The 55,118-nt window shown below is 73.2% G+C and carries 54 protein-coding genes and 1 pseudogene (1 of these 55 running past the window's edge); 33 read left to right on the forward strand and 22 right to left on the reverse strand.

The features are described from left to right. Positions 1-152 precede the first annotated feature (152 nt). Positions 153-332, forward strand: a complete 180-nt coding sequence (locus tag ACFWYM_RS38250) for a hypothetical protein (RefSeq protein WP_384847944.1) — start codon at positions 153-155, stop codon at positions 330-332. Positions 333-368: 36 nt separating this feature from the next. Here ACFWYM_RS38250 and ACFWYM_RS38255 read toward each other — a convergent pair whose 3' ends face one another. Both ACFWYM_RS38255 and ACFWYM_RS38260 read right to left on the reverse strand, forming a co-directional pair. Then, the gene (locus ACFWYM_RS38255; RefSeq protein WP_384847947.1) at positions 369-1,307 is read right to left on the reverse strand and encodes a trypsin-like serine peptidase; all 939 of its coding nucleotides are present in this window, start codon (positions 1,305-1,307) and stop codon (positions 369-371) included. 181 nt (positions 1,308-1,488) lie between these two features. Further along, a complete protein-coding gene (locus ACFWYM_RS38260) occupies positions 1,489-2,031 on the reverse strand; it encodes a hypothetical protein (protein ID WP_384847950.1) in 543 nt (180 codons plus the stop codon). A 193-nt stretch (positions 2,032-2,224) separates the two neighbouring features. Between ACFWYM_RS38260 and ACFWYM_RS38265 the strand changes: the two genes are divergently transcribed. After that, on the forward strand, positions 2,225-5,521 hold the full coding sequence (locus ACFWYM_RS38265) for an amidohydrolase family protein (RefSeq protein WP_384847953.1): 3,297 nt from the start codon (positions 2,225-2,227) through the stop codon (positions 5,519-5,521). 51 nt (positions 5,522-5,572) lie between these two features. Here ACFWYM_RS38265 and ACFWYM_RS38270 read toward each other — a convergent pair whose 3' ends face one another. Continuing rightward, on the reverse strand, positions 5,573-6,166 hold the full coding sequence (locus ACFWYM_RS38270) for a PadR family transcriptional regulator (protein WP_384847956.1): 594 nt from the start codon (positions 6,164-6,166) through the stop codon (positions 5,573-5,575). A 93-nt stretch (positions 6,167-6,259) separates the two neighbouring features. On the opposite strand from ACFWYM_RS38270, the gene ACFWYM_RS38275 reads away from it, so the two are divergent. From ACFWYM_RS38275 to ACFWYM_RS38320, 10 genes are all read left to right on the forward strand, one after another. Beyond that, on the forward strand, positions 6,260-6,652 hold the full coding sequence (locus tag ACFWYM_RS38275) for a nuclear transport factor 2 family protein (protein ID WP_384847958.1): 393 nt from the start codon (positions 6,260-6,262) through the stop codon (positions 6,650-6,652). 126 nt (positions 6,653-6,778) lie between these two features. Continuing rightward, a complete protein-coding gene (locus tag ACFWYM_RS38280; RefSeq protein WP_384847960.1) occupies positions 6,779-8,077 on the forward strand; it encodes an aminopeptidase P family protein in 1,299 nt (432 codons plus the stop codon). Between the two features lie 94 nt (positions 8,078-8,171). Further along, complete coding sequence (locus ACFWYM_RS38285; protein WP_384847963.1) at positions 8,172-9,326, forward strand: NAD(P)/FAD-dependent oxidoreductase; 1,155 nt, start codon at positions 8,172-8,174, stop codon at positions 9,324-9,326. An 85-nt stretch (positions 9,327-9,411) separates the two neighbouring features. Further along, entirely contained in the window at positions 9,412-9,717 is a 306-nt protein-coding gene (locus ACFWYM_RS38290; RefSeq protein WP_384847966.1) for a (2Fe-2S)-binding protein, read from the forward strand. Next, positions 9,698-11,239 carry an FAD-dependent oxidoreductase gene (locus ACFWYM_RS38295; protein WP_384847969.1) on the forward strand — a complete coding sequence of 514 codons (1,542 nt, stop codon included), beginning with the start codon at positions 9,698-9,700 and terminating at the stop codon, positions 11,237-11,239. The genes ACFWYM_RS38290 and ACFWYM_RS38295 overlap by 20 nt, the downstream gene beginning before the upstream one ends. A gap of 117 nt (positions 11,240-11,356) precedes the next feature. Then, positions 11,357-12,265, forward strand: coding sequence for a dihydrodipicolinate synthase family protein (locus ACFWYM_RS38300; RefSeq protein ID WP_384847973.1), 909 nt, complete (start codon positions 11,357-11,359; stop codon positions 12,263-12,265). Between the two features lie 68 nt (positions 12,266-12,333). Beyond that, complete coding sequence (locus ACFWYM_RS38305; RefSeq protein WP_384847976.1) at positions 12,334-13,341, forward strand: proline racemase family protein; 1,008 nt, start codon at positions 12,334-12,336, stop codon at positions 13,339-13,341. A 134-nt stretch (positions 13,342-13,475) separates the two neighbouring features. Further along, a complete protein-coding gene (locus ACFWYM_RS38310; RefSeq protein WP_384847979.1) occupies positions 13,476-14,144 on the forward strand; it encodes a GntR family transcriptional regulator in 669 nt (222 codons plus the stop codon). Next, positions 14,137-14,718, forward strand: coding sequence for a GNAT family N-acetyltransferase (locus tag ACFWYM_RS38315; protein ID WP_384847982.1), 582 nt, complete (start codon positions 14,137-14,139; stop codon positions 14,716-14,718). Before ACFWYM_RS38310 ends, ACFWYM_RS38315 begins: the two co-directional genes overlap by 8 nt. A 94-nt stretch (positions 14,719-14,812) precedes the next feature. Then, positions 14,813-15,301 (forward strand): nitroreductase family deazaflavin-dependent oxidoreductase, encoded by a 489-nt coding sequence (locus ACFWYM_RS38320; protein ID WP_384848148.1) that lies wholly within the window; start codon positions 14,813-14,815, stop codon positions 15,299-15,301. Positions 15,302-15,364: 63 nt separating this feature from the next. Here the strand turns inward: ACFWYM_RS38320 and ACFWYM_RS38325 are convergent, their stop codons facing one another. Then, complete coding sequence (locus ACFWYM_RS38325) at positions 15,365-15,949, reverse strand: GNAT family N-acetyltransferase (RefSeq protein WP_384847985.1); 585 nt, start codon at positions 15,947-15,949, stop codon at positions 15,365-15,367. A 499-nt stretch (positions 15,950-16,448) separates the two neighbouring features. Here ACFWYM_RS38325 and ACFWYM_RS38330 point away from each other — a divergent pair, with 499 nt between their 5' ends. Beyond that, positions 16,449-17,327, forward strand: a complete 879-nt coding sequence (locus ACFWYM_RS38330) for an aldo/keto reductase (RefSeq protein ID WP_384848151.1) — start codon at positions 16,449-16,451, stop codon at positions 17,325-17,327. 18 nt (positions 17,328-17,345) lie between these two features. Here the strand turns inward: ACFWYM_RS38330 and ACFWYM_RS38335 are convergent, their stop codons facing one another. Both ACFWYM_RS38335 and ACFWYM_RS38340 read right to left on the reverse strand, forming a co-directional pair. Next, entirely contained in the window at positions 17,346-18,254 is a 909-nt protein-coding gene (locus ACFWYM_RS38335) for an alpha/beta hydrolase fold domain-containing protein (protein WP_384847988.1), read from the reverse strand. Next, positions 18,251-18,829 carry a quercetin 2,3-dioxygenase gene (locus ACFWYM_RS38340; protein WP_384847991.1) on the reverse strand — a complete coding sequence of 193 codons (579 nt, stop codon included), beginning with the start codon at positions 18,827-18,829 and terminating at the stop codon, positions 18,251-18,253. The genes ACFWYM_RS38335 and ACFWYM_RS38340 overlap by 4 nt, the downstream gene beginning before the upstream one ends. Before the next feature lie 69 nt (positions 18,830-18,898). Between ACFWYM_RS38340 and ACFWYM_RS38345 the strand changes: the two genes are divergently transcribed. Then, positions 18,899-19,333 carry a MarR family winged helix-turn-helix transcriptional regulator gene (locus tag ACFWYM_RS38345; protein ID WP_384847994.1) on the forward strand — a complete coding sequence of 145 codons (435 nt, stop codon included), beginning with the start codon at positions 18,899-18,901 and terminating at the stop codon, positions 19,331-19,333. Next, positions 19,330-19,911: pseudogene (locus ACFWYM_RS38350) on the forward strand (ADP-ribosylglycohydrolase family protein); the annotation flags it as partial. The gene ACFWYM_RS38345 and the pseudogene ACFWYM_RS38350, both read left to right, overlap by 4 nt. Positions 19,912-19,961: 50 nt before the next feature. On the opposite strand, the gene ACFWYM_RS38355 reads toward ACFWYM_RS38350, so the two are convergent. Continuing rightward, positions 19,962-21,833 carry a cation:proton antiporter gene (locus tag ACFWYM_RS38355; RefSeq protein ID WP_384847997.1) on the reverse strand — a complete coding sequence of 624 codons (1,872 nt, stop codon included), beginning with the start codon at positions 21,831-21,833 and terminating at the stop codon, positions 19,962-19,964. Between the two features lie 213 nt (positions 21,834-22,046). Here ACFWYM_RS38355 and ACFWYM_RS38360 point away from each other — a divergent pair, with 213 nt between their 5' ends. The 3 genes from ACFWYM_RS38360 to ACFWYM_RS38370 all read left to right on the forward strand — a co-directional run bounded on the left by ACFWYM_RS38360 (position 22,047) and on the right by ACFWYM_RS38370 (position 26,019). Further along, positions 22,047-23,564, forward strand: a complete 1,518-nt coding sequence (locus ACFWYM_RS38360) for a PQQ-binding-like beta-propeller repeat protein (protein WP_384847999.1) — start codon at positions 22,047-22,049, stop codon at positions 23,562-23,564. A 96-nt stretch (positions 23,565-23,660) separates the two neighbouring features. Continuing rightward, a complete protein-coding gene (locus tag ACFWYM_RS38365; RefSeq protein ID WP_384848002.1) occupies positions 23,661-24,659 on the forward strand; it encodes a zinc-dependent alcohol dehydrogenase family protein in 999 nt (332 codons plus the stop codon). A 166-nt stretch (positions 24,660-24,825) separates the two neighbouring features. Beyond that, a complete protein-coding gene (locus ACFWYM_RS38370; protein ID WP_384848005.1) occupies positions 24,826-26,019 on the forward strand; it encodes an epoxide hydrolase family protein in 1,194 nt (397 codons plus the stop codon). Positions 26,020-26,064: 45 nt separating this feature from the next. Here ACFWYM_RS38370 and ACFWYM_RS38375 read toward each other — a convergent pair whose 3' ends face one another. Together ACFWYM_RS38375 and ACFWYM_RS38380 are read right to left on the reverse strand one after the other, a co-directional pair. Continuing rightward, positions 26,065-26,715: a TetR/AcrR family transcriptional regulator gene (locus ACFWYM_RS38375; RefSeq protein ID WP_384848008.1), complete on the reverse strand. Its 651-nt coding sequence runs from the start codon at positions 26,713-26,715 to the stop codon at positions 26,065-26,067. Positions 26,716-26,763: 48 nt separating this feature from the next. Next, on the reverse strand, positions 26,764-27,699 hold the full coding sequence (locus ACFWYM_RS38380; RefSeq protein ID WP_384848011.1) for an alpha/beta fold hydrolase: 936 nt from the start codon (positions 27,697-27,699) through the stop codon (positions 26,764-26,766). A gap of 139 nt (positions 27,700-27,838) precedes the next feature. Between ACFWYM_RS38380 and ACFWYM_RS38385 the strand changes: the two genes are divergently transcribed. From ACFWYM_RS38385 to ACFWYM_RS38405, 5 genes are all read left to right on the forward strand, one after another. Further along, on the forward strand, positions 27,839-28,477 hold the full coding sequence (locus ACFWYM_RS38385) for an HAD family hydrolase (RefSeq protein ID WP_384848014.1): 639 nt from the start codon (positions 27,839-27,841) through the stop codon (positions 28,475-28,477). A 49-nt stretch (positions 28,478-28,526) separates the two neighbouring features. Next, positions 28,527-29,753 carry an acyl-CoA dehydrogenase family protein gene (locus tag ACFWYM_RS38390; RefSeq protein WP_384848017.1) on the forward strand — a complete coding sequence of 409 codons (1,227 nt, stop codon included), beginning with the start codon at positions 28,527-28,529 and terminating at the stop codon, positions 29,751-29,753. Beyond that, entirely contained in the window at positions 29,753-30,550 is a 798-nt protein-coding gene (locus ACFWYM_RS38395; RefSeq protein WP_384848019.1) for an SDR family oxidoreductase, read from the forward strand. The genes ACFWYM_RS38390 and ACFWYM_RS38395 overlap by 1 nt, the downstream gene beginning before the upstream one ends. A gap of 228 nt (positions 30,551-30,778) precedes the next feature. After that, a complete protein-coding gene (locus ACFWYM_RS38400; RefSeq protein WP_384848022.1) occupies positions 30,779-32,101 on the forward strand; it encodes a cytochrome P450 in 1,323 nt (440 codons plus the stop codon). Between the two features lie 38 nt (positions 32,102-32,139). After that, positions 32,140-32,523: an ArsR/SmtB family transcription factor gene (locus ACFWYM_RS38405; RefSeq protein WP_384848025.1), complete on the forward strand. Its 384-nt coding sequence runs from the start codon at positions 32,140-32,142 to the stop codon at positions 32,521-32,523. Here the strand turns inward: ACFWYM_RS38405 and ACFWYM_RS38410 are convergent. Beyond that, a complete protein-coding gene (locus tag ACFWYM_RS38410) occupies positions 32,510-33,481 on the reverse strand; it encodes an NAD-dependent epimerase/dehydratase family protein (RefSeq protein WP_384848028.1) in 972 nt (323 codons plus the stop codon). The two genes, ACFWYM_RS38405 and ACFWYM_RS38410, sit on opposite strands and share 14 nt — an antisense overlap. A gap of 148 nt (positions 33,482-33,629) precedes the next feature. Here ACFWYM_RS38410 and ACFWYM_RS38415 point away from each other — a divergent pair, with 148 nt between their 5' ends. Further along, positions 33,630-34,343: a TetR/AcrR family transcriptional regulator gene (locus tag ACFWYM_RS38415; protein WP_384848031.1), complete on the forward strand. Its 714-nt coding sequence runs from the start codon at positions 33,630-33,632 to the stop codon at positions 34,341-34,343. A gap of 37 nt (positions 34,344-34,380) precedes the next feature. On the opposite strand, the gene ACFWYM_RS38420 is transcribed toward ACFWYM_RS38415, so the two are convergent. Both ACFWYM_RS38420 and ACFWYM_RS38425 read right to left on the reverse strand, forming a co-directional pair. Next, a complete protein-coding gene (locus ACFWYM_RS38420; protein WP_384848034.1) occupies positions 34,381-35,058 on the reverse strand; it encodes a TIGR00266 family protein in 678 nt (225 codons plus the stop codon). A gap of 100 nt (positions 35,059-35,158) precedes the next feature. Next, a complete protein-coding gene (locus ACFWYM_RS38425; RefSeq protein WP_384848037.1) occupies positions 35,159-35,923 on the reverse strand; it encodes a GNAT family N-acetyltransferase in 765 nt (254 codons plus the stop codon). 158 nt (positions 35,924-36,081) lie between these two features. Here ACFWYM_RS38425 and ACFWYM_RS38430 point away from each other — a divergent pair, with 158 nt between their 5' ends. Together ACFWYM_RS38430 and ACFWYM_RS38435 are read left to right on the forward strand one after the other, a co-directional pair. After that, the gene (locus ACFWYM_RS38430) at positions 36,082-38,847 is read left to right on the forward strand and encodes a glycosyl hydrolase family 65 protein (RefSeq protein ID WP_384848040.1); all 2,766 of its coding nucleotides are present in this window, start codon (positions 36,082-36,084) and stop codon (positions 38,845-38,847) included. A 169-nt stretch (positions 38,848-39,016) separates the two neighbouring features. Then, entirely contained in the window at positions 39,017-40,072 is a 1,056-nt protein-coding gene (locus ACFWYM_RS38435) for an alpha/beta hydrolase family esterase (RefSeq protein WP_384848043.1), read from the forward strand. A gap of 40 nt (positions 40,073-40,112) precedes the next feature. Here ACFWYM_RS38435 and ACFWYM_RS38440 read toward each other — a convergent pair whose 3' ends face one another. Continuing rightward, positions 40,113-41,018: a LysR family transcriptional regulator gene (locus tag ACFWYM_RS38440; protein WP_384848046.1), complete on the reverse strand. Its 906-nt coding sequence runs from the start codon at positions 41,016-41,018 to the stop codon at positions 40,113-40,115. 142 nt (positions 41,019-41,160) lie between these two features. On the opposite strand from ACFWYM_RS38440, the gene ACFWYM_RS38445 reads away from it, so the two are divergent. After that, positions 41,161-41,664 (forward strand): cupin domain-containing protein, encoded by a 504-nt coding sequence (locus ACFWYM_RS38445; protein WP_384848049.1) that lies wholly within the window; start codon positions 41,161-41,163, stop codon positions 41,662-41,664. A gap of 58 nt (positions 41,665-41,722) precedes the next feature. Here the strand turns inward: ACFWYM_RS38445 and ACFWYM_RS38450 are convergent, their stop codons facing one another. Together ACFWYM_RS38450 and ACFWYM_RS38455 are read right to left on the reverse strand one after the other, a co-directional pair. Then, positions 41,723-42,298, reverse strand: a complete 576-nt coding sequence (locus tag ACFWYM_RS38450; RefSeq protein WP_384848052.1) for a hypothetical protein — start codon at positions 42,296-42,298, stop codon at positions 41,723-41,725. A gap of 145 nt (positions 42,299-42,443) precedes the next feature. Next, positions 42,444-43,319 (reverse strand): cupin domain-containing protein, encoded by an 876-nt coding sequence (locus ACFWYM_RS38455; protein ID WP_384848055.1) that lies wholly within the window; start codon positions 43,317-43,319, stop codon positions 42,444-42,446. A gap of 74 nt (positions 43,320-43,393) precedes the next feature. On the opposite strand from ACFWYM_RS38455, the gene ACFWYM_RS38460 reads away from it, so the two are divergent. After that, positions 43,394-43,969 (forward strand): TetR/AcrR family transcriptional regulator, encoded by a 576-nt coding sequence (locus tag ACFWYM_RS38460; RefSeq protein WP_384848058.1) that lies wholly within the window; start codon positions 43,394-43,396, stop codon positions 43,967-43,969. Positions 43,970-44,100: 131 nt separating this feature from the next. Beyond that, positions 44,101-46,212: a GTP-binding protein gene (locus tag ACFWYM_RS38465; RefSeq protein ID WP_384848061.1), complete on the forward strand. Its 2,112-nt coding sequence runs from the start codon at positions 44,101-44,103 to the stop codon at positions 46,210-46,212. Between the two features lie 79 nt (positions 46,213-46,291). Here ACFWYM_RS38465 and ACFWYM_RS38470 read toward each other — a convergent pair whose 3' ends face one another. The 3 genes from ACFWYM_RS38470 to ACFWYM_RS38480 all read right to left on the reverse strand — a co-directional run bounded on the left by ACFWYM_RS38470 (position 46,292) and on the right by ACFWYM_RS38480 (position 48,994). Further along, a complete protein-coding gene (locus ACFWYM_RS38470; protein ID WP_384848064.1) occupies positions 46,292-47,143 on the reverse strand; it encodes an aldo/keto reductase in 852 nt (283 codons plus the stop codon). A 168-nt stretch (positions 47,144-47,311) separates the two neighbouring features. Then, a complete protein-coding gene (locus tag ACFWYM_RS38475) occupies positions 47,312-47,953 on the reverse strand; it encodes a LysE family translocator (protein ID WP_384848068.1) in 642 nt (213 codons plus the stop codon). A 78-nt stretch (positions 47,954-48,031) separates the two neighbouring features. Then, on the reverse strand, positions 48,032-48,994 hold the full coding sequence (locus ACFWYM_RS38480; RefSeq protein ID WP_384848071.1) for an MBL fold metallo-hydrolase: 963 nt from the start codon (positions 48,992-48,994) through the stop codon (positions 48,032-48,034). Between the two features lie 161 nt (positions 48,995-49,155). On the opposite strand from ACFWYM_RS38480, the gene ACFWYM_RS38485 reads away from it, so the two are divergent. After that, complete coding sequence (locus ACFWYM_RS38485) at positions 49,156-49,596, forward strand: MarR family winged helix-turn-helix transcriptional regulator (protein WP_384848074.1); 441 nt, start codon at positions 49,156-49,158, stop codon at positions 49,594-49,596. A gap of 196 nt (positions 49,597-49,792) precedes the next feature. Here ACFWYM_RS38485 and ACFWYM_RS38490 read toward each other — a convergent pair whose 3' ends face one another. Beyond that, positions 49,793-50,287, reverse strand: a complete 495-nt coding sequence (locus ACFWYM_RS38490) for a MarR family winged helix-turn-helix transcriptional regulator (RefSeq protein WP_384848077.1) — start codon at positions 50,285-50,287, stop codon at positions 49,793-49,795. 84 nt (positions 50,288-50,371) lie between these two features. Here ACFWYM_RS38490 and gap point away from each other — a divergent pair, with 84 nt between their 5' ends. Beyond that, positions 50,372-51,379 carry a type I glyceraldehyde-3-phosphate dehydrogenase gene (gap, locus tag ACFWYM_RS38495; RefSeq protein ID WP_384848080.1) on the forward strand — a complete coding sequence of 336 codons (1,008 nt, stop codon included), beginning with the start codon at positions 50,372-50,374 and terminating at the stop codon, positions 51,377-51,379. A 33-nt stretch (positions 51,380-51,412) separates the two neighbouring features. Here gap and ACFWYM_RS38500 read toward each other — a convergent pair whose 3' ends face one another. Further along, positions 51,413-52,357, reverse strand: coding sequence for a hypothetical protein (locus tag ACFWYM_RS38500; protein WP_384848083.1), 945 nt, complete (start codon positions 52,355-52,357; stop codon positions 51,413-51,415). A 231-nt stretch (positions 52,358-52,588) separates the two neighbouring features. On the opposite strand from ACFWYM_RS38500, the gene ACFWYM_RS38505 reads away from it, so the two are divergent. After that, positions 52,589-53,377 carry an aminoglycoside adenylyltransferase family protein gene (locus tag ACFWYM_RS38505; RefSeq protein WP_384848086.1) on the forward strand — a complete coding sequence of 263 codons (789 nt, stop codon included), beginning with the start codon at positions 52,589-52,591 and terminating at the stop codon, positions 53,375-53,377. Here the strand turns inward: ACFWYM_RS38505 and ACFWYM_RS38510 are convergent. Next, complete coding sequence (locus tag ACFWYM_RS38510) at positions 53,334-53,930, reverse strand: TetR/AcrR family transcriptional regulator (protein WP_384848089.1); 597 nt, start codon at positions 53,928-53,930, stop codon at positions 53,334-53,336. The genes ACFWYM_RS38505 and ACFWYM_RS38510 overlap by 44 nt on opposite strands. Positions 53,931-54,041: 111 nt before the next feature. On the opposite strand from ACFWYM_RS38510, the gene ACFWYM_RS38515 reads away from it, so the two are divergent. Then, entirely contained in the window at positions 54,042-54,926 is an 885-nt protein-coding gene (locus ACFWYM_RS38515; protein ID WP_384848092.1) for an SDR family NAD(P)-dependent oxidoreductase, read from the forward strand. 10 nt (positions 54,927-54,936) lie between these two features. Here ACFWYM_RS38515 and ACFWYM_RS38520 read toward each other — a convergent pair whose 3' ends face one another. Beyond that, positions 54,937-55,118: the 3' portion of an RICIN domain-containing protein gene (locus tag ACFWYM_RS38520; RefSeq protein ID WP_384848095.1), read on the reverse strand. The gene runs 1,543 nt beyond the window's last position; 182 of the gene's 1,725 nt are visible here — the last part of the coding sequence; its start codon lies off the right edge, out of view; the stop codon is at positions 54,937-54,939.

The following is a 55,118-nucleotide window of genomic DNA, read 5'->3' on the forward strand; positions in this document are numbered from 1 at the left end:
CCTCAAGAGGTCACCGGGCCGACGCCGTTGTGGCCCGTTCATCCGCGGTTCTGTCCGCAATCGGTCAGCCCACGGATTTCGTACGCGCCGAAGGGCCAGACTGCCGCTGTCCGCCGGCCCCCGCGGCCACGCCTCGAGGCAGGGAGTTCCCCGTGATCACCGAAGTGAGTGCCGGGCTCGACCGGGAGGTGTTCATGCCCGCGTCGGTCACCGCCGACGACGGCTTCGACCTAGAGGTGCAGCGTGCGGCGGGCCCGCTCGCGATGGCCGCCGTCACCGAGGTCTGCGACCGGTGCTGCGGCGCGCAGGGCCTCGAGGGCCACTGCTGCTAGGACACCTCCTGGCTGCGCCCGCCCCGGGCACGGGAGTTACGCGTGCTGTGCCCCGTCGTAGACCTGCCAGGCCGCGTCCCGGAAGTACGCCCAGTACGCCGGGCCCCAGGACCCGAAGTAGCTCGCGGTCTGCATCGCCTCGCCGTTGCTCTGGTAGTTCACGACGAACGGGCCGCCGCTCGCCCCGCCCGAGAGCCCGTTGCACGGGTTGATGCTGACCCCGCCCTGCTGCGCGTCGGACGGCATGCCCTCGCACCACACCGCGTAGTCCTTGTCGCCGGGGATGCCCAGGGCGTGCGCGTAGTTGTTGGTGGGTTGGTTGAAGCCGATGCCCGAACTGCCGACGGTGTCCTGGACGTGCCCGCCGCCGTTGCCGCCCGTGCTCAGCACGATGAACGCGTTGTCGCCGCCGGGGCTCTTGTCGTCGACGCGCCAGCCCATGGAGCGCCAGTTCCACCAGCCGTGCGGGGCGTTGCCGCGGTCGTAGCCGGGTGCGAAGCGGAAGTTGGTGTACGTCTGGCCGGTGTCGATGTCCATGACGCAGTGCCGGGCCGTGGCGATGACGTCGCGATTGTTGCTGGTGACCACGTTGGCGGAGCAGATGTAGTCGCCCTTGCCGGGCACGGTGAACACCAGGCGGCCGAGGGTGCCCCACACGCTGGCCTCGGCGCCGACCTCGTTCTTCGGGGCGGTCGCCGGGAGGCGTCTGGGCTTGCCCGCCGGGTCCTTGGCGGCGGAGGGCGCCGGTGCGACGGCTAAGGCGGCCTTCTCGGCCAGCTCGGTCGCGGGCTTGGCGTGCGCGACGCGGCTCGGCGTCCAGTAGGCGTCGAGCTGCTCGGACGGGGTGTGGTTGGTGGCGGTGTCGGCCACGTCGCTGCGCGGAGGCTGAACCGGACCGGGCTCGGCCGTCGCCTGGCCGACGGCGGCCAGGGCGAGCCCGGCCGCGCCCATGAGGGCAAGTGCTGTACGACGCACGGGAGTTCCCCTTCGTGGAGAGTGGGAGAAACAGGATCCCCGTGAGCATCAGGAGCGGCAATCAATGCGCGGTGAACGCGGCAGCGGGCGGACGTTGATTCCCCGCGCTGCTCACCTCGTGCTGCTCACCTCGTGCTGCTCACCTCGTGCCGCTCACGTCGTGCTGCTCACCCCGTGCTGCTCACGCCTCCGGCAGCACCGCGTCCTTCGCCTTGTCCCCGGCGGGCAGTTGGTCCGCGTAGCCGCCCTCGGTCCACACCAGCTTCTTGAACTGCTCCGGCGTCAGCTGCCCCGGCCACGGCTGCCCGCCCGGACAGAACACGGTCGTGCAGCCGTAGCAGTAGCGCGCGGGCCGCCAGACCCGCTCGGCGCGCTCCTCGCCCGCCCGGGCCGCCGCCCCGTCCCTGCTGTCCCCACGCACCACCATGATGGTCAGGGCGAAGGCGACGACGGCCAGGACGAGTCCGCCGACGATGTACAGCGGCTTGTCCTGCTCCTTGCCCGTGTAGGCGAGGCCGCCGCCGATCAAGAGGCTGATGGCCATGCCCTCGATGAAGTGCAGACAGCCGTCGCCGCTCGTGTCCGGAGCCATTTCCAGCCGGGAGTTGAGGTTCTCGCGCAGTGTGCCCTTCCCGCTGCGCGCCTCGTCGACCGGCCGCGTCTCCTGACCCCCGCATCCGGGACATACGAGGTCAACCGGGCTGCCCGTCGCTTCCGTCGCCATGGTCGCGGACTCTATCGGACGCTTGTACGGGGCCAGTTGGGCGCCCCAGTCCCACCCGGCCGGGGTGGCCGATCCCGGAGGGCGTCCCCCTATAGCGGTTGCGTGCCGTGGGCCGGGCCCGGAACCCTCGTGTCACGCTCGGCCCGTTCGCGCGATGCACCGCTTCGCACAACTCGTCCGTCCTGGAGGCACGTTGACCACGCCCGCCCCGTCCGGCCGCCCCGTCGAGTCCGATGATCCGTGTGCTGACACATCCAGAGCCGGGCTCTCCCGGCGGCGCCTCCTCCAGGCCGGGGCCACGGTCGGCGGCGCGGCCGCGGTGACGGCCGCCACCGGTTCGCTCGCGGCTGCCGCGGCCTCCGCGTCTCCCGAGGCCCCCGCCCTGGCGCGCACCGCACAGGCGAGCGGCACGGCCACCACCACGCTCACCGTCACCGCCGCCACCAATGGCGCCGCCACCCTCGCCGCCACGCCCGACGGGCCCCTCGTCGCCGAAGTGCAGAACGTGCTGTGGTCCGTGCCCCGCGACGGCGGCCGCGCCACCGCCCTGACCCCGCCCGGCCTCGAACCCACCCGCCCCGTGCTCTCCCCGGACGGGCAGCACCTCGCGGTCTGCGCCTACCGGGGCGGCGGCTTCCACCTCTGGACGCTCGCGCCCGACGGCACCGACCTCGTGCAGCGCACCGACGGGCCCTGGGACGACCGGGCCCCCGCCTGGTCGCCGGACGGGCGTCGCCTCGCCTTCGCCTCCGAACGCAGCGGGGACCCGGTTGGCGGCAGCCCGTACCGGATCTGGGTGCTCACCCTCGACACCGCTGAACTCGCCCCGCTGACCGGCCTCGACGGGCAGGACGGGCCCCACCAGTCCGGCCCCTGGGAGGACTTCGACCCGGTGTGGTCCGCCGACGGTCAGCGCGTGCTCTTCGTGCGGGGCGCCGTCGTGCAGGGGCCGACCGGGCCCGCCCTCAAGTCCCGCACCCTCGCCTCCGTGGCCGCCGACGGCACCGGCCCCGTGCGCACCGAGTACCAGGAGAGCGCCGAGGCCGAGGTGATGACGCCCGCCGTCTCGCCGGACGGCCGCATCGCGCATCTGCGCACCACGCCGCAGCCCGCCGGGACGTGCACGCTCGTCGTGGCCGGGAAGGCCGTCGCGGTCGGCGGCGACGTGGCCCCGGTGCCGCCGCGCTGGGTGGGGCGGGACGAGCTACTCCTCACCGTGGACGGGCAGTTCACCCTCGTGCGGGCCGACGACCCCGGCGCCGCGCGCCGCATTCCCTTCCGCGCCGAGCTGCCCGTCACCCGGCCCCGGTACCAGGTCAAGGAGTACGACCTCGACGGGCACGACGCGCGGCCGGTGCGCGGCGTGCACCTGCCCGCGCTCTCGCCGGACGGCCGCCGCGTCGCGTTCGCCGCCCTCAACTCCCTCTGGATCGCGGATGTCGACGGCAAGCGGCGGCCGCGCGCCCTCGTGCGCGCCCGGCCCAGCCGCTACCTCCTCGCGCCCGCCTGGACCCCCGACGGCACGGCCCTCCTGTACGCCGACGACCGCGACGGACTGCTCGCGATCCGCCGCCACGACCTCGACTCCGGCAAGGACACCGAGCTCGCGAGCGGCGGCCGGGTCTTCCCCGCGCTCTCCCCGGACGGGCGCCGCCTCGCCTGCCTCGACCTGGCCGGGAACCTCCTGGTGCGCGACCTGGCCACCGGCGAGGAACGCACGCTCGCCGCGCCGCTGGGCGGCGGTGGCGTCCCGGGCCCGCCCAGCTGGTCGGCGGACGGCAAGCACCTCGCGCTCTGCGACCGCAACCGGCTCAACATGCGCTTCCGCGAGGGCTACAACCTCATCCGCGTCGTCGACGCCGCCACCGGCGCCGCGCGCCTGCACGCCCCCGCCCCGCACCTCTCCCTCGCCGACCGCTACGCCTCCGGCCCCGTGTGGTCGCCCGACGGCCGCACCATGGCGTTCGTCTCCGAGTCGGCGCTGTGGCTGCTCCCCGTCCGCGCCGACGGCACCCCCGACGGCAAGCCGCGGATGCTCGCCGACGAGCCCGCCGACCACCCCTCCTGGTCGGGCGACTCCCGCACGCTGCTCTACCAGTCGGCGGGCCGGCTGCGCCGCGTCGACGCCAAGGGCGGCGCACCCCGCACCGTCCCCGTGCACCTCACCTGTCGCAGGCCCCGGACCCAGGACACCGTGGTGCACGCGGGCCGGCTGTGGGACGGCACCGGGGAGCGGGTCCGCGAGGACGTGGACGTCGTCGTGCGGGACGGGCGCATCGCCGAGGTGACCCCGCACCGCGCGGGACGCCCGGCGGCCCGCCGCGTCGACGCCTCCGGGCTGACCGTCCTGCCGGGCCTGTGGGACGCCCACACCCACCCCTGGCAGACCACCTACGGCGGCCGCCAGACCGCGACGCAGCTCGCCTACGGCATCACCACCGCCGTCTCGCTCGGCGGCTTCTCCTACGAACAGGCGCGCCTGCGCGAGGCGATCACGGCCGGAGCCCTCGCGGGCCCGCGCCTGCTGTCGACCGGCGAACTCCTCGACGGCGCCCGCGTCGCGTACAGCATGGGCCGCGCCCACCGCACCGAGGAGGGCCTGCGCCGCTCCCTGGCCCGGGGTGCCGCGCTGGACTGGGACTTCGTCAAGACGTATGTGCGCGCGCCGGGTTGGGTGATGAAGGCGGCCGCCGACTTCGCGCACGAGCGGCTCGGCGTGCGCTCCGGCAGCCACCTGTGCACCCCCGGATCCCAGCTCGGCCAGGACCTGACGACCCATCTGCAGGCCACCCAGCGGCTGGAGTTCGGGCACGCCATCACCGCGAGCGGCCACGCGCAGCAGGACGTCGAGGAGATCTACACCGGCGGCAACGGCTTCCACCTCGTCGCGACGCCCTTCGGCGCCCTCGCCCTCCTCGGCGCCGACCCGGCGCTCGCCCGCGATCCGCGCGTGACCCGGCTGCTGCCGCCCTGGGACGTGCAGTCCGTCGAGCAGCGGGCCAAGACCCCGCCGACGCGGGACGAACTCGCCTGGCTGGACCGGGAGACCGCGATCTACCGGCGGATCCTGGCCGGGGGCGGCCTCATCGTCCTCGGCACCGACGCACCGCTCGTCCCGCTCGGCCTCCACCTCCACCTGGCCCTGCGCGCCCTGCACCGCGCCGGGCTCACCCCGGCCCAGACCCTGCGCACCGCCACGGCCCTGCCCGCCCGGGTGTTCGGCGCGGACCGCGACCTCGGCACGGTCGAGGAGGGCAAGCTCGCCGACCTCACCCTCGTCGACGGCGACCCTTTCACGGACTTCGACGCCCTGATCCGCACGGTGTCGGTGGTGCGGGGCGGCCAGGTCTTCCAACAGGACGATCTGGTGGGGGAGTTCCCCGCTCCGCGTAAGGAAGCGGCGGCCACAGGCGGGGCGGACGCGCGGCACTGGGAGGCCGTCGGCCGCCAGCTGAGGCGGGACAGCTGCTGCGACGGGGCGGTGGACTGAGGAGCCGGGAGGAGGACTGACGGGCAGGGAAGGAGAACGCGGCGGGCGGTCTTACGCGCGATCGCCCGGCCGCCGCTGTCGCTGCGGTCGCCGCCGTCGCCGCTCGAGGACCTTCAGGGCCCGCTCGCCCCACCGGAGGTTCTCCCGCTCGAAGTCGATGCCGCGCAGCAGCGTGAGATAGGGGCCGATGCGCCGGGCGCTCGCGAAGAACTCGTCTTCGGAGCGCCCGCGCAGCATCCGCCCCCGCAGCCGCTCGTAGTGGTCCAGCTTGGCGGCCGCCCACTCCATCCGCTCGGCGACCGCCGCCCGCACGGCGTCCAGGTCGCCCACGTCGGCGCAGCGCACCTTGACCAGCAGCTCGTCGCGGACGGCGGTGGGCCGGGCGGACGGCTCGGCCGTGTACGCGCGCAGGGCCGCACGGCCGGAGTCGGTGAGGGAGAAGACCCGCTTGTTGGGGCGGCCCTCCTGCTCCACGGCGCGCGCGGCGACCAGGCCCTCGCCCTCCATGCGGTCCAGCTCCCGGTAGAGCTGCTGGGGCGTGGCCGTCCAGAAGTTGGCGACCGAGGCGTCGAACTGCTTGGCCAGGTCGTAGCCGGACGCCTCGCCGTCCAGGAGGGCCGCCATCACCGCGTTGCGCAGAGCCATTGCGCCATTAGACCAGCTCGGCCTAGGGTCCGGAGCACTGACCTAGTCAATTTGTTGTCTATGAAGACTATGAAGTCTCTGAGAGGCGGGACCATGCACTCCTTCCGTGAGGCGGTCGAGGCGAACGACCTGGAGGCCGTGGAGGCGCTCCTTGCCGACGACGTCGTCTTCACCAGCCCGGTCGTCTTCAAGCCGTACCAGGGCAAGGCGGTCACGGCCGCGATCCTGCGGGCCGTCGTGCGCGTATTCGAGGACTTCCACTACGTACGCGAGATCGGGAACCCGGACGGCCGCGACCACGCCTTCGTGTTCGCCGCGACCGTCGCGGGCAAGCAGATCCAGGGGTGCGACTTCCTGCACTTCGACGACGAGGGGAAGATCGACGACTTCACCGTCATGGTCCGCCCGCTCTCGGCGGCCCAGGCCCTCGCGCAGGAGATGGGCGCCCAGTTCGAGCGGATCGCGCAGGAGACGTCCGGGAAGTAGCGCCTGCCGGCCACCCCGGCGCCGGTCGGCGTGCGGGCTCCAACTGCACGTGTTGTGACGGTAGTTGGGGCATCGGCGTCGGGGCATGTGATGTGTAGGGTAGTAATGTGAAATTGCACTGACAAGGTGTCGGCTCCCTCTTGCTTCCTTGCACCCCGTCCTGCTTCGCACCCCCGCCCGGGCGCCGCATGCCCCGCACCGCGCGCCCGCCTCTCGGCCCGCTTTCCCGGCGAGCGCATCGTCGTCCCCGCGGGCGAGCTGCGCGTGCGCTCGAACGACTGCGACCACCGCTTCCGCCCGCACAGCGCCTACGCCTGGCTCACCGGCCTCACGGGCGAGGACCAGGCGGGACACGCGCTGATCCTGGAGCCCGCGGGCGCGCACGCGCACGAAGCGGTCCTGTACCTCCGCCCGCGTTCGCCGCGCACCGGCCGCGGCTTCTACCAGGACCGCCGCTACGGGGAGTTCTGGGTCGGCCGCCGCCCCGACCTGGCCGAGGCCGAGCGCATGACCGGCATCCGCTGCGTCCCGCTGCACCCCGAGGCGGCCCTCCCGCCGGGCCGCGACGCCGCCGGCGACCCCGAACTGGCCGCGGTGCTCGGCGAGTTGCGCCTGGTGAAGGACGCCCGGGAGGTCGGCGAGCTGCAGCGTGCCGTCGACCACACCGCCGCCGGGTTCGAGGACGTCACCCGCGCCCTGCCCCGGGCTCTCGCCCACCCGCGCGGCGAGCGCTGGATCGAGGGCGTCTTCGGCCTGCGCGCCCGCGCCGAGGGCAACGGCACCGGCTACGAGACCATCGCCGCGTCCGGCGCCCACGCCTGCGTGCTCCACTGGATCCGCAACGACGGCCCGCTCGACCGCCGCGACTTGCTGCTCCTGGACGCCGGGGTGGAGACCGACAGTCTCTACACGGCCGACATCACCCGCACCCTGCCCCTGTCCGGCCGGTTCTCGCCCGTCCAGCGCCAGGTGTACGAGCTCGTGCTCGCCGCCCAGGACGCGGGCATCGCGGCCCTGAAGCCGGGCGCCCGCTTCCGCGACTTCCACCGTGCCGCGATGCGCGTCATCGCCGAAGGGCTCGTGGAATGGGGGGTGTTGGGCGGCGCCGACGGTGACCTCCACCGCCGCTACACCCTGTGCAGCAGCGGCCACATGCTCGGCCTCGACGTCCACGACTGCGCGCAGGCGCGGGCCGACGCCTATCTGGACGGCGTCCTGGAGGAGGGCCAGGTGCTGACCGTCGAGCCCGGGCTGTATCTGCAGCCCGACGACGAGACGCTGCCGCGCGCGCTCCGCGGCATCGGCGTGCGCATCGAGGACGACCTGGTGATCACGGCCGAGGGGGCCCGGCTGATATCGGACGCCCTGCCGCGCGCGGCGGACGACGTCGAGGCGTGGAGGGGGGCACTGCTCGACGGCGCGTGACGGAGCCGTCCGAGAGCCCGCATGCCCAAGTGCCCGTCCGGGCGAGCGTGTTGGAGGTCTTGGCAAGCCAAGTGCAATGTGAAATATTACTGGCGTGCTCACGAGAGACTCCTCGGACGTGATCGTCGTCGGCGCCGGAGTGATCGGCGCCGCCTGTGCCTACTACGCGGCCAAGGCGGGCCTGTCCGTCACCGTGATCGACCGCGGCCCCGTCGCGGGCGGCACCACCGGCTCCGGTGAGGGCAACCTCCTGGTCTCCGACAAACAGCCCGGTGCCGAGCTCGAACTCGCCCTGCTCTCCTGCCGGTTGTGGCGCGAGCTCGCCACCGTCCTGCCGCCGCGCATCGAGTACGAGGAGAAGGGCGGCCTCGTCGTCGCGGCCGACTACGGCAGCATGAGCGCCCTGTGCGACTTCGCCGCCGCCCAGCGCGCGGCGGGCGTCACCGCCGTCGAGGTGCCCGCCGACCGGCTCCACGAGGCCGAACCCCACCTCGCGCCCGACCTCGCGGGCGGCTTCCACTACCCGCAGGACGCCCAGGTCCAGCCCGCCCTCGCCGCCGCGCACCTGCTGCGCGCCGCCGGGCCGAGGGTGCGGCTGCGCCTGGGCAAGGAGGTCACCGGGCTGCTCACCGGACCCGACGGACGCATATGCGGGGTGCGCACCCCCGTCGGCGAGATGCACGCGCCCGCCGTCGTCAACGCCGCGGGCACCTGGGGCGGCGAGCTCGCCCAACTCGCGGGCGTGGCCCTGCCGGTGCGGCCCCGCCGCGGGTTCGTCCTGGTCACCGAGCCACTGCCCCGGCTGGTCCGGCACAAGGTGTACGCCGCCGACTATGTGAGCGACGTGGCCAGCGACTCCGCGGCGCTGCAGACCTCCGCCGTCGTCGAGGGCACCCCCGCGGGCCCCGTCCTCATCGGCGCCAGCCGCGAGCGCGTCGGCTTCGACCGCACGCTGTCCACGGCCGCGCTCAGCCGCCTCGCCGCCCAGGCCACCCGGCTCTTCCCCGCCCTCGCCCGGGTGCGGGCGCTGCGCACGTACGCCGGATTCCGCCCCTATCTGCCCGACCACCTGCCCGCGATCGGCCCCGACCCGCGCCTGCCCGGGCTGCTGCACGCCTGCGGGCACGAGGGCGCGGGCATCGGGCTCGCCCCGGCGACCGGGCTGCTCATCGCGCGCTGGCTCACCGGGGCCGAACCGCCCCTGGACGCGGGCCCGTTCCGGCCTGAACGCTTCACTTCGGCGGCCTGAGACCCGGCCGCCTGAGACCCGGCCGCCGCAGCACGGCGGCTGTCGCCCCTCCCAGTGACGTCCCCCAGCGAAAGGAGGCCCCGCGGTGGCTGCCCGCACCCCCTCGGAGCCCTGCGGCGAACCCGTCCCGTTCACCTTCGACGGCCGCACCCTGACCGCCGGGCCCGGTCAGTCGGTGGCCGCCGCGCTGTGGGCGGCGGGCATCCTCGCCTGGCGCACCACCCGCCACGGCGGCCGCCCGCGCGGCGCCTTCTGCGGCATCGGCCACTGCCACGACTGCCTGGCCACCATCGACGGCCGCCCCAACCTGCGGGCCTGCCTGGTCCCCGTCCGTCCCGGCACCGAGGTCACCACTCAGGAAGGGCACGGTCATGGCACGCCCGGCGCGTGACGGGGGAGGGGGCATCGCCGACGGCCGCGCCGATGCCCTGGCCGATGACCTCGCCGTCGACCTCGCGGTCATCGGCGCGGGCGCCGCCGGGCTCGCCGGGGCCGCCACCGCCGCCGAACTCGGCCTCACCGTCGCCCTGTTGGACTCCTCGCCCCGGCTCGGAGGCCAGTTCTACCGGCACCCGGACCCCGCCCTCGGACCGCCACGACACGGCTGGCCCGCCTTCGACGACCTGCTGCGGCGCGTACGGGACGCTACCGGCCTCCGGCACCTCGCCGGGCACCAGGTGTGGACCGTCACCCGCGACACCGAGGACCGCCGGCTGGGCGCGCGCCGGCAGTGGAGCGTGCACGCGCTCGCCGGGACCGACGGCGACCCGGCGGCGGAGCGGCCCGTGCGGGTCAGGGCCCGCGCGGTGCTGCTCGCGACCGGGACTTACGAACGCCAACTCCCCTTCCCCGGCTGGACGGTGCCCGGCGTCGTGGGCGCCGGGGGAGCGCAGGCCATGCTCAAGTCCCACCTCGTCCTGCCCGGGAAGCGCGTCGTCGTGGCGGGCAGCGGGCCGCTCCTGCTCGCCGTGGCCACCTCGCTCGCCGCCGCCGGAGCCCGCGTCCCGGCCCTCGTCGAGGCCACGGGCTACGAGCGCTACGCCCGCCACCCCCGCACCCTCGCCGCCAACCCCGACAAGCTCACCGAGTCCGCCGGGCACGCCGCCGCGCTGCTGCGCCACCGCATCCGCCCGTACCCGCGCAGCGCCGTCACCCAGGTGCACGGCACCGACCGCGTGGAGGCCGTCACCGTCAGCCGCCTCGACCGCGACTGGCGGCCCCGGCCCGGCACCCAACGCCGCATCGCCTGCGACGCGTTGGCCGTCGGGTTCGGCCTCGTCCCGCAGATCGAGCTCGCCACCCAGCTCGGCTGCGCCACCCGCCGCACCCCGGACGGCACCCACGCCCTGCTCCTGGACGCCCGCCAGCAGACTTCGGTGCCGGGCCTGTGGGCGGCGGGTGAGACCGGCGGCGTCGGCGGGGTCCGACTGGCCCGTACGGAGGGGGAGTTGGCGGCCCACGCCATCGCCGCCCGGCTGCGCGGCCGCCCCGCCCTCGCCGCAGGGCCCCGGGTGCGCACGCTGCTCGCCCGCCGCACCCACATGCGGGCCTTCGCCGAGACCATGACCGCCGCCCACGCGCCCGGCCCCGGCTGGACCCACTGGCTCGACGACGCCACGGACGTCTGCCGCTGCGAAGAGGTCACCGCGGGCCGCGTCCGCGAGGCCGTCGCCGATCTCGGTGCCCGCGACGCGCGCACCGTGAAGCTGCTCACCCGGGCGGGCATGGGCTGGTGCCAGGGCCGCTTGTGCGGGGCGGCCGTCGCCTGCCTCAGCGCCCAGCAGGACGTGGCTCCCTCCTCGCCCGAGCGCCGCCCCTTCGCGGTGCCCGTCCCGCTGGCAGCTCTCGCCGAACTCCCTCAAGAGGCCGAGGAGGGAGGCGAGTTGGGCGAAGAGAGACAACGTGAGCAGTAGTCCGCACCGATCTCTGCCTCCCCCTCCCGACATCGAATGTCACTCCCCCCAAACATCGAAGCTCCCCCCCCCGACACCGAAGGTCACCGCCCCCATCACAGAAGGACGGCCCCGCACATGAACGTTCCCCTCTGGACCGCCGACCGACCCTGGCGCGGCATCATGGTCGCCACCGCCCTGCCGCTGCGCGCGGACCTCTCCGTCGACCACGACGCCTATGCCACCCATGTGCGGTGGCTGATCGACCACGGCTGCGACGGCGTCGTGCCCAACGGCTCGCTCGGCGAGTACCAGACGCTCACCGAGGCCGAACGCGCCCAGGTCGTGCGCACCGCCGTCGCCGCCGCCGGGGACGGGGCCCGGGTGATGCCGGGCGTCGCCGCGTACGGCAGCGCCGAGTCCCGCCGCTGGACCGAACAGGCGGCCGAGGCGGGCTGCGGCAGCGTCCTGCTGCTGCCGCCCAACGCCTACCGCGCCGACGAGGCCGCCGTCCGCGCCCACTACGCCGAGGTGGCCTCGGCCGGACTGCCCGTCGTCGCGTACAACAACCCCATCGACACGAAGGTCGACCTCACGCCCGCGCTCCTGGCCGGGCTCCACGACGAGGGCAGCATCGTGGCGGTCAAGGAGTTCAGCGGCGATGTGCGGAGGGCGTACGAGCTGGCCGAACTCGCCCCGGAACTGGACCTGTTGATCGGCGCAGACGACGTGCTCCTGGAGCTCGCCGTCGCGGGCGCCGTCGGCTGGGTCGCCGGCTACCCGAACGCCTTCCCCGACTCCTGCGCCGCCCTCTTCCGCGCCGCCGTCGCCGGGGACCTGACCACCGCGCTGCCCCTGTACCGGGCCCTGCACCCGCTGCTGCGCTGGGACTCGAAGACCGAGTTCGTCCAGGCCATCAAGTTGTCCATGGACCTGACCGGCCGCCACGGCGGGCCCGTGCGGCCGCCCCGCACCCCGCTCACGGCTGCCGCGGCGGACGCGGTGCGGGAAGCGACGGAGAAGGGTGTCGCCGAGGGCCACCGCTGAGCGAGGACCGGACACAGCCGAGCGAGGACCGGACAGAGCTGAGCGAGGACCGGACCGAAGGGACCCCCATGCGCACCCGCCACGTCTTCCACGCCGTCGACTCCCACACCGAGGGCATGCCCACGCGCGTCATCACCGGTGGCGTCGGCGTCATACCCGGCGCCACCATGGCCGAGCGCCGCGAGCACTTCATCGGCCAACTCGACCATCTGCGCACCCTGTTGATGTACGAGCCGCGCGGCCACGCCGCCATGAGCGGTGCCATTCTCCAGCCCCCGACCCGCCCGGACGCCGACTACGGCGTGCTCTACATCGAGGTCTCCGGTCTGCTTCCGATGTGCGGGCACGGCACGATCGGCGTGGCCACCGTCCTCGTCGAGACCGGCATGGTGCCCGTCGTCGAGCCGGTCACCACCGTGCGTCTGGACACCCCGGCGGGACTGGTCAGCGTCGACGTCCACGTCACGGAGGGGGCGGCGAAGGCGGTGACCTTCACGAACGTGCCCGCGTTCTGCGTCGCCCTCGACCGCAAGATCGACGTGCCCGGCCTCGGCACCGTCACCTACGACCTGGCCTTCGGCGGCAACTTCTACGCCTTCGTCGAACTCGCCGCCCTGGGGCTGCCGTTCGACCGCTCCCGCAAGGAGGAACTGCTCGCCGCGGGGCTCGCGGTCATGGACGCCGTGAACGCCGACCCGGACCACCGCCCCGTCCACCCCGAACAGCCCGCGATCGCCGGACTCAAACACGTCTACCTCGCGGCACCCGGCTCCGACGCCCACCGCTCGCGGCACGCGATGGCCATCCACCCCGGCTGGTTCGACCGCTCGCCCTGCGGCACCGGCACCAGCGCCCGCATGGCCCAGCTGCACGCGCGCGGCCAACTGCCCCTGCACCGCGACTTCGTCAACGAGTCCTTCATCGGCACGGAGTTCACCGGCCGCCTCGTGGAGGAGACCACGGTCGGCGGCGCCCGGGCGGTCGTCCCTACCATCACGGGCCGCGCCTGGGTCACCGGCACCGCCCAGTACTTCCTCGACCCCGACGACCCGTTCCCGCAAGGCTTCCTGGTCTAGGCCCAGGTCACGGTCTAGGCCCAGGCCGCGGTCCAGGCCCAAGTCCAGGTCCAGGTAAAGGTCCAGGCTTCCCGGTCCGACAACGTGACATTGTACGGTGGGGCCCTGCGGCGGCAGCATCGAAAGGGAACGTCATGGGCTACCTGAAGCGCAATCTGGGCATGCCCCGCGAGCGGCTCCGCGACCAGGTCGCCCACGCGCTGCGCGCCGCCCTCATCTCCGGTGAACTCCGGCCGGGACAGGTCTACTCGGCGCCCGGACTCGCGGAGGACTTCGGCATCTCCGCGACGCCGGTGCGCGAGGCGATGCTGGACCTGGCCCGCGAGGGCCTCGTGGAACCCGTACGGAACAAGGGATTTCGCGTCACGGAGGTCGACGAGGGGGACCTCGACCAGTACACGGAGATCCGGCTGCTCATCGAGGTGCCCATGATCGGGCGGATCACGCGCGGCGCCGCCCGCGAGGACCTGGAGGCGCTGCGCCCGGTCGCCGAGGAGATCGTGCGCGCCGCCCGCGACCACGACCTGATCGGCTACCTGGACGCGGACCGCCAGTTCCACCTCTCGCTGCTCGCGCTCGGCGGCAACGCCCGCCTCGTCGAGACGGTCGGCGACCTGCGCAAGCGCTCCCGCCTGTACGGCCTGACGGGCCTCGACGAACGCGACCAGCTCGTCCCGTCCGCCGAGGAGCACATCGAACTCCTCGACCTGATGCTGGCCGGGGACGCGGAGGGCGCGGAGAAGTGCATCACCCGGCACCTGGGGCATGTGCGGTCGCTGTGGGCGGAGCCGGGCGATGAGTGAAGCGGGCGAGGCCGGCGAGGCCGGTGAGGTCACTGAGACGAGCGATACACAGGAGCCCTGGCTCGCCGCCCCGCTCGTGACGGCACGCCTCACGCTGCGCCCCGTCGAGGAGCCGGACGTCCCGGTGCTGATGCCCCTGTGGACCCACCCCGACGTCCGCCGCCACCTCGGCGGCCCGGTCCCGCGCGAGGTGATCGAGGCCCGCCGCGCGCGGGCAGCGGGCGCACCCGGAGTGTTCACCGTCGTCCGCACGGCGGACGGCGCGCCCCTCGGCCTGGTCACGGTGCGGCCGGACGGCCACGACGGCCGTACGGAGGTCGGATATCTCTTCCTGCCGGACCACTGGGGCCGGGGCTACGCCCGCGAGGCGGTGGCCGCCGCGGTGGACTGGGCGCTGGCCGAGGGCCCGCCCGCGAAGGTCCCCGGCGAGGTGGTCGCGGTCACGCAGGCGGCCAACACGCGCTCGCGCAGGGTCCTGGAGGGACTGGGCGCGCAACTGACGGACCGGTTCGTGGAGTTCGAGGCGCCGCAGCTGATGTACGTGTTCAGGGAGCCGGTGTCGCCGGGCGGTTGAGCCGTCCTGTTCCCCTACGGCGCTCTCCCCTTCGCGCGACGCTTGTGCTGGACTGTCCCGACATCATCCGTACCCGGCGATGGCGGTGAATGCGGTGGCTCTTGAGGGCGCGTACGACCCGAGTCCGGCGCAGTGGATTCGTGAACAGGTCGAGCTGTACGAGAGTTCGGGCGGCACGCAAGGGACGACGCTCTGGGACACGGGCCTGCCCGTCGTCATCGTCACGATGCGCGGCGCGAAGAGCGGCAGGATCCGCAAGATTCCGCTGATGCGCGTGGAGCACGAGGGGCGGTACGCGGCGGTGGCCTCCAAGGGCGGCTTTCCGCGCCACCCGGTCTGGTACTTCAACCTCAGGGCCGAGCCGCGGGTGGACCTCCAGGACGGGCCCGAGCGCCGGGGCATGACGGCCCGTGAGATCACCGGGGACGAGCGGGACGAGTGGTGGGAGCGTGCGGTCGCCGCGTTTCCGCCGTACGCCGAGTACCAGGAGAAGACCGACCGAGTGATCCCCGTCTTCGTCCTCGAACCCGAGCCGTCGGCCGGACCGGCCCCGGCGGACGCCCCGGCGCGGACGCGGAACTGAGCTTCGGAACCTGGCCGTTCGAGACAGCGGCGAGGTCCCGTGAGACGGGACGGCGCCCCTGCCTCAGCCGTCCCCGCGGACGAGGGCGTGCACATGCATGTCGTGCCAGCCGTCCGCATGGCGCGCCGCGCCCCGCCGGACGCCCTCCTCCGTGAAGCCCGCCTTGGCCGCGACCCGGCACGAGGCCGGGTTCGCCGTCGAGTGCTCGATCTCCAACCGGTGGAACCCGGCGGTGTGCAGCGCCCATGCGCACAGCGCCCGGACCGCGCGGGGGCACACGCCACGGCCCCGCGCGGCCGGTGCCGTCCAGTACGCGATCTCGGCGACGCCGTCCGGCAGGGCGAACGACTTGAGGGAGGCCCGGCCCAGGAGCGTGCCGTGCGCGGCGTCGACGACCGCCCAGCTGGCGCCCGTCTCGTCCGGCCAGTGCCGCTGCCACCGGGTGATCCAGGCGCGCGCCTCGGCCACGGAGTCCGCACGCCGCACGTGCCAGCGCTGGATCTCGGGATCCTCGAAGACCGCGCGCACGTCCTCGGCGTCGGAGAGCCGCCAGGGCCGCAGGGAGAGTTCCGCGTCGACCGGCAGCAGGGGCTGGGGTGTCGAGGCGAGGGATCCGGCAGGTATCGCGGGGGTGGCGAGGGTCGGCATGGGGGGCACCCTAGGGCCTGTCCGCCGGATCCTGCCGCGGTCGCCTCGGCGTGGTCGTCGTTGAGCGACGCGCAGCTCGGCTCGCGTCCTTGCGACCGGTCCCGCCGGACAGGCCCTGGCGGGGACGGGGGTTCAGCCCTGTCCAACGCCGCGTCGGCCGGGATCGTTCCGCTCCTCGATGTGATCTACCTCCGCCCCGGCGGGGCTGTCGGCAGGCCCGGCGCCCCCGCATACTCCTAGGACCTGTCCGGCGGATCTTGCCGCGGTCGCGGGCTGTGCCACGCCGATCTGCGGCGTTGTCGTCGGTTGCCAACGCTCCGCGTTGTCGCCCTCCTCCGCCTTGCATCTCGACGCACCACAGCCCGCTCACCAGCGACGGACGGCACAGCTCGGAATCATGCGGCCTGATCCGCCGGACAGGCCCTAGCTCCACAACGGCCGCCCGGCCGACAGCGAGAGGACCCCCGCCTTGCCCGTATCCCCGCACCCCGAGCCCGCCATGACCGACAGCCCCGCGGCGGCGGCCGGCACCTGGACGCTCGGTGATCTCAACGTCAACCGCGTCGGGTTCGGCGCCATGCGGCTCACCGGGAGCGCGGCCTTCGACCTCGGTGCGCCGAGCGACCGCGAGCGCTCCCTGGCCGTGCTGCGCCGTCTCGTCGAGCTCGGCGTGAACCACATCGACACGGCGGCCTTCTACTTCTCCCGGCTGCGCTCCGCCAACGAGCTCATCAACACCGCGCTCGCGCCCTACCCGGAGGACCTCGTCGTCGTGACGAAGGTGGGGCCGGGCCGGGACCCGTCGGGGGAGTGGTTCGCGGCCCGGCCGGACCAGCTGCGCGGGCAGGTCGAGGAGAATCTGCGGCAGCTCGGGCGCGACCACCTCGACGTGGTGAACCTGCGCCGGATGAGCCAGGAGTCCATCGCCGAGCACTTCGGCGCCCTGGCCGAGCTGCGGGACGCGGGGCTCATCAGGCACCTGGGCGTCGCCCATGTCACGGCGGCCCACCTGGCCGAGGCCCGGGCCATCGCGCCGGTCGTCTGCGTGCAGAACCAGTACGGCCTGGACACCCGCGAGCATGACGAGTTGCTGCGCCTGTGCGGGGAGGCGGGCATCGCCTTTGTTCCCTACTACTCCATCGCCGGCCCGGGGAAGGAAGCGGGCGCCGATGCCCGGGGCGATGAGGAGGACCGCGTGCTCGCCGTCGCCGCGGCGCGCGGGATCTCGCCGACCCAGGTCCGCCTCGCCTGGACCCTCCAGCAGGGACCGCACGTCCTGGCCATCCCGGGCACCGGCAACCCCGCCCACCTGGAGGAGAACGTGGCCGCCGGTACCGTACGCCTGACGGATGAGGAGCTGCGGGCCCTGACCGGCTGAACGCCCCTGCGGGAGCGGTCAGTTCACAGCGGCTGCCGCGAAGGCGAGCGAGCGGTTGAAGATCTCCTCCACCTGGGATCCGGACAGCCGGTGCCAGCCGTGGTCGGCGCCCGGCACCGGCCACAGCTCGGCCCGCGCCCCGGCCTTGTCGAGCGCGGCGGCGAGGGCCTCGCTGTGGCTGAGGTGCACCATCGTGTCCGCCTCGCCGTGGACGAGCAGGAACGGCGGAGCGTCCGGGGAGACCTGGGCGAGCGGGCTGGCCGCGCGGGCGAGCTCCGGGACCGCCGCGGGCGCCGCGCCGAGCAACTGGGCCTCGGGAAACTGGTCGTTGTGGGGGTCGAACCCGCCGCGCGCGGTGGTGAGGTCGCTGGGCCCGTACCAGATGACGGCTCCGCGTACGTCCGGGGCGCCGTCGGCTCCCTCGGCGCGGGGCTCGGTCAGGGCGAGCAGCGAGGCGAGGTGGCCGCCCGAGGACTCGCCCCACACCACGGTGCGCGCCGTGTCGACGCCGAGTTCGGCGGCGCGCAGCGTCAGCCAGCGCAGCGCCGCGCGCAGGTCGTCGAGCGGGGCGGGGAAGACGGCCTCGCCGCTGAGCCGGTAGTCGACGCTCGCCACGGCGAGGCCCGCCGCCGCGATCCGCGCGAACGGCCCCGGCGTCCAGCCGCGCAGGCGCAGCCCCATGTCGTCGCGCCGCCCGCGTCGCCAGGCACCCCCGTGCACGTAGAGGACCAGGGGCGGCCGCTCGCCGGAGCCGGACTCCGGCAGCCACAGGTCGAGTTCCAGGGGGCGGGAGCCCTCGACGTTCCCGTACGGGACGCCGCGCAGCAGGCGGACACCGTCCCCGGCGGGGGCGGCGGGCGGCAGCGGGGCGACGTCCGGGTGCGGGACCGGGAGCAGTTCCCATACGGGGCGTTCGGTGGCTGTCATCGGAGCGGGGTCCTCCACTCGTGATCGGGCAGGAAGGTGACGTCGAACTGCCGGGCGGCGTCGGCGAATCGGCGAGGTTCGGGGACGACCGGGCGCTGTGGCAGGCCGAGTTGCTCGGTGGGCGCGCCCAGCGTCTCGAAGAACCGCTCGAAGGTGCCGCCGATTCCCGCGGCGCCCGGTCCCGCGGCGACGCCGACGATCTGGGTGTGGTGCCGCTCCATGCGGTAGGCGTGGCGGCAGTTCTTGGGCACGAAGCCGAAGTCGCCGGGGGTGAGCAGCTTCTCCTGCTGCTCGCCCCCGGCGTCCTCGACGAACAGCCGGACGGCGCCCTGGGTGACGTAGAAGACCTCGTGGGTGTCGGTGTGGAGATGGGCGGGGATGAGGTCGCCCCGGGGTCCTTCCACGGTGAAGAAGTTGAAGGTGTTCTCGGTCTGCTCGCCGCCCGCGTAGATGGTGATCAGGTCGCCGAACAGATGGGCGCGGTCGCCCTCGCCCTTCTCGACGAAGTACGGCTTGCCCGGCTCGGGGGGTATGCGCGACGCCTGCCGGTGGCGGGTGGCGTACTCGATGGTCATACGGTGACTCCCTGGTCCGGCCCCGGAGTCGGGCCCCGGAATCCCTGAACGTCAGGTAGCCTGACATTTATGCCCGCGCCCCGCAACCTGCCCCAACTCCTCGGCGACGCCCGCCGCTGGTTCGACGAGGGCCTCCTCGCGGCCATGGCCGCGGCGGGCGCGACACCGGTGTCCCCGACCCAGGTCCAGCTCTTCGCGGTCCTCGACGAGAGCGGCACGACGGTCGCGGAGCTGGCCCGCCGCATGGGCGTCACCCGCCAGACCGCCCACCAGGCGGTGCACGGCCTGGTCGCCACGGGCCTGCTGGAACAGATCCCGGACCCCGACTCCGCCCGGCAGCGCCTGATCCGCCGCACGGCGGAGGGCGAACGGGCCCACCGCCAGGCCGAGTCGACGCTCGGCGAGCTGGAGGAGCGACTCGCCGACCGCATCGGCCACGACACAGTGGCGGCCCTGCGGGCGGCCCTGGAATCCATCACGCAGGGGGCGCGAGGCGCGTGCTGAAACGAGGTGAACGAGTCGTCGGGACGGTCGTCGGCTCGGCGGTCGGGGACGCGCTGGGCGCTCCCTTCGAGTTCGGTCCGGAGGGTGCGTACTCCGCCCGCTTCCCCAGCACCTCCCAGGGCGGCGAGATGTGCGGAGGCGGCGGCTGGGAGCCGGGCGAGGCCACGGACGACACACAGATGGCCGTACTGGTCGGGGAGTCCCTGCTGGAGCGGGACGGCCTCGACCTGCCCGACATCTTCGCGCGCTTCCAACGCTGGGCGGCGAGCGGGCCCAAGGACATCGGGCTGCAGACCGAGTCCGTCCTGACCGGCGGCGACCCCTGGGACCGGGCCGCGGCGCTGCACTTCCAGGTCAGCCAACGGGCGGCGGGCAACGGCTCGTTGATGCGGGCGTCGACGTCCGCCGTCCACTTCGCCCGCGCGGGCCGGACGGCCACGATGGACGCCGCCCGGCGCATCGCCGCCCTCACCCACGGCGACCGCGCCGCCTGGGAGGGCACCGCCCTGTTCCACGAACTCGTCCGCGTGGCCCTGGAGGGCACCGACCCGCGCGACGCGCTGCCCGACCGTCTCGCGGGCTGACTCCGTACCGCGCCGCCCGGCCCCCCCACAACCCACCCCGGATCTCAGTCGGAGCTCACCTCGAGGAGCTGCTCCATGCGCGCCTCGTCCAGGTCGAGCGCGTGCTGGGCGTGGGTGAGGGCACGGGAGCTGTAGGTGCCGCGGGAGCGGGCGGACAGGAGCGTCTCGCGTTCGGCGGTGAGCACGGCGAGGCGGAGCTGGATGTACTGGGCGCGCTGGAGATCCGTGGCCTCGACCCGCGCGGCCTCCTCTGCCGCAGCCGCAGCCTCCTCCGTAGCGGCCACCTTCTCCTGCGTCGCCTTCCCCTGCGTCCCCTTCTCCGCGGTCACCTCCTGCTGCGCCTCCTCCCCCGCTCCGGCCGTCGTCCCGTCCTCGGACGACCGCGACCGGCCCCGAACACTGTCGGCGCGGACCCGGTCCACGACCTCGGGTGCGACCGCGCCGGGCCCCGTCCCGTCGGTGTCGACCCCGTCGACCCCGTCGAGCACGGCGGCCGCCGCGTCGCCGAGTTCGGTGAGGAGGCCGACGTAGTCCGCGCGCAGCACCTCGGGGTCGTCGCCGGGGACCCGTACGCCACGGATGACGGCGGGCAGCGTAAGTCCCTGCAGGAACAGGGTCGTTGCCGCGACGACGAAGGCGATGAGGATCAACTGGGGGCGGTACGGGGTGTCGTCGGGAAGGGTCTGTGCCGCCGCCACGGTGATCGCGCCGCGCATCCCGGACCAGGCGAGGACGACGCCGCCGCGCCAGCCCAGTGTCTCCTTGAGGACGAAGTCCACATGGGCGGAGACCCGGGTGACCCGGTGTCTGATGCGCTTCAGCTGCCGCTCGCTGAACCGGCCGTCGTTCCGTTCCACGGAGTCGGTGGCGTCCAACCGGGCCTGCATGCGCTCCAGATGGGGCTTGGCCTCGGCGGCGCGCCGCTCGTCCTTGCGCAGTGCGGCGACGAGCGGCGCCACGAACACCATCCGCGCCACGATGACGAACGCGGCGGCGGCGAGGCCCACGCCGAGGGCCCGCCAGGCGCTCAGGCCGTGGTCGTGGACGTCGTCGATGAGGGCCTTGAGGCCGAGGCCCATGAGCAGGAAGACGGTGCTCTCCAGGAGGAACGCGACGGTGCGCCAGTTGGTGGCCTCGGCGAGGCGGTCCTGCGCACGCAGGAAGCGCGGGCTCTGATGGCCCGTCACCAGCCCGGCCACGACCACCGCGAGGACCCCGGACGCGTCGAACTCCTCGGCGGGCACGTACGCGACGAAGGGGATCACGAAGGAGATCGCGGTGTTGAGGACGGTGTCCTTGAGGAGCGCGCGGACGCGCACATTCACGACACCCACGACGAGACCCGCCGCGACGGCCACCACCACCGAGAACACGAAGTCCCCGGCGACACCCCACACGGACACGCTCCCCGCGATCGCGGCGATCGCGGAGCGCAGCAGGACCAGGGCCGACGCGTCGTTGACCAGGCCCTCGCCCTCCAGGACGGTCAGGAGCCGCGACGGCAGCCCGAGCCGCTTGCCCACGGAGGTCGCGGCCACCGCGTCGGTCGGGCTCACCACCGCGCCGAGCGCGAACGCGGCGGGCCAGCCCACCTCGGGCAGCAGCCAGTGGAAGAGCCACCCGGCGCCCAGCGTGGTCACCACGACAAGCAGCACCGCGAGCCCGCTGATCGTCTTGAAGTTCCGGCGGAAGTCGATCGCGGGCATGGTGACGGCCGACGAGTACAGCAGCGGCGGCAGCACCCCGGCCAGGATCCACTCGGGCTCCACGTCCGGATGCGGCACCCCGGGCACGAAGCTGAGCCCGATGCCGACGACCACCAGGCTCAGCGGGGCGGCGAGGCCGAGCCGCTCGGAGAAGGCGGCCACGGCCACGATGCTGACGACGCCGACGATCGCGATCAGGGTCAGTTCCATGTGACGCATTCTCAGCAACCGCGGGGGCGAACGGCGGCGCACCGGGGAGTGTCGGCGGTTCTAGAACGATCTTCTAGAAAAGTCCTCCAAAAAGTCCTCTGGAGGACCCCCTTCATGGTCCAGACTCATGGCCATGGCACGTCATGGACATGAGTCGTCGAGCTTACGGAGCGCACGGTGAGGCGAGGAAAGAAGCGGACGTCGGAGCCGTCCGTGTACGGTCCCGTCCACCGGCCGGTGCGCGGCAACCCGTACGCCGGGTCCCGGCAGGCGCGCAGCAGGCCCCTGCTCGTGGCCGGTGCGGTGCTCATCGCGCTGCTGCTGGTGGGTGGGGGAGTGTTCCTGGTCACGAGGGGTGACGGCGACGGCGGCGATGGGGCCGAGGCGGCTCGCACGCCTTCGCCGCACGCCAGCGGCACCGCCGAAGGCGACGCCAAGCCCGCGCGCCCCGAGCCGAGCGCGAGCGCTCCCGACCACTGGGCCAAGGACGTCAACGGGGAACGCAAGCCCGGTGAGGCCAAGGTGTGGCGGGCCCTGAACACGGGGGCCGTGCCGGGCAACGGCGCCTCGCTGCACGACGTGTGGACCGTCGGCGGCACCCTGGTGCAGGCCGGGTACAAGGACATCACCGCCTACCGGGTCGCCGACGGCTCGGTCGCGTGGTCCGTCGAGGCGCCCGCCAAGATCTGCGACACCCCCGTCAACCCCACGCCGGACGGCAAGGTCGTGATCGCGTACAAGGCCGGCACGAGCGAGAACGCCAAGTGCAATCAGCTGCAGATGATCGACCTGCGCACCGGCGACAAGGGCTGGCACAAGGAGCTGACGGAGCACAGCATCATGGACAGCACCCTCATCGTGCACCTCGCCATCTCCAAGGACACCGTGCTGGTCGGCCAGAACATGATGGCGTACGCCTACCGCGTGAGCGACGGCAAGCACCTGTTCACGTCGAAGAAGGAGTTCAAGGGCTCCTGCTACCCGGAGGACGTGGCCGGCGGCGCCCGGCTCCTGGAGATCGACAGCTGTGGGGTCAGCGCCCCGAAGCCGTTCAGCCAGCTCAAGGAGCTCGACCCGGAGACCGGCCGCGTGAAGTGGCGCTACGTGGGCAAGAAGGGCGTGTCCATCAGCAAGGTCTACTCCGTCGACCCCGTCGTGGTCACCCTCAAGGACCGCGAGGACATGGATCACTGGACCGTCGTCGCGCTCGACGACCGCGGCAAGCTGCGGTCCCGGCTGAAGTTCGGCTCCCACGTCTTCGAGGAGTGCGAGGGCAGCGGCGACTCGGGCCGGGGCGCGCAGAACTGCTCGGGGGCCGCCGTCGGCGCGGACCGGTTCTATCTGTCGACCGAGCCGAAGGACGGGAGCCTCGGGGCGAACAGGATCGTCGCCTTCGACCTGGGCTCCGGCAAGGTGAAGTGGGCGTCCGGGAGCGGGAGTTACCAGCTGCAGCCGCTGCGCGCGGAGGGCTCGGGCAAGAAGGCGAAGGTCGTCACATACGCGCGGGCGGCCACCGGCAAGGCCGGGCGCACCGTCCGCTTCGGCCCCCGGGGCGGTGAGCCCGAGGTGCTGCTCAAGCACCCGGCGGCGGCCGCGAAGGTGGAGTCCGGGATGTTCGCGGCGACGACCCTCTACCGCGACGGCCGCTTCTTCGTGGCGCCGTCCCGTCTCGACGGCAACTCCTACGACGACGAACCGGAGCGGTCCCGGCTGCTCTCGGTCGGGCGGTGATCTCCTCCCGGTGAAACTCGGCCACCCCTCCCCATTACTTCGATGACGGTGATACTTTGACCGACATCGAAGTATAGAAAGACATGGGGAGGGATCATGGCCACGGCCAGAGCGGTGCGGTTCGACAGGATCGGCGGGCCCGAGGTCCTTGAAGTGCGCGAGGTCCAGGTCGGCGAGCCCGGCCCCGGGGAGCTGCGGATCCGCGTGGACGCCATCGGCCTGAACCGGGCCGAGGTCATGTTCCGCGAGGGCACGTACTACCTGCGGCCGGAGTTCCCCTCGGGCCTCGGCTACGAGGCGGCGGGCACCGTCGAGGCGGTCGGCCCCGGCGTCACCGGGTTCGCGGTGGGTGACCCCGTCGGTGTGGTCCCCGCGTTCCGGCAGACCGACTACGGCACGTACGGCGACCGCGTCCTGGTCCCGGCGGCCGCCACCGTGCCGCGCCCCGCAGGGGTCGCGCCCGAGCAGGCCGCGGCGGTGTGGATGGCCTACCAGACCGCGTACGGGGCGCTGGTGGAGGACCAGCGCAACCGCCCGGGCGACCACATCCTGATCACCGCCGCCTCCAGCAGCGTCGGCCTGGCCGCGATCCAGACCGCCCACCGCATCGGCGCGACCCCCATCGCCACGACCCGCACCGCGGAGAAGAAGCAGCGCCTCCTTGACGCCGGGGCCACCCATGTCGTCGTCACCGACGAGGAGGACCTCGTCGCGCGCGTCAAGGAGATCACCGACGGGGCGGGCGTGCGCACCGCCTTCGACCCCGTCGCGGGCCCCGGCGTCGAGACCATCGCCCAAGCCGTCGCCCCCGGCGGCCAGTTGATCGTGTACGGCGCCCTCGACCCGCGCCCCACCCCGCTCCCCGGCGCCCGCAGCTACCCGGCGCTCACCACCCGCACGTACACGATGCACGAGGTCACCCAGGACCCCGAACGCCTCGCCCGCGGTGTCGCGTTCATCAACGCGGGCCTCGCCGACGGGTCGTTCACCCCGGTCGTCGACCGCACCTTCGACCTGGCGGACATCGTGGCGGCACACCGCTACCTGGAGTCCAACGCGCAGGTGGGCAAGGTCGTGGTGACGGTGCGGCACTGAGGGGGCACCGGGGGCGGCACACACCCGGTCACGCACCCCATCGCACACCCGGTCACGCGCCCATCACGCACCCGGGCCACGCGCCCGACCGCGCACCCGCCACGCACGCACCACGCGGCGGAAACCCGGGTGCCGCCCCCGGACCCCGTCCATACCATGACCCGCCATGACCACCCCCGCACACCCGTCCATCACCCCCTTCCGCGTCGACATCCCCCAGGACGACCTCGACGACCTCCACGCCCGCCTCGACCGGACCCGCTGGCCCGACGAACTGCCGGGCGTGGGCTGGGCGTACGGCATCCCGCGCGACTACCTGAGGGAGCTCGCGGACCACTGGCGGCACACCTACGACTGGCGGGCCGCGGAGGCCGGGCTGAACGAGTGGCCGCAGTTCACCACCACGATCGACGGCGCGCACCTGCACTTCGCGCACCTCCGCTCCCCGGAGCCGGACGCGGTCCCGCTGCTCATGACGCACGGCTGGCCCGGCTCCATCGTGGAGTTCATGGACGTCGCGGGACCGCTCACCGACCCCCGGGCCCACGGCGGCGACCCCGCCCACGCCTTCCACCTGGTGCTGCCGAGCATCCCGGGCTTCGGCCTGTCCGGGCCCACCCGCGAGACCGGCTGGGAGTTCATGCGGGTCGCGGCCGCGTTCGCCGAGCTGATGGAGCGCCTCGGCTATGAGCGATACGGGGTGCAGGGCGGCGACTGGGGCGCCGCCGTCTCCCGGGAGCTCGGCCGGACCCGGCCCGACCGCGTCATCGGCGTCCACCTGAACCTGCTGCCGAACTCGGGCGCCACCCACGAGCCCACCGCCGAGGAGCTCGCCGCGCTCGGCCCCGAGGAGCGCGCGCGGACGCTGGCCTCCTGGCACCGCTTCCGCGACTGGACCCGCGACCGGCAGGGCTACGCCGACCTCCAGTCCACCCGGCCGCAGACCCTCGCCTACGCCCTCACCGACTCACCCGTCGGCCAACTCGCCTGGATCGCCGAGAAGTTCAAGGAGTGGACCGACGCGACGGACCGCCCCGAGGACGCCGTCGACCGCGACCTGCTGCTCACCAACGTGGTGCTGTACTGGCTGACCGGCACGGCGGGCTCGTCCGCGCGCATCTACTACGAGCGGGCCCACTCCGGCCACTGGGGCACGTCCCCCGAGCCGTCGACGACGCCCACCGCGCTCGCCGACTTCCCCCGCGACAACTTCATCCCGCTGCGCCACATCGCCGAGCGGACGAACAACATCGTGCAGTGGACCTCGTACGACCGTGGCGGCCACTTCGCGGCGATGGAGCAGCCGGAGCTGCTGGTCGACGACATCAGGCGGTTCTTCTTCGGGACACCGGCCCGTTGACCCTTCAGGACACCGGCCCGTCGGCCCTGCGGGACTCCGGCTCCTTCAGGACTCCGGCCCGGTGATCTGGAGGCCGTTCTCCCAGATCGTGTTGAGCGTCGTGACGAGCTTCTCGAAGGGGATGCGCTGGCCGAGCACGAACACCAGGTAGGCCATGCGGCTCACCATCACCGACAGGGCGTGCGCGGTGATCAGCGGGTCGAGGCTCGCGTCGGCCTGCCCGTTCTCCTGGAGCGTGCGGATCAGCTTCGCGTTGCGGCGCGCGAACGCGTTGCCGCGCTCTATGCGCAGCGCCTTGAACTGCTCGTCCACCTGGGCGACTTGCTCGAACAGCGCCATCAGGCGGGCGTTCTTCTTGTACGCGCGCAGATACTCGCGGTTCGCCGCGTCGATGAGCCGGCGCGGGTCGGTGATCCCGGTGCGCTCGCGCACGTGCGGGTGGAGCATCTCCTCCTGCACCTGCTCGACGAGCGCCTGGAAGATCTCCTCCTTGCTGTTGAAGTACGTGTAGAAGGAGCCGGACGCGACGTGCGCGGCCTGGGAGATGTCCGTGATCCGGGCGTCGAGATAGCCGTCGCGCTCGAAGACCTCGCGGGCGGCGGCGACCAGCGCGTTGCGGGTCCTGACGCCGCGCGCGCTGCGGGGCGTGATCGGTTGCTTCTGGCCGCCCTCGGCGGCCGGGGCGTGGGCAGCCACTGCGGTCCTTCGTTCTCTCGGTTCTCTCGTCGGAGGCGGGGGATGCTATCAGCCGAGGCCGGCGAGGAACTCGAGGAGCGCGGCGTTCACGTCCCCGGGCCGCTGCTGCTGGACCCAGTGCCCGGCCCCGTCCACGACGACGCGGCCGCGCAGACCGGTGAGGACTTCTTCCAGCTTGTCGTCGGGCATGAACCGGGCGACCGGGTCCTCGGAGCCGGTCAGGAACAGTGACGGGCAGTCGATGGTCCGGTCGGCCAGCTGCGGCGTCAGCTCCCAGGTGCGGTCCAGGTTCCGGTAGTAGTTGAGGCCGCCGGTGAAGCCCGTCGTCTCGAACACGTCGATGTAATGGGCGAGTTCGGCCTCGCTCATCCAGTGCGGCGGTGCCAACTCCTCGTCCGCGCGCCCGGCCCAGGCGGCCGACCAGATCTCGCGGGCCACCAGCGTCCTGCGCACGTTCCGCGCGAGCGCACGGTCGGCGACGCCCGGCTCCTGGAACCACACCATGTAGAAGTCGTCGCCGAGCCGCTCCCGCAGCACCGGCAGCGGCGCCACCGGCGAACGAGGCCGCACCGGCACGCTCAGGCCCGCCACGGCCCGCACCCGGCCCGGGCGCAGCCACGCCATGTGCCACACCACGTTCGCGCCCCAGTCGTGCCCCACGAACACCGCGTCGTCCGCGCCCACATCGTCCAGGAGCCCGGCCAGATCGGCGCACAGGGCCGGCATGTCGTACGCGTCGACGGCCTCGGGGCGTGAACTGCCGCCGTAGCCCCGCATGTCGGGGGCGAGCACACGGTACCCGGCGTCGGCGAGCGCCCCGATCTGGTGCCGCCACGAGAAGGCCAGTTCGGGGAAGCCGTGGCAGAGCACGACCACGGGGCCGTCCTGCGGGCCGTGCTCGAAGACGCGCAGGGTGATGCCGTTGGTGGTCACGTCCCGTGCCGCCACCTGGTCCCAGGCGGCCGCCGGCGCATCCGTGCTCATGGGTGGACCCCTCCCGCTGAACTTGACGTTGGATTCGACTTCTCGACTATACGGGCGACGATCCTGCCGCTCCAGCATTGAACCTGAAACCGGATTCAAGTACGTTCCGGGTACGAGCTACGAGCCAAGGGGTGGGCGGATGACCGGGAGCCGCGGGCGCACGGCGGTCCTCTTCGACTTCGGCGGCGTTCTGACCACCAGCGTGGTCACCGCCTTCGCAGAGCTCAGCACAGACCTGTGCGGCGACCCGCGGCTGCTGCTCGGGCTGTTGTCGAAGGACAAGGAGAGCAGTGCGCTGCTGGTGGCGCACGAGGAAGGGCGCATCGGGGAGCGGGAGTTCGAGGACGGCTTCGCCGCCCGGCTGCGGGCGCACGGCGTACCGGCGGTCGGCGAAGGACTGGTCGGGCGGCTGCAGTCCCGGCTCGCGCCCGACCCGGACACGGTCGCGCTCGTGGGCCGGCTGCGCGCCGCGGGACACCCCGTCGGCCTGCTCTCCAACTCCCTCGGCGACGACTGCTACGCGGGCTTCGACCTGCCCGCCCTGTTCGACGCCGTGACCGTCTCCCGGGACATCGGCGTCCGCAAGCCCTCGCGCCGCGCCTACGCCCTGGCCTGCGAACGCCTGGGCGTGCCGCCCGAGGAGACCGTCATGGTGGACGACCTGGAACAGAACATCACGGCGGCGGCACGCATCGGCCTCGCCGGAGTCGTCCACCGCTCCGCCGCCGCGACGGCCGAGCGGCTGCACGAGCTGCTCACCCCCACGACCGCGCGCTGAACCCGAGCCGCGGGCCCCGCGCCCGCGGCACCCGACCGCTGGAGGATCCGTGTTCGACCTGTCCGACCGGGCCAAGGAGTACCAGGACAAGCTGTGCGCGTTCATGGACGCGCACATCTACCCCGCCGAGGCCGTCTACGAGGCGCAGATGACCGAGTCGGGCGACCCGCACTTCCACCCGCCGGTCCTGGAGGAGCTCAAGACCGAGGCGAAGAAGCAGGGCCTGTGGAACCTCTTCCATCCGCACCCGGAGTGGGGCCCCGGGCTCACCAACCTCGAGTACGCGCCGCTCGCCGAGATCATGGGCCGCAGCGCCCACCTCGCCCCCGAGGCCACCAACTGCAACGCCCCCGACACCGGCAACATGGAGGTCCTCACGCTCTTCGGCACCGAGGAGCACAAGGAGAAGTGGCTGAAGCCGCTGCTCGCCGGTGAGATCGCCTCCGCGTTCGCGATGACCGAACCCGCCGTCGCCAGCTCCGACGCCCGCAACATCGAGATGCGCATGGTCCGCGACGGCGACGAGTACGTCCTCAACGGCCGCAAGTGGTGGACCTCCAACGCCCTGCACAAGAACTGCAAGGTCCTCATCGTCATGGGCAAGACCGACCCGGACGGGCCGAGCCACCGCCAGCAGAGCATGATGGTCGTCCCCCTCGACACCCCGGGCGTCACCGTCCTGCGCGGCCTGCCCGTCTTCGGCTACCAGGACCGCGAAGGCCACGCCGAGGTGCTCTTCGAGGACGTACGGGTCCCGCGCACGGCCCTCCTCGCGGGCGAGGGCGACGGGTTCATGATCAGCCAGGCGCGGCTCGGGCCCGGCCGCATCCACCACTGCATGCGCACCATCGGCATGGCCGAGCGCGCCCTGGACCTGATGATCGACCGGGCCCGGTCGCGCACCACGTTCGGCGCCCCGCTCGCCGACCGCGCCAACATCCAGGACTGGATCGCGGAGGCCCGCATCGAGATCGACATGGCGCGCCTGCTCACGCTCAAGGCCGCGTACCTGATGGACACCGTCGGCAACAAGGAGGCCCGCACCGAGATCGCCGCGATCAAGGTCGCCGCACCCGAGGCCGCCCTGAAGGTCATCGACCGGGCCATCCAGGTGCACGGCGGCGCGGGCGTCTCCGACGACTTCCCGCTCGCCAGCATGTACGCGCACCTGCGTACGCTGCGTCTTGCCGACGGCCCGGACGAGGTGCACAAGCGCACCATCGCGCTGCGCGAGCTGCGCCGCCGCGAGGCCCGACAAGGAGAGCGAGGACAGTGATGACACCGACCGGGAGCCCGGAAGCGGCTGGAAACCCGGGCCCCGCGGGGAGCCTCGAAGGGAAGGTCGCGCTGGTCACCGGCGCCTCCCGGGGCATCGGCCTCGCGGCCGCCGCCGCGCTCCGCGACCAGGGCGCGCGCGTCGTCATCACCTCGCGCAGCGAGGAGCGGGCGAAGGAGGCCGCGGCCGAACTCGGCGGCGCCATCGAGGGGTTCGGCGCCCACGCCACCGACGAGGCGGCCGCCCGCGCCTGCGTCGAGCACACCGTGGCCACGTACGGACGCCTCGACGTCCTCGTCAACAACGCCGGGACGAACCCCGCGTACGGCCCCGTCATCGACCAGGACCACGCGCGCTTCACCAAGACCATGGACGTCAACCTGTGGGCGCCGATCCTGTGGACGTCGCTCGCGGTCCGGGCGTGGATGGGCGAGCACGGCGGCTCCGTCGTCAACACCGCCTCGATCGGCGGCTATTCGGTCGCCGCCGACGTCGGCGTCTACCACGTGTCCAAGGCCGCGCTCATCCACCTCACCAAGCAGCTCGCCCTCGAACTCGCCCCGGCGGTACGGGTCAACGCCATCGCCCCCGGCGTCGTCCGCACCCGCCTCGCCGAGGCCCTGTGGCAGGGCGAGCGCGAGACGAAGGTGGCGGCCGCGACTCCGCTGGGCCGCATCGGGGAGCCCGAGGACATCGGCGCCGCGGTCGCGTTCCTCGCGGGCGACGCGGCGCGCTGGATCACGGGGGAGACGCTGGTGGTCGACGGCGGACAGCTGCTGGGCCCGGGCGCCGTGTGACCGGACCGCCTTCCTGGCGGTGATGTGCCCGAGGGCGCCGGCTGCCCTTCGGCGAGCAGGGGCAGCGCGGCCCGCAGCCGGGCATGGGTGGGCCGGCGGTCGAAGGGCTGCCCCCGAACTGTCCGACGGTGCGCGGTAGTCACAGCGGCGCGGCCGCCTGGCAAGGTGGGGCCGAGACGAACACGGGCCCGGCCGCACCGGGCCGGCGGCGACGAGGAGGAGGCACCCATGCACATCCCCGGCCCCGACCCCCGGCCGGACGGCGGCGCGGGCGCCGTCGCCGCGGCGGGCGGACTGCACCAGTACCAGTTGAGCCTGCACGCCGAGTACGGACCCGTCGTACGCTTCCAGCTCCCCGGAGCGGAGACGGCCGTGTCCGTCGCCGACCCCGAGCTCCTCGAAGCCACCGCGCACCTCGACGAACGCCCGCAGAAGCTCTTCGAGTTCCTGTCCCCGCTGTGCGAGGCGGGCAACCTCCAGGTGCTCCCTGCCGACGAACACGCCCCGTGGCGGCGCCTGTTGCTCTCGGTCCTGGCCGGACGCCCCTCCCACGAGCGGCACTTCGCGGAGTTCGCCGCGCTCACCCAGGAGCTCGCGGACCGCTGGGCCGAGCGCGGTTGCCAGGAGCCCGTGGCGCTGCAGAAGGACCTCACCGCGCTGTCCCTGCGCATGATCTGCGCGTACGCGCTCGGCGGCGCGGCCCCCGAACCGGACGCCGTCGTGGCCGCGTTCGAGGAAATCCTCACCGCCTACCTCGGGCGCCTCTACGAAGTGCCGCCCCCGGATCCGGGCGAGGAACCCCCCGAGCGGGCTCAGGAGGCCCTGCGCTTTCTGCGCGCGACCGTCGACGACGTGATCGCCGCCCACCGGTCCGACGGCCGCACCGACCGAAGCGATCTGATCGGGGCGCTCGTCGAGGCCGGTGAGAGCCCCGCCCGCATCCGTGACACCGTCATGGTGACGCTGCTTGCGGCCCATCACACCACCGGCGTCGCCGTCTCCTGGACGCTGCACCTGCTGGGCCGCCACCCCGAGGCGGCCGAGCGCGTCGCCGCCGAACTGGACGACGTCCTCGGTGACCGCGCCGCCCCCGACTTCGCGGACCTGCGCCGCCTGCCGTATCTCGACATGGTCCTCAAGGAGTCGCTGCGCCTGTACCCGCCCGGCCCCTACGGCGCCCGCGAGACCACGGAGGCGATGAAGCTCGGCGACTACGAGATCCCGGCCGGGGCGACCGTCTTCTATCCGTTCTGGGCGGTCCACCTGAACCCGGCGTACTGGCCGGACCCGGAGAGGTTCGACCCCGAGCGGTTCACCCCGGAGGCGACGGCTGAGCGGCCGAGGCTGGCCCACATCCCGTACGGGATCGGGCCGCGCAGCTGCGAGGGCGCCGCGCTCGCGACGGTCGAGGCCCAACTCGTCCTCGCCGTCCTGCTGAAGCGCTTCCGCTTCCGGCCGGTGCCGGGCCACGAGGTGAGGCCGATCGAACGGTTCGTGCTGTGGGCCGAGGACGACATCCGCATGACGCCGCTACTTCGACCGCTATCGTAGTAGGAACGTTCATCCGTCCCCGCTCCGAGGAGTCCGCCGTGGCCCGTCCCCGCAGTGCGCCGCGCACCGTGGCGCACCCCGAGCCGGAGGAGTTCTCGCTGCAGCGGGTCCTGGAGGCGCTCACCGATCCGGTACGCAGGGCGGTGGTGGCCCGACTGGCCCGTGCCGAGGCCGATGTGAGCTGCGGGTCCTTCGATGTGCCGGTGTCGGCGTCCACCGCCACGCACCACTTCAACACCCTGCGCGAGGCGGGCGTCATCCGGCAGTACTACGTCGGCACCACCAAGATGAACGCGCTGCGCCTGGACGACATGGAGGCCCGCTTTCCCGGTCTGCTGCGGGCCCTCGTCGACGCCGAGGAGGCGGAGGCGGAGGCCGGCGTGCGGGCGGCCGGGCGGGTGGCCGGGCTCAGCCGCGGCTGAGCAGGTCCCGGTACCACTCGATCGTCATGTCGAGGGTCTCGCCCAGCGGCGTGGGCCGGGCGCCGAAGGTCTCCTCGAAGGCGGAGGAGTCCATGACCTGCGGCTCCAGGTGCTGGTAGAAGAGCTCGGCGTACGAGTCGATGAAGACCTGGTCGAAGGGCCCGAAGGGGCGCGGCTCGGCGAGGACGACCGTCTTCAGGGGCCGCCCGACCCGGTCCTCGATCATCTGCAGGACCTCGCGCGTGGTGACGGCGGGGGCGGTCGGCAGGTGCCAGACGCGGCCGTCGCCCGCCGGGTTCTCGCCGAGCGTCGCGAGCCCGGCCGCCACGTCACGGATGCTGGTGTAGCTGTGCGGCAGGTCGATGTCGCCGAGCGCCATGACCTCCCCGCCGGTCAGGGCGCCGGGGAAAGTGGCGCCGCCCAGCGTCGAGCTGAGCACGCCGGGCCCCACGAAGTCGGCCGAGCGGCCCAGGGCGACGCGGGCCCGGCCCTCGCGGTGGGCGGCCAGGTAGATCTCGTCGAGCCGGGCGCGCATCAGGCCCTTGCGTGAGGTGGCCCGCCACGGGGTCTCCTCCGTCATGACCTCGCCGTGCGTCTCCCCGTACGGGTAGAGCGTGTCGAGCACGACGAGCCGCGCGCCCGTGGCCTGGACGGCGCCGAGAACGGCCGTCTGTATCGAGGGCATGACCTCGATCTGGAGGTGGTACGCGACGTTCACACAGTGGTGGACGACCGCGGCGCCCTCGATGGCCGCCAGGGCACCGACGAGCGTGCCGACGTCGCCCCGGTGCCGCTCCACCCCTTCGATCTCGGGGCCGGTGGCGGACCGGTCGACCAGCCGGACGGGGTGGCCGCGGTGGGCGAGTTCGGTGGCGAGTGCGGTGCCGGCGGGGCCGGCGCCCAGGACGACGTGGAGGTCGGTGCGGAGGTTCGTGCGGGGGTCGGAGTGGGTGGTCATGGGAAGCTCCCTCGCGATGTGGACTAGCAACTGTTATAGACTGTAACTCTCGCAATTAGTGATCGCAATAGGGAGTTCCTGTACGGTCGATCGTGTACGGAGCCGCAGCGCAAGCAGCGGCGCAGGAGGACAGGGAAGGGGAAGGGCAATGGCCGACGCGACATCGAGCCCCCGGGCCCGCTACCGGGAGCGGACCCGCGGGGAGATCAAGGCGATCGCGCTCCGGCAGCTGGCCGAGGGCGGCGCGCCCGCCGTGGCGCTCACGCGCATCGCGAAGGAGGTCGGACTCTCGGGCCCCGCCCTCTACCGCTACTTCGCCAGCCGGGACGATCTGCTCAACTCCCTGATCAGGGACGCCTACGACGAGGCCGCGCGGGCCACGGAGGGGATCGCCGCCGACCTTCCCGCCAGCCCCCGCGCGGCCCTGCACGCGCTCGCCGACGCCTACCTCGACTGGGCGGCGGAGGAGCCGCACCGCTATCTGCTGATCCAGGGCAGCCCGCTCCCCGGCTACCAGGCCCCGCCCGACACCCTGGCCCGCGCCCGAGCGGTCCTCGGCCCCTTCGTGAAGGTCTTCGCGACGGGCCGGCCCACGGCGTCCGTGCGGCCGGTGGTGGCCGAGACGGAGACCTGGGTGCGCGACGACGAGGCCGCCGCCGACTGGCTGCGGGAGTACGCGGGGCTCACCGCCACCGACCCCCGTGCGGGCGCGGCCCTGGCCGGGACCCTGCTCAGCTGGTCACAGCTCCACGGGACGGTGAGCCTGGAGGTGTCGGGCCAGTACGCGGGCATGGGACACCGGGCCAGGACGCTGGTGACGGCTCAGATGGACGTGCTGGCGGACTCCTTCGCGCTGGAGTAGCGGGGCCCGCGCGCGAGCCCCGCGAGGGGGCGGTGGCTCAGCCCCGGCTGAACGGCAGCTTTGCCGTGAGCCAGGTGACCAGGGCGCCGGGGTTGCGGCTCTGGGTCCACAGGCGGCCGGGGCCGGTGAACTCGAAGACGAGGCCCTCGCCGGACTTGAGCGTCTGCATCAGGCCGCGCGTCACCTTCCGGGTCGTGTACGAGACGCCGTCGTCGAACGCGACCAGGTGGCCGGAGTCCAGGACCAGCTGCTCGCCGGGCGCCAACTCGACCTGGTCCAGGGCCCCGTAGCACGCGGCGACCACCTGGCCGCGGCCCTCGGCACGGACCAGGAAGCCGCCCTCGCCGCCGGTCAGGTTCTTGAAGCCGCCCCACTTCGTGTCGAGGTCGACGCCCTCCGACGAGCAGAGCCACGCGCCGCGCGCCAGGTTCATGCCGCCGTCGACCTCGACGCCGGTCACATCGCCGGGCAGCTGCGCGGCGACATCGACCCAGCCGCCCTCGGCGCCCGCCGTGAACCGCGTGACGAACAGCGACTCACCGCCCAGGACGCTGCGCTTGAGGCCCTTGATGAGACCGCCCTCGGCCTTCGCCTCGACGGAGATCCCCGCGGAGTGGGCCATCATCGCCCCGGACTCGGCGCGGACGGTCTCACCGGCCGCCAGGTGCGCCCGGGCCACCGCGAACGAGGGGTTGTGCCGTACGTCGATCTTCATGGGTGCCTTCTCGAGCCGGAGCGGTCAACAGCACGTCCACGCTAGAAGCGGCCCCTGCGTGCCGGCGTCCGCCGAAAGTCTGCGGCGCCATCACCTTCGGCTATGCCGGGCAGCCGGTGGCGGGGCCGCCGGTCCGGGGCCGGCCGATCTCCCGGCCGCCGATCCGGGGGCCGCCGGACAGCGACGCCTCGAGCCCCGCCCGTACCTCCGCCCACTCCGCGTCGAGGATCGAGTACGCGGCGCTGTCCCGCACCGCCCCGTCGTACCCGGCGGCCGCCGCGCGCAGCACCCCGTCCAGGCGGGCGCCGAGCGCGGCGATGGCCCGGCGGGAGCGCTCGTTGCGGGCGTCCGTGCGGAACCGCACCCGGTGCACCCGCCACCGCTCGAACGCGACCGTCAGCATCAGCAGCTTCGCCTCCCGGTTGATCCCGGTCCGCTGTGCCCCCAGGGCGAGCCAGGTGGCGCCGATCTCGACGGCGTCGGGCTCGGCCGCGGGGCGCCGCCGGTACCGCTCCTGCCAGCGCCAGTACTCGAAGTCGCAGAACCGGGTCGAGCCGACCACCCGCCCCGTGTGCCGGTCCACCGTCGCGTACGGCACCGTCTCGGGCACTCCGCCCGGGCTCGTGCGGAGCGCCCGCGCGACATACGCCGCCGCCTCGGCCTCGTCGGCGGGGACATCGGTGAGCGCGTACCGCTCCCGCCCCTCGCGGGCCGCCGCGACGAGGCCCGGTATGTGGGCGACGGTCAGAGGCTCCAGCCGCACCCGTCGCCCCTCCAGCGGACCTGTCGCGTAGAACGTCTCGCCGGATTCCTGGCCGGACTCCTCGCCGGACCCCGCCGCCGACGTCTCGAAAGAGCCGTGCACCCCGTCTCACCCCGTATTTCACGTCGTCCCCTGATCAGGGCGCCATGCTCGGACGCGGGCCCGCCGTGCGGCAAGCCGATTCCACGGACCGGACAGTCCAAGTCCGGAGTCGGTTCGTCCATGTACCGGGACGCGGGCCGGGGCCCACCCTGCTCCGTATGGTCGGATTCCCTGTGCGTACGCGCGGACGACGGGCACGACGCGCCCGGGTCGTCGGCGCGGCGGCCCTCCTCGCGGCCCTGGCCGCCATCGCCGTCACCGCTGCGGTGACCGCCCCTGCCACCGCCAACTCCCGTACCACGCACCCCTCCACGGACGGCCGGGCCAAGGGCTCCTCCGCCTGGCGGCTCAGCACCGACGCATACCGCCCGGCCGACTACCGCTCCCAGCCCTACGTCGGCAACGGCTACCTCGCCCAGCGGCTCCCCGCGACCGGCACCGGCTACCAGGGCGACCTCGGCGACACCGGGTGGCCCCTGTACGCACCCCGGTACGCGGGGGCCTTCGCCGCCGGGTTCTACCACCGGGACGGGGGCCTGGAGTACCTCGCGGCCCTGCCGACCTGGTCGACGCTCGAACTCGGTGTCGGTGGAGCTCAGTTGCGGCCCGGCGCTGCGGCCAGTGAGATCTCCGGGTACCGGCAGACCGTGGACCTGCGCCGCGCCACCGTCACCACGGCCCTGACCTGGACGCCCACGCCCGGCCGCGCCACCCGCGTGGCGTTCGACGTGCTCAGCCACCGCCCGACGGCGGGCCTGGGGCTCGTACGCGCGCGGATCACGCCCTCGTGGTCGGGCAGCCTCGACGTCACCTCGCTGCTCGACGGGCGGGGCGCCCGCCGCACCGACGCCGTGTCGCGCGGCACCGACCTCGCGACGGACACCAGCCGGGTCACCGTCCAAGCCGCCGGTACGAAGGGGAAGTTGACGCAGTCGGCCACGCTCGTTCCCGGGCGGGGCACCGTGTTCGCCGCGCGTGCGGCCGTCGCGCCGGAGGACGAGCCGCGCACGGCGGGGGAGCGGGTCGCGATCCCGGTCGAGGCCGGGCGCACGTACGAAGTCGTGAAGTACGTGGGGGTCGGGGAGGACGTCGGCAGTGCCGATGCCGTCAATGCGCGGGCGCGGAACGCTGGTTGGGCGGCGCTGCTGCGTTCGCATGAACGCGCCTGGCGCCAACTGTGGCGGCCCGCCCTCGCCACCCCCGGCCGCCCCGAACTCCAGACGGCCGTCAACTCATCGCTCTACTCGCTGTATTCGAGCGTCCGGGAAGGGCAGTCGTGGAGCCTCGGCCCCTCAGGGCTGAGCAGTGAGACCTACGCGGGGCAGGTGTACTGGGACGCCGACACCTGGATGTTCCCGACCCTGCTCGCGCTCCACCCGGAGCTCGCCCGCAGCGTCGTCGAGTACCGCTACCGCACCCTGGAGCAGGCCCGACACAACGCCACCGCCATCGGTGCCGAGGGCGCGGTGTGGCCGTGGACGGCCGGGCCCGGCGGGCTGTGCAGCGACGTCGGGCCCTGCGGCGGCTACCAGGACCACCTCCAGAACGAGATCGCCCTCGCCCAGTGGCAGTACTACGCCGCGACGGGCGATCGCGACTGGCTGCGCACGCGCGGCTATCCGGTCCTCAAGAGCATCGCCGAGTTCTGGACCGGGCGGGTCACGAAGGGCGACGACGGGGCCTACCACGTCAACAAGGTGCACGGCGCCGACGAGTACGCGCGCGACGTGAACGACCACGCCCTCACCAACGCGGGCGCCGTCGTCGCCCTGCGCCACGCGGCCGACGCCGCCCGCACCCTCGGCGAGGACGTGCCCGACGCATGGCGCGACGTCGCCGACCGCCTGTACGTGCCGCGCGACGCCGACGGCTCCCACCCCGAGTACGCGGGCTACGCGGGCCAGAAGATCAAGCAGGCCGACACGGTGCTCCTCACCTACCCGTACGGGTATGCCCGGGGCGCCGATGCCCAGGCCGACCTCGACCGCTACGCCCCCGTCACCGACCCCGACGGACCCGCGATGACCGACTCCGTGCACGCCGTCGTCGCGGCCCGACTGGGCGCCCCCGGCTGCCAGACCGACACCTACCTCGACCGCGCGTGGCGGCCCTTCGTCAAGGCGCCGTTCCAGCAGTTCTCGGAGGCGCGCGGCGACAAGGCGGGCGACAACGCGGGTGCCCCCGCCTTCACCTTCCTGACCGGCGCGGGCGGCTTCCTCCAGGTCTTCCCCCACGGGCTCGCGGGCCTGCGCGCCGACGACCCCGACGCGCTGCGCCTCGACCCCCTGCTCACCCCGTCCCTCGCGGACGGCGTGCGCCTGGAGAACCTCGCCTGGCAGGGGCGGCGCATCGCCGTGGGCATCGGCCCCGAGCGCACGCGCGTGAGCCTGGTCTCCGGCGCGCCGCTCACCGTCCGACTCCCGGACGGCACACACCGGTTGCGCGCGGGCGAGCCGCTCCTCACTCCCACCCGCCGCCCCGACCGCACCCCCACCGACGACCTCGCCCGCTGCCGCCCCGCCACCGCCGAGTCCGAGGCGCCCGGAGGCTACGCCCAGGCCGCCGTCGACGGCAGCAGAGCCACCGCCTGGACCCCGGAGACGTCCCAGGCCCAGGCCCAGGCCCAGGCCCAGGCGCAGGACCAGGACCAGGACCAGGACCGGGCCGCCCTGACCGTGGGGCTGCGGCGCCCCGTCCAACTCGCCCGAGCTGCCGTCGAGTTCGGCGCCGAGCGACCCACCCTCGTACGCCTTGAGGGCCTGGTGCCGGGGGAGGGATGGCGGCCGCTCGCGGAGTCCGCGCCGCCCGCCTCGGGGCCACTGACCCTGACGTTGCCGACCGGCCGGAAGGTGAGCGAGGTCCGCGTCACCGTCACGGCGGGGGCGAAGCCGCCGCAGATCAGCGAGGTGCGCCTGTACCGGTAGGGGCGCCCCGGTCCGAACGGGGGCGGGCCGGGGGCCGGGGACGTGCGGCGGGCCGGGGGCCGGGCGTGCGGCGGGCCGCCCCGTGAACGAAATGCACGCAACGGTGACCGCCGTCACACCGGGCGCCATAGTCAGCGGCACATCACCGCCGAGGCGAAGGAGCCCCGCCATGTCCGTCGGCCCCGCTGACCCAGCCGTGCCCGCTGACCCCGCCGTGCCCGCCGTGCCCGCCGAGCCTCGGCGTGGACGCCGTCTGCGCACCGCCCTGCTGGCCGTCGTGCTCGCCGGGCTGACCGGCGCGGCGGGCTCGGTGCCCGCGGGCGCCGCCCCGGCCGGGCCGAAGCCGGAGCCGGGGCGGGGATCGGCGGGCGTCGTCGTCGACCGCCCGGTGCGCACGACCGGCTGCGGCACCGCCTCCCCCTACACCCCCGGAACGTCGACGGAGGCGCACCTCAACTCCGGCGGCACCGACCGCAGTTACCTCATCCACGTGCCCGCCGACTACCACCCGCGCCGCGCCACACCCGTGGTCCTGTCCTTCCACGGCCACAAGCGCACCTCCGCCTACCAGGAGCGGCTCACCGTGATGTCCGGGCTGCCCGCCGTCGTGGTCTACCCGCAGGGCGTGACCGGCACGGACGGCGAGTCCGCGTGGCAGGGCGCGCCCTACTCGGCGCCGGTCGACGACGTGCTGTTCACGAGTGACCTGATCTCCCTGCTGCAGCGCCGACTCTGCGTCGACGCGCGGCGCGTGTACGCCACGGGCAAGTCGAACGGCGGCGGGTTCGTCGGCGTCCTCGCCTGCCGCATGCCCGGGCGCATCGCGGCGTTCGCCCCCGTCTCGGGCGCCTTCTACCCGCAGGGCGGCGCCTGCGAGCCCGCCCGCCCGGCACCGGTCATCGACTTCCACGGCACGGCGGACACGACCATCCCGTACACGGGTGTGCCCGCCAAGGGCCTGCCCCCGCTGCCGAGTTGGCTCGCGGACTGGGCCCGCCGCGACGGCTGCCGCCCCGCCCCCACGTCCCGCGACCTCGGCGACGGCGTGACCCGGCAGCGGTGGCACGGCTGCGACGGCCGGTCCGACCTGGTCCACTACCGGATGGGCGGACTCGGCCACGACTGGCCGAGCACGGTGCCGAACGAGGACTCCGACACCCCGGCGGCCCTCGACGCGACCCCGCTGATCTGGCGCTTCTTCCGGGAGCACCGGCTGGGCGCGTAGGCGCCGTTAGGCCACTCCAGCCAGTCGCCGTCAGCCGCCGTCAGTTGCCCGCCGGGGTCAGGGCGCTGTCCCGCAGGGCCGCGACGAGCCGCTCGACGGCCTGCGGGGCCGCTCCCTCCCGGCGTACGAGAAAGGCGGTCGACGGCGGCCCGTCCCAGGGCCGGAAGGCCACGCGGCGCACCGGGGGCAGCCCGCCCACCGGGTCGAAGACGGTCCATGACGGGACCCCGGCCGCCGCGTCGGCCACCAGCTCGGCGAGGGTGTCCTGCAGTGTCGTGAACGCGGGCCCCGGCAGCGGCTCGACGCCCGCCGCCAGCAGCGCGCCCGTCACCAGGTCGTGAAAGGCGGGGTTGTGGGCCCGGGGTGCGAGCCGCACCGGCAGCCCCGCCAGGTCGGCGGGCCGCACCCGGTCGAGCGCGGCCGCCGGGTGCGCGACGGGCACCGCCACGACGAGCGGGTCCTGCCAGAGGGCGTCCACCGCCAGCCCCGGGCGCGGCTGCTCCCCTCGTACGAGTGCCGCGTCCAGCTTCCCCCCGCGCACGGCCTCCAGGCGCCGTTCACGGGTGTCCTGCACGAGCCGTACGCGGAGGCCGGGAGCGCGCTCGGCGAGGTCGTCGAGCGCACGGTGGACGCGGTCGGCGAAGGCGCGGCTGCTGCCGACGCGCAGCGTCGCCTCGGCCCGCACCGAGGCGAGGTCCTCGGCGACCCGGGTGACGCGCTCGGCCGCGGCGAGCGCGGCCCGTGCCTCCGGCAGCAGCCGCCGCCCCGCCGCGGTGAGCGTCACCCGCCGCGTGCTCCGGTCGAAGAGCCGCACCCCCAACGCCCGTTCCAGTCTGGCCACTTGCTGGCCGACGGCGGCCTGCACGATGAACAGCCGCTGCGCCGCCCGCCCGAACCCGCCGTCGTCCACGACGCGCACGAAACACTCCAACTGCCGGAGCTCCACGACGTCCGATCACCTCCGGTGATGCCTGTGAACATCAACTGCTTCTTGGTCACGGGGTGTTCCCGCGGTCGACTGGTGGCTCAGCCCGATGCGCACAGAACACGCAGAGCGCACAGAACACGCAGAACATCTGGAGCACGCCATGAACACGAAGCAGTCATCACCACGCGACCGGAACGGCCGCGAGGCCGCCCTCGTCGTCCAGGGGCGCGCCGCGGAGACCGTGCCGCTCCCCGGCGGCGGCCTCTTCCAACTCCTGGAGGACAGCCGCGGGACCGGTGGCCTCCTGGGCGCCAACCGCCTGGCCCTGCCGGCCGGTGCGGACGGCACCCGCCCGCACCAGCACCGCCTGTCGACCGAACTCTTCTACGTGCTCACCGGCACGATGGAGTTCCTCCTGGACGGTACCCTGACCCCCGTCGCGGCGGGCGGACTCGTCGTCGTCCCACCCGGTACCGTGCACGCCTTCGGCGCCGCGCCCGACGCCCCGGCGGAGTTCTTCGCCGTCCTCACCCCGGGCATCGAACGCTTCGCCTACTTCCGCCAGTTGGGCCGCATCGCGCGCGGTGAGGCGGACTGGTCCACCATGGACGGCCTGCACGACACGTACGACGTGCACTTCGACGGGGCGGCCGGGTGGCGGTGACGGGGGCGTCGGTACGGTGGCGCGATGGGTGACATGTACGAGATCACGGTGGCGGTGGTCAGGGCCGTCCCGTCCGGCCCCGACACCACACCTCGATCGCCGCGAAGTCCGCGCCGGTGAGCCCCCGTCGGGCATCCACGCGCCGCAGCAGCGCGTGCCCCGGGTGGTGGGCCGCCATCCACTCCCGGTCGACGTCCCCGATCTCGTCGTCGACCCAGACGAGGTCACGCCCGCTCGCCCACTCGACGATGGCGCGGGTCTTCCAGTGCAGGCCGCTCGTGCCATCCGTGCCATCCGTGCCCTTCGGGCCATCAGGGCCGCTCGGGTCGTCCGGCCAGTCGAGCACGGGCAGTTCGGGCAGTCCCAGCCGGGGCCCCACGGCCTCGTTGGCCTCGTCGAGCCAGGTGGTCGCCCAGACCAGGTCGCAGGGGAGGGCGAGGAGCCGGGGGCCGAGGGCGGGGTCGATCCGGGAGAGGAGGGGGTTGGCGTCATCGTCGGCGGCGGCTCCCGGGCCCGACGGAGGCCCGGGGTACGTCGGGTAACCGTCCGGGAGCTCTTGCGCATTCGCCCCGAAGGGGATGAGGGGACCGTCGACATCGAGGAAGAGGAGGGGGCGCCGCGCTGAACCGATCATGGTCGCGGCCTAGGCCAGCACGATCGCCCGCCCCCGGCCCTCCAGCGGCCTTCTCCCCGAGGTGCGGGGCAGGCGCCAGTGCGTAGGGCCGCCAGCGCGGGCCGGGCGACGACGGTCACGCCGGGCCGGGAGCGCTGACGTGTCGTCATTCCTCGTACGTGATCCCGTACTTGGCCGCGATCGGGTTCAGCCGCGCCGCGTCCAGCGCCCCACCGGCACTCACCTGGGTCCGCGCCTCGATCAGATCCTCGACGAAGTACTCCCAGCCGCCGGGGGCGGAGATCTGGAGGACCTTCGGCGGGCGCGTGGAGCCGGGGCGCAGGGCGTGCGGGACGCCGTGCGGCAGCAGCACGAACTGGCCCGCGGCGGCGGCGTGCACGGTGCCGTCGAACTCCACGGTCAGCTCGCCGTCGAGCACGTAAATCGCCTCATCCGCCTGGTGGTGCACATGCCGGGGGATGGGCTGGGCCACGACCACCTCGAGGAGCGAGAAGCGGCCCTCGGTGTCGGTCGTGCGGGCCTTGACCGCGAAGGCGGGCGGCACCGGGATGCGGCCGGGGCGCGCGGCACCCGGGGTGAGCACGATGGGGCGCCCGCTCCTCGCGGTTCGCGGCGCGTCGGTGGCCGGCGCCGCTGGTGCGGCGGGTGACGAGAGCTGCAGCGCGTGCAGCGGCCCCGGCCCGTGCGGACGCAGCGCGCGGCGGGACGCCTCCCGGGGGAGCAGCGCGGTCATTCCGGCGGTGAGCCGGTGCGTGGCGCCGTCCGCGTCGAGGTCCAGCTCCCCGGCGATGACGTAGATGAACTCATCTGCGCCGTCGTGGAGTTGGAGCGGTGCGACGTCCGTGCCGTGGTGCTCGCGGTACTCGTGGTGCTCGTGGAGCGAGAAGCGGCCCTGCGTATCGGCGGTGGTCGCTTTGACTGTGCGGGAGGGTGGGAGGGAGGTCGGGAGGGGGCCGGAGTCCGGGCCCGGCCCCGGGCGGGACGCACCGGGGGCCAGCAGAATGAAGCGGTCCGTGGGCAAGAGGTATCCTTCCGGAAGCAGATACGGAAGCGGAATCCGATTCCGGAAAAGACTATGGAGAGGGCCGAACCCGTATGTCAACCCCGTCCCGGCGCCCCCGGGCCGACGCCGGCCGCAACCGCGCCCGCGTCCTGGAAGCGGCGAGCGAACTCTTCGCCGAACGCGGCGACGAGGTGCAGATGGCCGAGGTGGCCAAGAGCGCAGGAGTCGGCGTCGGCACCGTCTACCGGCACTTCCCGACCCGGCAGGCCCTCATCGAGGCGGTCGCCGAGGCGCGCTTCGCCGAGATCCTGGCGTTCGCGCGCGCGGAGTGCCTGTCCACGCCCGACGCCCGCGAGGGGCTGAAGCGGTTCCTGCTGCACATCGGGCAGGTGCACGAGGACGGCCGCGCGCTCTCCCGGTCCATCGAGACGGCCCTGGGCAGCACGGCCCCGCGGGGGGAAGTCGGCGCCGAATTGCGGGAGTTGGGCGCCGAACTGCTGGAGCGGGGGAGAGGCGACGGCACCGTGCGCGCCGACGTGACCGTCGAGGACCTCTACATGATCGTGGGCGCCCTGGCGGCGGTCGCGCGTGCGGACTGGGGCGACTGGAGGCGGTTCGTCGACTTCCAGATGGCGGGCCTCGACCCCGAGGTCGCAGGCAGGCCGTAAATCGGTTGCGCCCGGCGCGTCCTGAGTTCTTTACTCGTGGAAACAGCCGAGCGACCGAGGAGTCCGCATGCGCCGAGCGTTCATGTCCCACCCGAAGGGAATGGCCACCCACCCAAAGGACATGACGCCCCGTGCACTTCACGCACTCCTCCACCCCGCACACCCTGAACCTGGGGATCCTGGCGCACGTCGACGCCGGTAAGACCAGCCTGACCGAGCGGCTGCTGCACTCCGCCGGAGTCATCGACGAGATCGGCAGCGTCGACGACGGCAGCACCCGGACCGACTCCCTGGCGCTCGAGCGGCAGCGCGGCATCACCATCAAGTCCGCCGTCGTCTCCTTCGCGCTGGACGACATGACGGTCAACCTCATCGACACCCCCGGCCACCCGGACTTCATCGCCGAGGTGGAGCGGGTCCTCGGCGTGCTCGACGGCGCCGTGCTCGTCGTCTCGGCCGTCGAGGGCGTCCAGGCGCAGACCCGCGTCCTGATGCGCACGCTGCGGCGGCTCCGCATCCCCACGTTGCTGTTCGTGAACAAGATCGATCGCCGCGGAGCGCGGTACGGGACGCTGCTGGACGAGATCGCGCGCAAGCTGACGCCCGCGGCCGTCCCCATGGGCGGAGTGACCGCGCCCGGGACGCGCGGCGCCGCGGCCGTCCCGCACGCCGCCGCCGATCCGGTCTTCACCGCGCGCCTGACCGAGGTGCTCGCCGACCGCGACGACGAGCTGCTCGCCGCCTATGTCGAGGACGCCGCCGCCCTCTCGTACGAGCGGCTGCGTGCCGCCCTCGCGGTGCAGAGCGCGCGGGCGCAGGCGCACCCGGTGTACTTCGGCTCGGCCATCACCGGCGCGGGCGTGCCCCAACTCATCGCCGGGATCAGGGAGTTCCTGCCGGGAGCCGAGGGCGACCCGGACGGTCCGGTCGGGGGCACGGTGTTCAAGGTCGAACGCGGCCCCGCGGGCGAGAAGATCGCCTACGCCCGGCTGTTCTCCGGCTCGGTCGCGGTGCGCGACGTGCTGCCGTTCGGGCCGGTCGGCGAGGACGGGCGTGCCGGGACGCACGAGGACGCCGGGACGCACGAGGACGCCGGGATGCCCGAGGGCACGGGTGTGCCCGAGGGCACAGGGATGCGCGAGGACAAGGTCACGGGCATCGACGTCTTCGCCGACGGCACGCGCGAGCGGCGCGACGTCGTCAGGGCCGGACAGATCGGTGCCCTCCGGGGGCTGGACGACGTGCGGATCGGCGACGTCATCGGTGAAGCGGCGGGGCGGACGGCGGCGCGGGCGGCCGGACCGCAGTTCGCGCCGCCGACCCTGGAGACGGTCGTCGTGCCGCGGAGCCCCGCCGACAAGGGCGCGCTGCACCTCGCCCTCACCCAACTCGCCGAACAGGACCCGCTGATCGGCCTGCGCCAGGACGACGTGCGCGACGAAGTGTCCGTCTCGCTCTACGGAGAGGTGCAGAAGGAGGTCGTCCAGGCCACCCTCGCCGAGGAGTTCGGCGTGGCGGTCACCTTCCGCGAGACGACCACGATCTGCGTCGAGCGGCCCCGGGGCACGGGTTCGGGGTACGAGAAGGACCTCGAACCGTTCCTCGGGACGGTCGGCCTGCGCGTCGATCCGGCGCCGCTCGGCAGCGGAGTGCAGTTCCGCCTGGAGGTCGAACTCGGCTCCATGCCCTACGCGTTCTTCAAGGCGGTCGAGGACACGGTCAGGGAGACCCTGGCCCAGGGCCTGCACGGCTGGCAGGTCACCGACTGCACCGTGACGATGACGCACTCGGGGTACTGGCCCCGGCAGAGCCACTCCCACGCCGTGTTCGACAAGAGCATGTCGAGCACGGCCCGCGACTTCCGGCAGTTGACCCCGCTGGTGCTCATGAGCGCGCTGAGCGAGGCGGGGACCACGGTGTACGAGCCGATGCACCGCTTCAGCGTCGAGGCGCCGGCCGACACGTTCAGCCCGGTGATGTCGGCCGTGGTGCGCCTCGGCGGGGTGCCGCGCGGCCAGGAACTGCGCGGTGCGGACTGCCTGTTGGAGGGCGACATCCCGGCGGCGCGGGTGCACGCCCTGGAGCAGCAGCTGCCGGGCCTGACCCGGGGCGAGGGCCTGTGGGAGAGCGCCTTCGACCACCACCGGCCGGTGCGCGGCCCGGCGCCGCGCCGCCCGCGCACGGATCACGATCCGCTGAACCGGAAGGAGTATCTGCTGCGGGTGGCGCGGCGGGTGCGCTGACGCCGCTCAGGGCGCGCCGACGCCCGCACGGGGCCTCGAACGACGGTGTGCGGGGCCTCGAACGACGGTGCGCGGGGCCTCAGTTGAGGGTGTCGGGGTCCGGGCCCGTGCGCAGGCCGCGGTCGAGCGCGGCGATGGCGGCCAGCTCGTCGTCGGCGAGCGTGAAGTCGAAGACGTCGATGTTCTCCCGGATGCGGGCCGGGGTGACGGACTTCGGGATCACGACGGTGCCGAGCTGGAGGTGCCAGCGCAGCACCACCTGGGCGGGCGACTTCCGGTGCCGCTCGGCGATCTCGGCGATCGCGGCCTCACCGAGCAGCGCACCCTGCGCGAGCGGGCTCCACGCCTCGGTGGCGATGCCCAACTCGGTGTGCAGGGAGCGGAGTTCGCTCTGCTGGAGGCCCGGGTGCAGCTCGATCTGGTTGACGGCGGGCACCAGCGAGCTCTCGTCGACCAGGCGGCGCAGGTGCGCGGGCTGGAAGTTGGAGACACCGGCGGCCCGGACGCGCCCGTCGGCGGCCAGCTTCTCCAGGGCCCGCCAGGTGTCGAGGTAGAGGTCGCGGGCGGGGGTCGGCCAGTGGATCAGGTAGAGGTCCACGTAGTCGAGGCCGAGCTTGTCCAGGCTGGCGTCGAAGGCGGCGAGGGTGGCGTCGTACCCCTGGTCGGCGTTCCACACCTTCGTGGTGATGAACAGGTCCTCGCGGGCGAGCCCGGAGTCGGCGACGGCGCGGCCCACACCCGCCTCGTTGCCGTAGATGGCGGCGGTGTCCAGGGAGCGGTAGCCGGCCTCCAGGGCGGAGGCGACGGCGGCGGTGGTCTCGTCGTCGGGGACCTGGAAGACGCCGAAGCCGAGCTGGGGGATCTCGACGCCGTTGTTGAGCGTGACGGTGGGGACGGCCGGGGCCGGGGCCGGGGAGGTGGAGGAGGTCATGTCGTGCGTGTTCCTTGCGTCGATGCGTGCGGCACGCCCCTGTTGCAGGGGAGCCTTACGAGCGTCAACAATAATTGCGCACGCGGGATAAGTGCAAGCGGGGGTATCGGGGGAGGCGGGTGCGGGCCTCCCGGGGGCGGGGGCGGAGCGGAGCCGGGAAGGGGCGTCCTAGTCCTTCCGTCCCGTCGCCGCCACGGTCACCCCGAGCCCGATCATCGCGAGCCCGCCCGCCCCGCCGACGGCCGCGAGCCGTTGCGGCGAGCGCGCGAACCAGGTGCGCGTGGCGGCCGCCGCCAGGCCCCACACGCTGTCCGAGGCGATCGCGATGAGGTTGAAGACCAGGCCGAGCAGCAGCATCTGCGCCGCGACGTGCCCCTGCTCACGGTCGACGAACTGCGGCAGCACGGCGGCGAAGAACACGATCGTCTTCGGGTTGGCCACGCCGACCGCGAACCCCTCCCAGAGCGTGCGCAGGCCGCCCCGCGCCTCGCTCCCGTCGGCGGCGAACGCCTCCCGCAGCGCGCCGCGCTGCCGGAGCGCCCTGACGCCCAGATACACCAGGTACGCGGCGCCCACGAGCTTCAGCGCAGTGAAGACGAGCACCGAGCGCTCCACGACGGTGCCGACCCCGAGGGCCACCGCCATCACGAGGACGTACGCGCCGAGCGTGTTGCCCGCCACGGTGGTGAGGGCGGCCCGGCGGCCCTGCGCGAGGGCGCGTCCGATCACGAACAGGACGCTGGGGCCGGGAACGACGATCAGGAGGAACGACATGGCCGCGAAGGCGAGCAGTCGGTCGGCAGTCATCATGCGCGCCATGCAAGCACGCGGCCGGACCGGGCCGACACCGCTTTTCGCTGCCGCTACCGCTGTCGCCGTCGCGGCGCGTCAGTTCCCGGCGCCGTGCCGAGTGGCGGTGGCGGGGGTCTCGGTCTCGACGGGCTGCCAGGAGAGCCGGCGCCCCTCCGCCCCCTCCGTCTCGTCCACTCGTACGCGACCGAAGGCCACGTCCGCGAAGTGGATGCCGAAGCCGATCGTGCCGGGTTCCTGGAGCTCGGCGACGAGCCGGTGGCGGAAGTCCGCGGACTGCGCGGAGTCGTGGTCGGGGGCGGCGGACCACTCGGGGTGGCCGACCTGGACCGGCGAGTGCAGGGCGTCGCCGAAGGCGATCAGGCGCTGCCCGCCCGAGGCGATGACGTAGGCCGCGTGCCCGGGAGTGTGGCCGGGCACGAACTGCACGCGTACGTCGGGGAATATCTCCTCGCCGTCCGTGACGGTCCTGACCTGCGGTGCCATCGCGTCGAGCAGGTCCTTGCCGGTGCCGTGCGACTCCAGGAGGTCGCGCTGGGTCCACTCCGGTTCGGTCACCAGGTAGTCGGCGCGCGTGAACACGGGGCGGTCGCTGCCGGGGGCGGGGTGCCAGGCCCAGCCGATGTGGTCGATGTGCAGATGCGTGAAGGCGACCGCCTCGATGTCCTCGGGTGCGCGGCCGAGGAGGGCGAGGTTGTCGACGAGCGCGCCGCCGTGGATGGCACCGTGCGCGTTGCCGGGCTCGGCCGGGAAGGACTGCGGCCCGAACCCGGCGTCGATCAGGAGCGCCCGGTCGCCGCGCTCCACCAGGAGCCCGCCGAGGCCGGCCACGAGGTTGCCGGTGTCGTCCAGGTACTCGGGGTGGGCCCGCCACACCTCGTCGGTGGTGGCCGGGAGCCAGCCGCGTGGCGAGAGCTGCACGGCGCCGTCCGGCACGTACGTCACCGTGGTCCGGCCGAGCGTCAGCGAGCGCATCGCGCCGGGGCGGCGGAGGCGGTCGGTGTGCTGTGGGGCGGAGTCGGGGGAGTTGAGCGCACTCATGGGCTCGGTCCTCTCGAAGTGGGACGCAATGCCGAACGGCAGGACGAAGTGCCGCACGGCGCAGGGGTTTTGGCCCGTGGCGGCTGCACCACCATATGCATCAAGCTCGAATCATTCAAGCTTGCAATATGCGAGCTCGATGTATTTGCTAGGCTGGTCCCATGACGAACCGGGAGTCGCGGCGGCGGGAGTCGTCGGCGGTCGCCGAGCGGGAGCTGTGCGGCCTGGTCAACGGGATGGCGCACCAGATCGCGGAGCACGTGCGCGTGCGCGCCGCGACGCTCGGGCTCACCGCGCCCCAGGCCACCGCGCTGCGCGAGCTCACCGGACCCATGACCATGCGCGAGCTCGCGGAGCGCATGAGCTGCGAGCCGTCGAACGCGACGTTCGTCGTGGACAAGCTGGAGAAGCAGTCGCTGATCGAGCGCCACCCGCACCCCACCGACCGGCGCGCGAAGCAGCTGATCCTCACCGACGAGGGCGCAGAGCTCCGCGAGCGCCTCCTCGACCTCCTGACCCAGGACTCCCCGCTGGCCGGGCTCACCCAGGACGAACAGCGCACGCTCCAGGGGCTGTTGGAGCGCGCGGTCGTCCGGCCCTGAGGCCGGGCCCTAGGACCTGTCCGGCGGATCTTGCCGCGGTCGCGGGCTGTTCCACGCCGATCTGCGGCGTTGTCGTCGGTTGCCAACGCTCCGCGTTGTCGCCCTCCTCCGCCTTGCATCTCGACGCACCACAGCCCGCTCACCAGCGACGGACGGCACAGCTCGGAATCATGCGGCCTGATCCGCCGGACAGGCCCTAGCCCTGGCTGCTCCGCCCGAGCTCCGCGAGCCGTGTCAGGGCGGGCAGCGCGTCCCGCAGTGCCCGGCGCTCCTCGGGCGTCAACTGATCGACGAGCGGGGCGAGATGGCGCGTGCGGTCCATGTGCCGGGACCGGCCGATCCGCCGTCCCGCCTCGGTGATGTGGACGAGGACGGCGCGCCCGTCGCTCGGGTCGGGGCGGCGCTCCAGGAGCCCCTCGTGCTCGAGCCGTGTGACCAGTTGGGTGATGCCGGGCTGGCTGACCTGCTCGGTCCTGGTCAGCTCCGTCAGCCGCAGTGGGCGGCCCGCGAACGCGAGGGTGTCGAGGACCGACAGTGTCGTGAACGGGTGCTTCTCCAGGACGGGCAGCCGGATGTAGAAGCGGTTGAAGTTCTCGACGGCGGCGGTGAAGGCGTTGAGGTCCAGGTCCCTGTCCCGGTCCCGGTCCAGCCCCTGGTCTCCGTCGCCCGTGGGTTCGTTGGGTTCGTTCACGCCGAAAATGTAGCGCGCGAATTTATATAAGTTGCTTATGCTGTTCTCGCAGGGGACGAACCGTCGACGCGAGGAGACAGACCCATGACTGTGCGCATTGGCATCAACGGCTTCGGGCGGATCGGCCGCAACGTCCTGCGGGCGGCGGCCGCCCGGGGTGCGGATCTGGAGATCGTCGCGGTCAACGACCTCGGGGACGTGGCGACGATGGCCCATCTCCTCGCCTACGACTCGATCCTGGGCCGCTTCCCGGGCGAGGTGGTGGCCGGTCCCGACGGGATCCGCGTCGGGGACGCCACCGTCCGGGTCCTCGCCGAGCGCGACCCGGGCGCGCTGCCGTGGGGCGACCTGGGCGTGGACGTCGTCATCGAGTCCACCGGCATCTTCACGGACGCCGCGCGGGCCCGCGCCCACGTCGACCGGGGCGGCGCGAAGAAGGTCATCATCGCCGCCCCGGCCAGCGGCGAGGACGTCACGGTCGTGCTCGGCGTGAACGAGGACGCGTACGACCCGGAGCGGCACACGATCATCTCCAATGCCTCCTGCACGACCAACTGCCTGGGCGTCCTGGCCAAGGTGCTGCACGAGGCCGTCGGCATCGACTCCGGCATGATGACCACCGTCCACGCCTACACCCAGGACCAGAACCTCCAGGACGCCCCGCACAAGGACCTGCGCCGCGCCCGCGCCGCCGCCCTCAACATCACGCCCACCTCCAGCGGCGCCGCCAAGGCGATCGGCCTGGTCCTGCCCGAACTCCAGGGCCGCCTCGACGCGTTCGCGCTCCGCGTGCCCGTGCCCACCGGCTCGGTCACCGACCTGACGGTCACGACGAGCCGCCGTACCACCGTCGAGGAGGTCAAGGAGGCGTACGCGAAGGCGGCCGCGGGTCCGTACCAGGGGCTCCTCTCCTACACCGAGGCGCCCCTGGTCAGCACGGACATCGCGAGCGACCCCGCATCGTGCGTCTTCGACGCCGAACTCACCCGCGTCCTCGGCCCGCAGGTCAAGGTCGTCGGCTGGTACGACAACGAGTGGGGCTACTCGAACCGGCTCATCGACCTGGCCCTGATGGTCGGCGCGACGCTGTAGCCGGTTCACCGCGGACGGCCGTACGCCGCCGGGTCAGCCGAACTTCACGGAGCTGATCTTGTTGTCGAAGCCGACGGCGGCCAGATCGGCGACGTTGCCGTTCACGACCTTGGACTGGCCGGTGCAGTTGCGCCCGGACCAGAGCTTCAGGGAGCCGTCGGCGGTGAGCGACGAGGTCACCTTCGGGCGGGCGAGGTTCTGGCAGCCGGGTCCGGCGACGCCCTGGGAGGGGCCGTTGTCGGAGAAGCCGGCGTCGTCGAAGAGGATGGCGCTGGTGGCCGGGGCGCCGCCGCCCTGCTGTCCGCCACCGGTCGTGCCGCCGCCCTGCTGCCCCGCCTTCTTGCCGTCGGGCGTGACGCCGAACCACGTACCGCCCACGCCTTGGCCGTTGGTGTCACCGGGCTTGAGGTCCTTGCTGAAGCGGTAGACGGGCCAGCCGCCGACGGTGACCTGGTGGGTGCCGTCGGCGCGGGTGATGACGCCGACGTTCTGGGGCTTGACGCCGTCGACGAAGATCTTGCCGCCGGGGTTCACGAGGACCGGGGGCCAGGTGGTGGCGCAGTCGCCGTTGCAGTTGGACCGGGAGGGGGAGGCGGTGTCCTTGTCGAAGCGGTAGAGCGTGAAGCCGGAGCCGTTGACCACGACAGGGTCGAGGTCGCCGGCCCGGCCCGCGGAGAGCTGGACCCAGGAGCGCTGGACCGGCTGGGCGGCGGGCTCGCCGGGGGCGTTGGCCCAGTCGCCGGTCTTCTTCGGGGCGTTGTTCTGCCGCGCGGTGCCGGACTTCAGGCTCAGGTCCATCGAGCCGTTCTTGCCCTGCCCGCCCGGCGCCGCGGACGAGGAGGACGGCGAGGACGGTGACGACGGTGCGGAGTCGGCCTTGTCGTCGGACCCGCCGCTGCCGCACGCGGACAGTGCCAGGACACCCGCCGCCGCGGCGGCGGCCAGCAGGGTGGTGGTCGAACGAGACGTGCTGCGCATCGCAATCTCCTTGAGTCGTACGCCGGTTGGGAGCTTTCGAAGCCGGAGTACGAGGGGAGGGCGCCGGGATCCTCAGCCCGTACGAGACCGAGACCAAACCGAGACATTGTCTAATCACCGATGGAGTCCGGGAGTTGACCTCCTGGATGAGTCGGTGGAGCCGGTGTCCTGGAGTGGTGGTGGCCCGCAAACGCAGGTGCGGCCGGTCACCCCGTGAACCATGCTGGGGCGATGGATCAAGTGCGGGAGATCGTGGCCCTGGTGGACCGCGTGCTGGGGCCCACGGCCCTCGGCACGTATCTCCACGGATCCGCCGTCCTCGGCGCCGGACTCAGACCGGCCAGCGACATCGACGTCCTGACCGTCACGCGGCGGCCCCTCACCGATCAGGAGCGGAAGGCGCTGCTCGACGGGCTGCTGCCCCTCTCCGGCCCGGGCACGCAGGACGGCCGCCGCCCCGTCGAACTCATCGTCGTCGTCCAGTCCGACGTCCGCCCCTGGAGCTACCCGCCGACCGCCGACTTCCTCTACGGGGAGTGGCTGCGCGTGCAGTACGAGGCGGGCGAGGTCCCCCGCCGGGAGCCGATGCCGGACCTGGCCCTGCTGCTCACGACGGTGCTCTCCGGCGACCACGCGCTCAGCGGCCCGCCCCCGGCCCGCGTCCTGGACCCCGTGCCGCACGAGGATGTGGTCCGGGCCGCCGTGGCGGGCGTCCCCGACCTGCTCGGCGACGTCGACGACGACACCCGCAACGTCGTGCTCACCCTCGCGCGCATCTGGACCACCCTCGCCACCGGCGAGATCCGGACGAAGGACGCCGCGGCCGACTGGACCCTCGCCCACCTGCCCCCGGAGCACCGTCCCGTCCTGGAGTACGCCAGGGAGCTGTACCTCAACTGCCGCTACCCCGAGGAGAGTTGGACCCCGGAGCTGCGGCAGCGGGTGCGCCCGCACGTGGACGCGGTACTCGTGGAGATCAATCAGTGGGCAGCCCGTCCCCCTCGACCAGCACCTTGGTGATCCCCGTGAAGTAGGGCAGCACGTCGTCGAGCGTGGCCGAGGTGAGGGCCGTCGAGTGCAGGGCCGAGCGCATGACGCCCATGCCGAGCAGGCAGGCCACCAGCATCTCCGCACGCAACGTCGCGTCCTTGCCGCGCACTTGCTTGATGAGCTCCTCGATGTGGGCGGCGTCCACCTGCTGTTCGAGGCGCTCGCGCGCCGGGCCGTGCGAGGGGGAGCGCAGCAGCATGACGAGCGGATGCTCCCCGGCGAACTGGGACCAGTCCTGGAATACCACCGACTCCAGCATCCCGGCGGGCAGTTCGTTCAGCGGGCCCGACATCACCTGCCCGAGCACCTCGTGGTCGACGCACGCCTCCTCGAACAGGGCGCGTTTCGAGCCGAAGTACCGGAACACGAGCGCCGCGTCGACCCGCGCGTCCTGGGCGACGTCCCGCACGGTGGTGCCCTCGTAGCCGAACCGCGCGAAGCGCACGCGGGCCGCGTTCAGGAGCGCGGCGCGCGTGGCGGCCCGGTCCCGCTTCTGGGCGGTCGGCTCGTGGTCGGTTGCCATCGGCGGCTCCTCACGTCATCAAGTGTTGACATGCTAGCTCGGCGGCTCTTACCTTAAGCAAGTCATCATCAGATGACTTACCTTTGACTTACCTTTCCGAAAGGTCTCGGAATGCAGACCGTGGTCATTACCGGAGGCACCGACGGATTAGGCCGCGGCCTCGCACTGCATTACCTGAAGGCGGGGGCAAGAGTGATCGCGATCGGGAGTACGCCCGCCAAGGGCGCGGCTCTCGTCGCCGAGGCGGAGAGGCTGTCCGCGGCGGACCGGACGCACTTCCTGCGGGCCGACCTGACATCGGTGTCCGCGACCCGCCAGGTCGTCGAGGAGATAGAGAAGACGTACGACGCGGTGGACAAGCTGGTCCTGTGCGCGCAGCGGTACCGCCTCTTCGGGAAGCGCGCGGTGACGCCGGAGGGGTTCGAGCACAGCTTCGCGCTCGCCTATCTCAGCCGATTCCTGCTGAGCCACGGCCTCCTGAGCCCCCTGCGCCGCGCCCGGCAGCCGGTGATCATGAACGTGGGCACGCCCGGCATCGGCCTCGGCGGGATCCACTGGGGCGACCTGCAGCTTGAGCGCGGGTACAGCGGCAGCAAGGCCACGCTGCAGTCGTTCCGGGCCAACGACCTGCTGGGTGTCGCCTTCGCCGAGGCGTACGCCGACGGCCCGGTCTCCTACATCGGCTACCACCCCGGGGTGGTCGCCACCGGCATGCCGGGCGCCCTCCCGCTGCCCCTGAGGCTCCTCACGCAGGCGGCCTTCACGCTCGCGGCGACGCCGGTCCACAAGGCCGTCCGGCCCATGGTGGAACTGCTGGAGTACCCGCCGGGCGGCGGCGCCTTCGCGGCGTACAGGAAGAAGAAGCGCGTCGAGGTCGAAGGAAACAAGTCCTTCGACCCCGGTGACGCGCGCCGATTGAAAGCGATCACGGAAGAATTGGTCAAGGGGCAGGAATTCGGAGAGAAAGGGAAAGGGAATGTCCCTCTGAATTCCTGACCGCAGGTCCTCAACCCGTCGGAGTCACCGTCAAGGTCTGCTCCGCCGACGACCGTACGGGCGCCGTCCCGGCCGTCACCCTGCCGCGGTCCGAGGCGAGCCCGAGCGCCAGGCCGCTGTAGCGGTTCACCAGCCGGTACTGGCCCGTCGCGCGGCCCTTCGCGTCGGTGGTGGGGATGACGAACCACTGCT

The organism is Streptomyces sp. NPDC059009, from assembly GCF_042740175.1.
Classification (GTDB): Bacteria; Actinomycetota; Actinomycetes; order Streptomycetales; family Streptomycetaceae; genus Streptomyces.

Bases quoted from the DNA above. Each gene is read 5' to 3' on its own strand.
- ACFWYM_RS38260 (WP_384847950.1), bottom strand. From the start codon at position 2,031: ATGGCGACGGAAGCGACGGGCAGCCCGGTTGACCTCGTATGTCCCGGA.
- ACFWYM_RS38270 (WP_384847956.1), bottom strand. From the start codon at position 6,166: ATGGCTCTGCGCAACGCGGTGATGGCGGCCCTCCTGGACGGCGAGGCG.
- ACFWYM_RS38275 (WP_384847958.1), top strand. From the start codon at position 6,260: ATGCACTCCTTCCGTGAGGCGGTCGAGGCGAACGACCTGGAGGCCGTG.
- ACFWYM_RS38295 (WP_384847969.1), top strand. From the start codon at position 9,698: ATGGCACGCCCGGCGCGTGACGGGGGAGGGGGCATCGCCGACGGCCGC.
- ACFWYM_RS38300 (WP_384847973.1), top strand. From the start codon at position 11,357: ATGAACGTTCCCCTCTGGACCGCCGACCGACCCTGGCGCGGCATCATG.
- ACFWYM_RS38305 (WP_384847976.1), top strand. From the start codon at position 12,334: ATGCGCACCCGCCACGTCTTCCACGCCGTCGACTCCCACACCGAGGGC.
- ACFWYM_RS38310 (WP_384847979.1), top strand. From the start codon at position 13,476: ATGGGCTACCTGAAGCGCAATCTGGGCATGCCCCGCGAGCGGCTCCGC.
- ACFWYM_RS38315 (WP_384847982.1), top strand. From the start codon at position 14,137: ATGAGTGAAGCGGGCGAGGCCGGCGAGGCCGGTGAGGTCACTGAGACG.
- ACFWYM_RS38325 (WP_384847985.1), bottom strand. From the start codon at position 15,949: ATGCCGACCCTCGCCACCCCCGCGATACCTGCCGGATCCCTCGCCTCG.
- ACFWYM_RS38330 (WP_384848151.1), top strand. From the start codon at position 16,449: ATGACCGACAGCCCCGCGGCGGCGGCCGGCACCTGGACGCTCGGTGAT.
- ACFWYM_RS38335 (WP_384847988.1), bottom strand. From the start codon at position 18,254: ATGACAGCCACCGAACGCCCCGTATGGGAACTGCTCCCGGTCCCGCAC.
- ACFWYM_RS38340 (WP_384847991.1), bottom strand. From the start codon at position 18,829: ATGACCATCGAGTACGCCACCCGCCACCGGCAGGCGTCGCGCATACCC.
- ACFWYM_RS38345 (WP_384847994.1), top strand. From the start codon at position 18,899: ATGCCCGCGCCCCGCAACCTGCCCCAACTCCTCGGCGACGCCCGCCGC.
- ACFWYM_RS38355 (WP_384847997.1), bottom strand. From the start codon at position 21,833: ATGGAACTGACCCTGATCGCGATCGTCGGCGTCGTCAGCATCGTGGCC.
- ACFWYM_RS38365 (WP_384848002.1), top strand. From the start codon at position 23,661: ATGGCCACGGCCAGAGCGGTGCGGTTCGACAGGATCGGCGGGCCCGAG.
- ACFWYM_RS38370 (WP_384848005.1), top strand. From the start codon at position 24,826: ATGACCACCCCCGCACACCCGTCCATCACCCCCTTCCGCGTCGACATC.
- ACFWYM_RS38380 (WP_384848011.1), bottom strand. From the start codon at position 27,699: ATGAGCACGGATGCGCCGGCGGCCGCCTGGGACCAGGTGGCGGCACGG.
- ACFWYM_RS38385 (WP_384848014.1), top strand. From the start codon at position 27,839: ATGACCGGGAGCCGCGGGCGCACGGCGGTCCTCTTCGACTTCGGCGGC.
- ACFWYM_RS38395 (WP_384848019.1), top strand. From the start codon at position 29,753: ATGACACCGACCGGGAGCCCGGAAGCGGCTGGAAACCCGGGCCCCGCG.
- ACFWYM_RS38400 (WP_384848022.1), top strand. From the start codon at position 30,779: ATGCACATCCCCGGCCCCGACCCCCGGCCGGACGGCGGCGCGGGCGCC.
- ACFWYM_RS38410 (WP_384848028.1), bottom strand. From the start codon at position 33,481: ATGACCACCCACTCCGACCCCCGCACGAACCTCCGCACCGACCTCCAC.
- ACFWYM_RS38415 (WP_384848031.1), top strand. From the start codon at position 33,630: ATGGCCGACGCGACATCGAGCCCCCGGGCCCGCTACCGGGAGCGGACC.
- ACFWYM_RS38420 (WP_384848034.1), bottom strand. From the start codon at position 35,058: ATGAAGATCGACGTACGGCACAACCCCTCGTTCGCGGTGGCCCGGGCG.
- ACFWYM_RS38430 (WP_384848040.1), top strand. From the start codon at position 36,082: ATGGTCGGATTCCCTGTGCGTACGCGCGGACGACGGGCACGACGCGCC.
- ACFWYM_RS38435 (WP_384848043.1), top strand. From the start codon at position 39,017: ATGTCCGTCGGCCCCGCTGACCCAGCCGTGCCCGCTGACCCCGCCGTG.
- ACFWYM_RS38445 (WP_384848049.1), top strand. From the start codon at position 41,161: ATGAACACGAAGCAGTCATCACCACGCGACCGGAACGGCCGCGAGGCC.
- ACFWYM_RS38450 (WP_384848052.1), bottom strand. From the start codon at position 42,298: ATGATCGGTTCAGCGCGGCGCCCCCTCCTCTTCCTCGATGTCGACGGT.
- ACFWYM_RS38460 (WP_384848058.1), top strand. From the start codon at position 43,394: ATGTCAACCCCGTCCCGGCGCCCCCGGGCCGACGCCGGCCGCAACCGC.
- ACFWYM_RS38470 (WP_384848064.1), bottom strand. From the start codon at position 47,143: ATGACCTCCTCCACCTCCCCGGCCCCGGCCCCGGCCGTCCCCACCGTC.
- ACFWYM_RS38475 (WP_384848068.1), bottom strand. From the start codon at position 47,953: ATGATGACTGCCGACCGACTGCTCGCCTTCGCGGCCATGTCGTTCCTC.
- ACFWYM_RS38480 (WP_384848071.1), bottom strand. From the start codon at position 48,994: ATGAGTGCGCTCAACTCCCCCGACTCCGCCCCACAGCACACCGACCGC.
- ACFWYM_RS38485 (WP_384848074.1), top strand. From the start codon at position 49,156: ATGACGAACCGGGAGTCGCGGCGGCGGGAGTCGTCGGCGGTCGCCGAG.
- gap (WP_384848080.1), top strand. From the start codon at position 50,372: ATGACTGTGCGCATTGGCATCAACGGCTTCGGGCGGATCGGCCGCAAC.
- ACFWYM_RS38500 (WP_384848083.1), bottom strand. From the start codon at position 52,357: ATGCGCAGCACGTCTCGTTCGACCACCACCCTGCTGGCCGCCGCCGCG.
- ACFWYM_RS38505 (WP_384848086.1), top strand. From the start codon at position 52,589: ATGGATCAAGTGCGGGAGATCGTGGCCCTGGTGGACCGCGTGCTGGGG.
- ACFWYM_RS38510 (WP_384848089.1), bottom strand. From the start codon at position 53,930: ATGGCAACCGACCACGAGCCGACCGCCCAGAAGCGGGACCGGGCCGCC.
- ACFWYM_RS38515 (WP_384848092.1), top strand. From the start codon at position 54,042: ATGCAGACCGTGGTCATTACCGGAGGCACCGACGGATTAGGCCGCGGC.